57 protein-coding genes, 1 other RNA gene and 1 pseudogene (2 of these 59 only partly in view) are annotated in these 57,281 nt (G+C 53.3%); 32 read left to right on the forward strand and 27 right to left on the reverse strand.

All coding sequences use genetic code 11. The features are described 5' to 3' along the window. The 4 genes in view from OGY83_RS19805 to OGY83_RS19820 are tightly spaced (at most 18 nt apart) and all read right to left on the reverse strand, a layout consistent with a single transcriptional unit that may run on beyond the window. Positions 1–108 carry the 5' end (the start) of an XTP/dITP diphosphatase gene (locus tag OGY83_RS19805; RefSeq protein ID WP_286636732.1) on the reverse strand. 486 nt of this gene lie to the left of the window's left edge, so 108 of the gene's 594 nt are visible here — the first part of the coding sequence; the start codon lies at positions 106–108; its stop codon lies off the left edge, out of view. A gap of 7 nt (positions 109–115) precedes the next feature. Further along, a complete protein-coding gene (yggU, locus tag OGY83_RS19810) occupies positions 116–406 on the reverse strand; it encodes a DUF167 family protein YggU (RefSeq protein WP_049015279.1) in 291 nt (96 codons plus the stop codon). Next, the gene (locus tag OGY83_RS19815; protein WP_003825417.1) at positions 403–969 is read right to left on the reverse strand and encodes a YggT family protein; all 567 of its coding nucleotides are present in this window, start codon (positions 967–969) and stop codon (positions 403–405) included. Before OGY83_RS19815 ends, yggU begins: the two co-directional genes overlap by 4 nt. Before the next feature lie 18 nt (positions 970–987). Next, entirely contained in the window at positions 988–1,692 is a 705-nt protein-coding gene (locus OGY83_RS19820) for a YggS family pyridoxal phosphate-dependent enzyme (protein ID WP_286636733.1), read from the reverse strand. A 17-nt stretch (positions 1,693–1,709) separates the two neighbouring features. Here OGY83_RS19820 and OGY83_RS19825 point away from each other — a divergent pair, with 17 nt between their 5' ends. Further along, positions 1,710–2,690 carry a type IV pilus twitching motility protein PilT gene (locus OGY83_RS19825; RefSeq protein ID WP_286636734.1) on the forward strand — a complete coding sequence of 327 codons (981 nt, stop codon included), beginning with the start codon at positions 1,710–1,712 and terminating at the stop codon, positions 2,688–2,690. On the opposite strand, the gene ruvX is transcribed toward OGY83_RS19825, so the two are convergent. The 8 genes from ruvX to metK all read right to left on the reverse strand — a co-directional run bounded on the left by ruvX (position 2,687) and on the right by metK (position 9,942). Continuing rightward, the gene (gene ruvX / locus OGY83_RS19830) at positions 2,687–3,103 is read right to left on the reverse strand and encodes a Holliday junction resolvase RuvX (RefSeq protein WP_008785771.1); all 417 of its coding nucleotides are present in this window, start codon (positions 3,101–3,103) and stop codon (positions 2,687–2,689) included. The genes OGY83_RS19825 and ruvX overlap by 4 nt on opposite strands. Further along, positions 3,103–3,666: a YqgE/AlgH family protein gene (locus tag OGY83_RS19835; protein WP_003027086.1), complete on the reverse strand. Its 564-nt coding sequence runs from the start codon at positions 3,664–3,666 to the stop codon at positions 3,103–3,105. The genes ruvX and OGY83_RS19835 overlap by 1 nt, the downstream gene beginning before the upstream one ends. Positions 3,667–3,842: 176 nt before the next feature. After that, positions 3,843–4,790: a glutathione synthase gene (gene gshB, locus OGY83_RS19840; RefSeq protein ID WP_003027083.1), complete on the reverse strand. Its 948-nt coding sequence runs from the start codon at positions 4,788–4,790 to the stop codon at positions 3,843–3,845. A gap of 19 nt (positions 4,791–4,809) precedes the next feature. After that, on the reverse strand, positions 4,810–5,541 hold the full coding sequence (rsmE, locus tag OGY83_RS19845) for a 16S rRNA (uracil(1498)-N(3))-methyltransferase (RefSeq protein WP_008785768.1): 732 nt from the start codon (positions 5,539–5,541) through the stop codon (positions 4,810–4,812). Between the two features lie 74 nt (positions 5,542–5,615). Beyond that, entirely contained in the window at positions 5,616–6,323 is a 708-nt protein-coding gene (gene endA / locus OGY83_RS19850; protein ID WP_153752287.1) for a deoxyribonuclease I, read from the reverse strand. Positions 6,324–6,417: 94 nt separating this feature from the next. Further along, a complete protein-coding gene (locus OGY83_RS19855) occupies positions 6,418–6,915 on the reverse strand; it encodes a SprT family zinc-dependent metalloprotease (protein ID WP_003825440.1) in 498 nt (165 codons plus the stop codon). A 76-nt stretch (positions 6,916–6,991) separates the two neighbouring features. Next, the gene (galP, locus tag OGY83_RS19860) at positions 6,992–8,386 is read right to left on the reverse strand and encodes a galactose/proton symporter (protein ID WP_008785766.1); all 1,395 of its coding nucleotides are present in this window, start codon (positions 8,384–8,386) and stop codon (positions 6,992–6,994) included. Positions 8,387–8,787: 401 nt separating this feature from the next. Further along, positions 8,788–9,942 (reverse strand): methionine adenosyltransferase, encoded by a 1,155-nt coding sequence (gene metK / locus OGY83_RS19865; protein ID WP_020996311.1) that lies wholly within the window; start codon positions 9,940–9,942, stop codon positions 8,788–8,790. A 539-nt stretch (positions 9,943–10,481) separates the two neighbouring features. Between metK and yqgG the strand changes: the two are divergent. From yqgG to speB, 4 genes and pseudogenes are all read left to right on the forward strand, one after another. Continuing rightward, positions 10,482–10,583 (forward strand): annotated as a pseudogene (gene yqgG, locus OGY83_RS19870) (small protein YqgG); the annotation flags it as partial. Positions 10,584–10,841: 258 nt separating this feature from the next. After that, the gene (gene yqgB, locus OGY83_RS19875) at positions 10,842–10,973 is read left to right on the forward strand and encodes an acid stress response protein YqgB (protein WP_003027062.1); all 132 of its coding nucleotides are present in this window, start codon (positions 10,842–10,844) and stop codon (positions 10,971–10,973) included. Between the two features lie 8 nt (positions 10,974–10,981). After that, positions 10,982–12,958: a biosynthetic arginine decarboxylase gene (speA, locus tag OGY83_RS19880; protein ID WP_071692619.1), complete on the forward strand. Its 1,977-nt coding sequence runs from the start codon at positions 10,982–10,984 to the stop codon at positions 12,956–12,958. A 237-nt stretch (positions 12,959–13,195) separates the two neighbouring features. Beyond that, positions 13,196–14,116, forward strand: coding sequence for an agmatinase (gene speB, locus OGY83_RS19885; RefSeq protein WP_003027056.1), 921 nt, complete (start codon positions 13,196–13,198; stop codon positions 14,114–14,116). Between the two features lie 100 nt (positions 14,117–14,216). Here the strand turns inward: speB and loiP are convergent, their stop codons facing one another. Next, positions 14,217–14,975 carry a metalloprotease LoiP gene (gene loiP, locus OGY83_RS19890; RefSeq protein WP_237857533.1) on the reverse strand — a complete coding sequence of 253 codons (759 nt, stop codon included), beginning with the start codon at positions 14,973–14,975 and terminating at the stop codon, positions 14,217–14,219. A 279-nt stretch (positions 14,976–15,254) separates the two neighbouring features. Here loiP and tkt point away from each other — a divergent pair, with 279 nt between their 5' ends. The 8 genes from tkt to srsR all read left to right on the forward strand — a co-directional run bounded on the left by tkt (position 15,255) and on the right by srsR (position 24,874). Next, the gene (gene tkt, locus OGY83_RS19895; RefSeq protein ID WP_079938664.1) at positions 15,255–17,246 is read left to right on the forward strand and encodes a transketolase; all 1,992 of its coding nucleotides are present in this window, start codon (positions 15,255–15,257) and stop codon (positions 17,244–17,246) included. Between the two features lie 491 nt (positions 17,247–17,737). Next, positions 17,738–18,766, forward strand: coding sequence for an erythrose-4-phosphate dehydrogenase (gene epd, locus OGY83_RS19900; protein WP_008785759.1), 1,029 nt, complete (start codon positions 17,738–17,740; stop codon positions 18,764–18,766). 39 nt (positions 18,767–18,805) lie between these two features. After that, positions 18,806–19,969, forward strand: a complete 1,164-nt coding sequence (pgk, locus tag OGY83_RS19905) for a phosphoglycerate kinase (RefSeq protein ID WP_079938663.1) — start codon at positions 18,806–18,808, stop codon at positions 19,967–19,969. A gap of 88 nt (positions 19,970–20,057) precedes the next feature. Further along, positions 20,058–21,137: a class II fructose-bisphosphate aldolase gene (gene fbaA, locus OGY83_RS19910; RefSeq protein WP_003027029.1), complete on the forward strand. Its 1,080-nt coding sequence runs from the start codon at positions 20,058–20,060 to the stop codon at positions 21,135–21,137. Between the two features lie 191 nt (positions 21,138–21,328). Further along, positions 21,329–22,189, forward strand: a complete 861-nt coding sequence (locus OGY83_RS19915) for a small-conductance mechanosensitive channel MscS (protein WP_079938656.1) — start codon at positions 21,329–21,331, stop codon at positions 22,187–22,189. A gap of 189 nt (positions 22,190–22,378) precedes the next feature. After that, positions 22,379–23,014, forward strand: a complete 636-nt coding sequence (gene argO / locus OGY83_RS19920; RefSeq protein ID WP_057102151.1) for an arginine exporter ArgO — start codon at positions 22,379–22,381, stop codon at positions 23,012–23,014. A gap of 93 nt (positions 23,015–23,107) precedes the next feature. Next, positions 23,108–23,854 carry an oxidative stress defense protein gene (locus OGY83_RS19925; protein WP_003825465.1) on the forward strand — a complete coding sequence of 249 codons (747 nt, stop codon included), beginning with the start codon at positions 23,108–23,110 and terminating at the stop codon, positions 23,852–23,854. A 123-nt stretch (positions 23,855–23,977) separates the two neighbouring features. Continuing rightward, positions 23,978–24,874 (forward strand): LysR family transcriptional regulator SrsR, encoded by an 897-nt coding sequence (gene srsR / locus OGY83_RS19930; RefSeq protein WP_123267936.1) that lies wholly within the window; start codon positions 23,978–23,980, stop codon positions 24,872–24,874. On the opposite strand, the gene scpC is transcribed toward srsR, so the two are convergent. From scpC to OGY83_RS19960, 6 genes are all read right to left on the reverse strand, one after another. Next, a complete protein-coding gene (scpC, locus tag OGY83_RS19935; protein ID WP_191213951.1) occupies positions 24,871–26,337 on the reverse strand; it encodes a succinyl-CoA:acetate CoA-transferase ScpC in 1,467 nt (488 codons plus the stop codon). The genes srsR and scpC overlap by 4 nt on opposite strands. Before the next feature lie 24 nt (positions 26,338–26,361). Continuing rightward, the gene (gene scpB / locus OGY83_RS19940; RefSeq protein WP_003825473.1) at positions 26,362–27,147 is read right to left on the reverse strand and encodes a methylmalonyl-CoA decarboxylase; all 786 of its coding nucleotides are present in this window, start codon (positions 27,145–27,147) and stop codon (positions 26,362–26,364) included. Between the two features lie 10 nt (positions 27,148–27,157). Then, positions 27,158–28,153, reverse strand: coding sequence for a methylmalonyl Co-A mutase-associated GTPase MeaB (gene meaB / locus OGY83_RS19945; RefSeq protein ID WP_286636739.1), 996 nt, complete (start codon positions 28,151–28,153; stop codon positions 27,158–27,160). Then, a complete protein-coding gene (gene scpA / locus OGY83_RS19950; RefSeq protein ID WP_286636741.1) occupies positions 28,146–30,290 on the reverse strand; it encodes a methylmalonyl-CoA mutase in 2,145 nt (714 codons plus the stop codon). Before scpA ends, meaB begins: the two co-directional genes overlap by 8 nt. Before the next feature lie 231 nt (positions 30,291–30,521). Continuing rightward, entirely contained in the window at positions 30,522–31,415 is an 894-nt protein-coding gene (gene argP / locus OGY83_RS19955) for a DNA-binding transcriptional regulator ArgP (RefSeq protein ID WP_079938647.1), read from the reverse strand. Between the two features lie 60 nt (positions 31,416–31,475). Then, positions 31,476–32,102, reverse strand: a complete 627-nt coding sequence (locus OGY83_RS19960; protein WP_079938646.1) for an FMN-dependent NADH-azoreductase — start codon at positions 32,100–32,102, stop codon at positions 31,476–31,478. A 100-nt stretch (positions 32,103–32,202) separates the two neighbouring features. Between OGY83_RS19960 and OGY83_RS19965 the strand changes: the two genes are divergently transcribed. The 3 genes from OGY83_RS19965 (at position 32,203) to serA (ending at position 35,316) form a co-directional block, all read left to right on the forward strand. Next, positions 32,203–33,099 carry a LysR substrate-binding domain-containing protein gene (locus tag OGY83_RS19965; RefSeq protein ID WP_286636744.1) on the forward strand — a complete coding sequence of 299 codons (897 nt, stop codon included), beginning with the start codon at positions 32,203–32,205 and terminating at the stop codon, positions 33,097–33,099. 53 nt (positions 33,100–33,152) lie between these two features. Next, positions 33,153–33,812 carry a ribose-5-phosphate isomerase RpiA gene (gene rpiA / locus OGY83_RS19970; RefSeq protein WP_003825479.1) on the forward strand — a complete coding sequence of 220 codons (660 nt, stop codon included), beginning with the start codon at positions 33,153–33,155 and terminating at the stop codon, positions 33,810–33,812. A gap of 271 nt (positions 33,813–34,083) precedes the next feature. Continuing rightward, complete coding sequence (gene serA / locus OGY83_RS19975; protein ID WP_079938643.1) at positions 34,084–35,316, forward strand: phosphoglycerate dehydrogenase; 1,233 nt, start codon at positions 34,084–34,086, stop codon at positions 35,314–35,316. 115 nt (positions 35,317–35,431) lie between these two features. Here the strand turns inward: serA and OGY83_RS19980 are convergent, their stop codons facing one another. The 4 genes from OGY83_RS19980 to zapA form a co-directional block, all read right to left on the reverse strand. Beyond that, complete coding sequence (locus OGY83_RS19980; protein ID WP_286636746.1) at positions 35,432–35,566, reverse strand: hypothetical protein; 135 nt, start codon at positions 35,564–35,566, stop codon at positions 35,432–35,434. A gap of 13 nt (positions 35,567–35,579) precedes the next feature. Beyond that, positions 35,580–36,188, reverse strand: coding sequence for a 5-formyltetrahydrofolate cyclo-ligase (locus OGY83_RS19985; protein WP_286636747.1), 609 nt, complete (start codon positions 36,186–36,188; stop codon positions 35,580–35,582). Positions 36,189–36,207: 19 nt separating this feature from the next. Then, positions 36,208–36,391, reverse strand: a non-coding RNA gene (ssrS, locus tag OGY83_RS19990) — 6S RNA. A 41-nt stretch (positions 36,392–36,432) separates the two neighbouring features. Continuing rightward, complete coding sequence (zapA, locus tag OGY83_RS19995) at positions 36,433–36,762, reverse strand: cell division protein ZapA (protein ID WP_003026980.1); 330 nt, start codon at positions 36,760–36,762, stop codon at positions 36,433–36,435. A gap of 167 nt (positions 36,763–36,929) precedes the next feature. Between zapA and OGY83_RS20000 the strand changes: the two genes are divergently transcribed. From OGY83_RS20000 to OGY83_RS20035, 8 genes are all read left to right on the forward strand, one after another. Then, positions 36,930–37,508: a YecA/YgfB family protein gene (locus OGY83_RS20000; RefSeq protein WP_003026978.1), complete on the forward strand. Its 579-nt coding sequence runs from the start codon at positions 36,930–36,932 to the stop codon at positions 37,506–37,508. 24 nt (positions 37,509–37,532) lie between these two features. Continuing rightward, on the forward strand, positions 37,533–38,858 hold the full coding sequence (gene pepP / locus OGY83_RS20005; protein WP_048215582.1) for a Xaa-Pro aminopeptidase: 1,326 nt from the start codon (positions 37,533–37,535) through the stop codon (positions 38,856–38,858). Beyond that, positions 38,855–40,033, forward strand: coding sequence for a 2-octaprenyl-6-methoxyphenyl hydroxylase (gene ubiH / locus OGY83_RS20010; RefSeq protein WP_194211356.1), 1,179 nt, complete (start codon positions 38,855–38,857; stop codon positions 40,031–40,033). The genes pepP and ubiH overlap by 4 nt, the downstream gene beginning before the upstream one ends. A gap of 115 nt (positions 40,034–40,148) precedes the next feature. Further along, entirely contained in the window at positions 40,149–41,351 is a 1,203-nt protein-coding gene (ubiI, locus tag OGY83_RS20015) for an FAD-dependent 2-octaprenylphenol hydroxylase (RefSeq protein ID WP_286636750.1), read from the forward strand. Between the two features lie 453 nt (positions 41,352–41,804). After that, positions 41,805–42,899, forward strand: a complete 1,095-nt coding sequence (gcvT, locus tag OGY83_RS20020) for a glycine cleavage system aminomethyltransferase GcvT (RefSeq protein ID WP_003825494.1) — start codon at positions 41,805–41,807, stop codon at positions 42,897–42,899. 25 nt (positions 42,900–42,924) lie between these two features. Further along, positions 42,925–43,314, forward strand: coding sequence for a glycine cleavage system protein GcvH (gene gcvH / locus OGY83_RS20025; RefSeq protein WP_191228202.1), 390 nt, complete (start codon positions 42,925–42,927; stop codon positions 43,312–43,314). A gap of 245 nt (positions 43,315–43,559) precedes the next feature. Continuing rightward, complete coding sequence (gcvP, locus tag OGY83_RS20030; RefSeq protein ID WP_286636753.1) at positions 43,560–46,433, forward strand: aminomethyl-transferring glycine dehydrogenase; 2,874 nt, start codon at positions 43,560–43,562, stop codon at positions 46,431–46,433. Between the two features lie 77 nt (positions 46,434–46,510). Next, positions 46,511–47,254, forward strand: coding sequence for an SDR family oxidoreductase (locus OGY83_RS20035; protein WP_079938635.1), 744 nt, complete (start codon positions 46,511–46,513; stop codon positions 47,252–47,254). A gap of 93 nt (positions 47,255–47,347) precedes the next feature. Here the strand turns inward: OGY83_RS20035 and bglA are convergent, their stop codons facing one another. After that, positions 47,348–48,781 carry a 6-phospho-beta-glucosidase BglA gene (bglA, locus tag OGY83_RS20040; RefSeq protein ID WP_286636755.1) on the reverse strand — a complete coding sequence of 478 codons (1,434 nt, stop codon included), beginning with the start codon at positions 48,779–48,781 and terminating at the stop codon, positions 47,348–47,350. A 120-nt stretch (positions 48,782–48,901) separates the two neighbouring features. After that, complete coding sequence (locus OGY83_RS20045) at positions 48,902–49,630, reverse strand: MurR/RpiR family transcriptional regulator (protein ID WP_194211488.1); 729 nt, start codon at positions 49,628–49,630, stop codon at positions 48,902–48,904. A gap of 52 nt (positions 49,631–49,682) precedes the next feature. Between OGY83_RS20045 and yqfB the strand changes: the two genes are divergently transcribed. Both yqfB and trhA read left to right on the forward strand, forming a co-directional pair. Next, positions 49,683–49,994 (forward strand): N(4)-acetylcytidine aminohydrolase, encoded by a 312-nt coding sequence (yqfB, locus tag OGY83_RS20050; RefSeq protein WP_079938632.1) that lies wholly within the window; start codon positions 49,683–49,685, stop codon positions 49,992–49,994. A 163-nt stretch (positions 49,995–50,157) separates the two neighbouring features. Further along, positions 50,158–50,811, forward strand: coding sequence for a PAQR family membrane homeostasis protein TrhA (gene trhA, locus OGY83_RS20055; protein ID WP_003825509.1), 654 nt, complete (start codon positions 50,158–50,160; stop codon positions 50,809–50,811). A 140-nt stretch (positions 50,812–50,951) separates the two neighbouring features. Here trhA and ygfZ read toward each other — a convergent pair whose 3' ends face one another. Next, positions 50,952–51,935, reverse strand: a complete 984-nt coding sequence (gene ygfZ, locus OGY83_RS20060) for a tRNA-modifying protein YgfZ (protein WP_286636757.1) — start codon at positions 51,933–51,935, stop codon at positions 50,952–50,954. Between the two features lie 257 nt (positions 51,936–52,192). Between ygfZ and sdhE the strand changes: the two genes are divergently transcribed. Both sdhE and OGY83_RS20070 read left to right on the forward strand, forming a co-directional pair. Next, a complete protein-coding gene (gene sdhE / locus OGY83_RS20065) occupies positions 52,193–52,459 on the forward strand; it encodes an FAD assembly factor SdhE (RefSeq protein WP_016150945.1) in 267 nt (88 codons plus the stop codon). Continuing rightward, positions 52,440–52,847, forward strand: a complete 408-nt coding sequence (locus OGY83_RS20070) for a protein YgfX (RefSeq protein ID WP_003825515.1) — start codon at positions 52,440–52,442, stop codon at positions 52,845–52,847. The genes sdhE and OGY83_RS20070 overlap by 20 nt, the downstream gene beginning before the upstream one ends. A 101-nt stretch (positions 52,848–52,948) precedes the next feature. On the opposite strand, the gene fldB is transcribed toward OGY83_RS20070, so the two are convergent. Continuing rightward, entirely contained in the window at positions 52,949–53,470 is a 522-nt protein-coding gene (gene fldB / locus OGY83_RS20075) for a flavodoxin FldB (RefSeq protein ID WP_003026933.1), read from the reverse strand. Between the two features lie 113 nt (positions 53,471–53,583). Between fldB and xerD the strand changes: the two genes are divergently transcribed. The 4 genes from xerD to prfB all read left to right on the forward strand — a co-directional run. Further along, complete coding sequence (gene xerD, locus OGY83_RS20080; RefSeq protein WP_003825519.1) at positions 53,584–54,480, forward strand: site-specific tyrosine recombinase XerD; 897 nt, start codon at positions 53,584–53,586, stop codon at positions 54,478–54,480. Positions 54,481–54,508: 28 nt separating this feature from the next. After that, positions 54,509–55,222: a bifunctional protein-disulfide isomerase/oxidoreductase DsbC gene (gene dsbC, locus OGY83_RS20085; RefSeq protein WP_286636760.1), complete on the forward strand. Its 714-nt coding sequence runs from the start codon at positions 54,509–54,511 to the stop codon at positions 55,220–55,222. A gap of 5 nt (positions 55,223–55,227) precedes the next feature. Next, entirely contained in the window at positions 55,228–56,961 is a 1,734-nt protein-coding gene (gene recJ, locus OGY83_RS20090; RefSeq protein WP_079938629.1) for a single-stranded-DNA-specific exonuclease RecJ, read from the forward strand. A 91-nt stretch (positions 56,962–57,052) separates the two neighbouring features. Next, positions 57,053–57,281 (forward strand): peptide chain release factor 2 gene (prfB, locus tag OGY83_RS20095; RefSeq protein ID WP_096878465.1). Its coding sequence is split into 2 segments (ribosomal slippage): positions 57,053–57,127 and positions 57,129–57,281, totalling 1,098 coding nucleotides (it continues 870 nt past the right edge of the window); the frame shifts between segments, so codons are not numbered across the junction.

Raw genomic sequence — 57,281 nt, forward strand, 5'->3', positions numbered from 1 at the left:
AACACCCAGCTCCGTTTGGGCAACAACATCAAGACCGAAATCACTCAGAAGAGAGGCGAGTTCACGCACTTTACCGGCATTGCCGGTCGCGAGGACAACTTTTTGCATGGGATACCTAATCAGTTAACGCCGCAATTTCGGGCGGGATCTGTTGCGGATGAATGATTTTAACCTGTTTGTGACGTCCAAGCTCGCCCTTCTCAATGACGACCTGGCTTTTTGCCACACGGAACTGTTTGCCGAGAAACTTCACCAGATGGCTATTGGCCTGGCCATCTACGGGTGGGGCGGTAATGGCGACTTTAACTTCGTCGCCATGTAAACCCACAATACTGTCACGGCTGGCTTTAGGCTGAATATAGAGCCGCAAAACCAGACCGTCGTCGCAGGATGTAACGGCACTCATAGCGCCATCCACAGCCCCGGCAGCAGCATGTTGCCTGTCGCCTGTAACACTTCCGCGATGCCCATGTTAATAACATAGAGCAGCAGAACCAGAATCATTGGGGAGAAATCGATCCCGCCCATGCCTGGAAGTATGCGACGGATAGGGCGCAGCAGCGGATCTGCCAGTTGAATCAGCACGTACTCTACAGGACTGCGGCCCTGGCTGACCCAGCTCATAATTGCCATCACAAGTAGCACCCAGAAAATCAGCAACCCGATAGTCTTCAGGACAATCAGTACGGCGGCGATCCAGATGATCGGCTGGAACGTGACCACCTTAAACAGCACGATTGCTTTGATAAAGCTGAGAACGAGCGCAACTAATGCCGATGCGCTGTCAATCGGCCCCATCGGGGGAATAATGCGGCGTAACGGCCCAATGATGGGCTGAGTGATTTTCACTATAAACTGCGAGAACGGGTTGTAAAAATCGCAGCGAGACCATTGCATCCACACGCGCAGTAGCAGCGCCATGGTATACAGCTCAATTACCGTTGAGAGCAGGAAGGTCAACGTATTCATGGTGTTCCTTAGTTTTCCTTATTTTTTAGTGTAATCACGAGCACCAAAAATGGCAGTGCCAATGCGCACCATCGTGCTACCCGCCGCGATGGCGGCATCCATATCATCAGACATTCCCAGTGAGAGTGTGTCGATGCCTGGGTAGCGTGTTTTCAACCCGGCAAATGCTACCGCCATTTGCTGTGCAACTTCAAACTGCCTTACATAATCTGACTCTGGAGCCGGAATCGCCATCAGACCACGCAGGGTAATGCGCGGCAGTGCGGCGACTTCAGCGGCTAATGCATCAAGCTCTGCCAGCGGAATGCCTGACTTACTGTTCTCATCGCTGATATTAATTTGAATCAGTACATTGAGCGGCGGCAGTTCCGCCGGGCGCTGTTCGCTCAGGCGGGCAGCGATACGCAGACGGTCGATCGTATGGCACCAGTCAAAGTGCTCGGCGACCAGACGACTTTTGTTGGACTGCAGCGGGCCGATAAAGTGCCACTGCAGATCGTTGACGCCTTTTTCCTGGAAGTAGCGGATTTTATCCACGCCTTCTTGCACATAGTTTTCACCGAAGGCACGCTGCCCTGCGGTAATGGCTTCTTCGATGGCGCTCGCAGGTTTGGTTTTACTGACTGCAAGCAACGTAACTTCTTCTGAAGGCCGCCCGCAACGCGTCGCGGCGGCTGAGATTTTGTCCCGGACATGTGCCAGGTTATGCGCGATATCGTTCATTTTCCGAGGCTGTTCATATGAATATGGAAGAAATAGTGGCCCTTAGTGTAAAGCATAACGTGTCGGATCTACACCTGTGCAATGCATGGCCTGCGCGCTGGCGCATACGTGGAAAAGTCGAAATCGCACCATTTACTACGCCTGACGTGGAGAGTCTGCTGATGTGCTGGCTCAGTGAGCAACAACAGGTACAGTGGCGGGAACAGGGGCAGGTAGATTTTGCTATTGCGCTGGCAGGTTCCCGGCGGCTGCGCGCCAGTGCTTTTGCTCATCAACATGGAACCTCGCTGGCGCTAAGATTGCTCCCGCTTGATTGCCCACGTTTAGACGATCTCCAGACCCCTGACGTCATACCTGAACTGCTGCGCAGTGAAAATGGGTTAATTCTGGTGACGGGCGCTACCGGTAGCGGTAAATCAACGACCCTGGCGGCGATGGTTGAGTACCTTAATCAGCAAGTTGCGGGGCATATTCTGACGCTGGAAGACCCGATTGAATATCGCTACACCAGCCAGCGTTGTCTTATTCAACAACGGGAGGTGGGCGTGCACTGCGCTTCTTTTGCCGCTGGTTTACGCGGCGCGCTGCGTGAAGATCCCGACGTCATTTTGCTGGGCGAGCTACGCGACGTGGAAACCATTCGTCTGGCGTTAACCGCAGCGGAAACTGGGCATCTGGTGCTGGCAACGTTACATACGCGAGGGGCGGCGCAGGCCATCGCGCGGCTGGTGGACACCTTTTCGGCAACAGAGAAAGAGCCGGTGCGTAACCAACTGGCAGATAGCCTGCGGGCGGTACTTTCGCAAAAGCTGGAGGAAGATAAACAGGGAGGGCGCGTGGCGCTATTTGAGCTGCTCGTCAACACGCCAGCCGTGGGCAATTTGATTCGTGAAGGGAAAACGCATCAGCTACCCGGCGTAATTCAAACCGGGCAGCAGACAGGTATGCAGACATTTGCACAAAGCCAGCAGCAGCGTCAGGCGCAGGGGCGGATTTAGTAGCCCTGCTCGAAATAGCTTTCGAGGATGACCACGGCAGAAGCGGAATCTACTTTGCCTTTATTCAACGCCCGATAACCGCCTTGTTCAAACAGGCCAGAGCGGGCTTCGACGGTACTCAAGCGTTCATCGTGCAGCGTTACGGTTACGCCAAAGCGACCGTGAATACGGTTAGCGAACTTACGTGCGCGCGCGGTAAGAGGCTGTTCGGTGCCATCCATGTTGAGCGGCAGGCCGACGATAATTTCATCCGGCTGCCACTCTTTCAGCAAACGTTCAATCAAACTCCAGTCCGGCGTACCGTCCTGCGCTTTGATGGCGGGCAACGGTCTGGCCGTACCGGTAATGCGCTGACCAACAGCAACACCAATACTTTTCGTACCAAAATCAAAAGAGAGTAAGGTTCCGCTCATCAGGCATGTCCCGCCACGCCAGGCATGGTCTGAATATCTATCCCGATAAGCTTCGCCGCATCGCGCCAGCGGTCGGCAATCGGCGTTTTGAATAAGATGTTGAGGTCTGCTGGCGCCGTAAGCCAGGCGTTATCCAGTAGCTCTTGTTCCAGTTGACCTTTTTCCCATGATGAATAACCCAGCGCAACCAGCACTTCGGACGGTTGCTCCTGCGTACCCAGGGTTTCTAGTACATCGCGGGAGGTAGTGATGATGGTGTTATCTGAGATGCGAATACTGGAGGCAAAGCGTGACGGTGGAGTGTGGAGAATAAATCCACGGTCTTCCGCCAGCGGGCCGCCGAGCATCACTGGTTTATCCAGACGAATGGCCGGATCGCGTTCTTCTGGGGTAATCTTCAGCTTTTCCAGAATCCCTTCAATCTGTAAGTTTTCCAGAGGCTTATTGACGATAATCCCCATTGCTCCGTTCTCATTATGTTCACAGATGTACACCACGGAACGGCGGAAAATCGGATCCTGGAGAGCAGGCATGGCAATCAGAAAGTGATGCTGTAAATTCATTGTCAGAGGTTCTGTTTCCTGGTTCAAAAAAGCAACAGAGCCCAGTATGTGGGCAAAGCTCGAAGATGTCACCCTCTGAAGATAGCATTGCCGGATGGCGGCTTCGCCTAATCCGGCCTACGGGGTGTAATTCCAGGCCGAATAAGACGCGATGGCGTCGCTATCCGGCAACATATTTATTTCTGCAAACGCGCTTCAATGGCATCCATCAGCATACCGGTAATCGAAACCGGGAACTCCGCTTCAATTTCACGAATGCAGGTTGGGCTGGTGACGTTAATTTCTGTCAGACGATCGCCAATGATATCCAGACCGACAAAAATCAAACCTTTCGCTTTCAGCGTTGGCCCAATGCGACGTGCAATTTCCCAGTCGCTGTCGGTCAATGGACGCGGCTCGCCACGACCACCAGCGGCCAGGTTGCCACGGGTTTCGCCACCCTGCGGAATACGCGCCAGGCAGTAAGGAACGGGTTCGCCATCAACCACCAGAACGCGTTTATCGCCATCTTTAATTGCTGGCAGATAGTTCTGCGCCATGCAGTAGCGGGTACCGTGCTCGGTCAGCGTTTCAGCAATGACGCCAAGGTTCGGATCGCCTTCCTTCACACGGAAAATAGATGCGCCGCCCATGCCGTCCAGCGGTTTGAGAATGATGTCGCTGTGTTTTTGCCAGAAGGCTTTCAGCTGCGCTTTGTTACGCGTGACCAGCGTTTCCGGCGTCAGATCGGCAAACCAGGCGGTAAACAGCTTTTCGTTGCAGTCGCGCAGGCTCTGTGGTTTGTTGACGATCAGCGTCCCTTTTTCTTCTGCACGTTCCAGAATATAGGTTGCGTAGATGAACTCGGTATCAAACGGCGGATCCTTACGCATCAGAATAACGTCCAGGTCTGCCAGCGGGAGATCCTGCTCGCTCTTGAACTCATACCATTTGTCGTAGTTCTGCTCTACGCTCAGGGTACGCGTATGGGCGCGGGCTTCACCGTTGATCAGATAAAGATCGGCCATCTCCATATAATGAATTTCGTAACCGCGACGTTGCGCTTCCAGCAGCATAGCGAAGCTGGAATCTTTCTTGATGTTGATGCTTGCGATGGGATCCATCACGATGCCGAGCTTGATCATTTTCTTCTCCGTTTATGCCTTAGCCCAGATCGCCAAAACGCACCTGTAGCGCAGTAATGGCGGTGAGCGCAGTTGTCTCAGTACGCAGAACGCGAGGTCCTAACAGAATATCAGTAAACTGATAACGTGCAGTCATGGCAATTTCATCTGCCGACAGCCCGCCTTCCGGGCCAATCAGCAAGCGGATGCGCTCCACCGGCAGCGGCAGCGTATTGATGCTGGCGCTGGCGCGCGGATGCAGGTTCAGTTTCAGACCTTCGTCCTGTTCCGCGCACCATGCTTCCAAATCCATTGCCGGGCGAATTTCAGGCACCCGGTTACGACCGCACTGTTCGCAGGCGGCAATGGCGATTTTCTGCCACTGCTGGAGCTTCTTGTTCAGGCGTTCACTGTCCAGTTTAACGCCGCAGCGCTCAGAAAAAAGTGGCGTAATGAGGCTTACACCCAGTTCGATCGATTTCTGGATAGTGAATTCCATTTTTTCGCCGCGCGACATCACCTGGCCCAGGTGGATATGCAACGGCGACTCACGATCGTCGAGTTCAGCGTTAAGTACCTTCACGTCCACGCTTTTTTTACTGGCGTGGGTGATTTCAGCGTCGAATACCTGATTGCTGCCATCAAACAGCTGTAGCGCCTGGCCAGGTCCCATACGCAGCACGCGACCGATATGGTTGGCTGCATCTTCACACAGTGAAATTTGGCTGCCGGAAGTGATTGGCTCAGGGTGATAAATGCGAGGAATGCGCATAGTTAAACATCCGCGTCATGGCCCTGGGCTGCGAAAGGCCAGGGCATGGTTAAAAATATTGACGCTAGTGTAGGTTAGCTCTTTTGCGCCTGGCAAGCGCGTTGCACATATGGGTTATGGTTCCCCTGTACCTTTGCAATGCGTTCGTCACGCTCACACTCCCAGTCGGTGACCGGATATTGCTTATTCCAGGCGTTAAAAAGCTGAGTTTGCTGGCGGGAGAGCGTTAGATCGTACTGGTCGCGCATGTAAAAATAGGTCCGCGCGATGGCACCACGAGCGCGGGCCGGCGGTTCGGCAACTTTCTCTTTGAAGTCGACCTTCATGGTGCATTGCCCATACTGACCCTCGCCACCGTTCCACTGGCTGTACATGAAGTTAGCGCGATCGCCATTTACCTCACCCACCGCAGGTTGCAGGTTATGCATGTCACTTTCCATCTTGCGGTAGACCGGATCTTTGGCGCAGTTTTTACGCCCTCCGTCCTGCCAGCACTGGCGCTGATGACCAAATTGCCATGCGGGGACAACGTGCTCCCATTCAATTCGACTGGCGCGGTTTTCATTTTTTCGCACTTTATAGCCGCAGGATTCGAGGTCAACGACCCCTTTTTTGCCTTGCCAGTTAATTTTACAACCGCAGTAGAAATCGCCCGGCGCATCGGCGTTAACCTTGACGCCAGCTGCTTTTGCCTGAGAAAAACTGTTGATGCCTTCGGCTAAAACCGGGCCTGAAAACGCAGCGGCTAACAGGGCCGCAGCAAAAGAAAAATGACGGTACATCACAAACTCCGTGTCAAAACGAGCCCGCAACGTAGCGAAAGTTATTCCAGTATGCAATCAGTTAGATCAGAAAAGTTCCTGATAATTCTGAAGATTATTCTGCAACCAGCGGTTCGCCGCAGTGAACACAGCGATAGGTGGCCTCACCGCGCACAACGCGGTTATGGCGGCGGACGGTCAGTTGGTGCTCCTGACACTTACAGCGGTAAGTAAAGGTCTTGCGCTGGACCGATTGCAGTTCAAACTGATGCGTGCGTCGGGCCGGTACGCCCAGCACGCTTTCCATCATCCATTTCCACTCTTTTCCGTGTGGCGGCACGCGCCCAAAGTGCTTCCAAACCAGTAAATGCGCCAGTTCGTGGGGCACCACTTCGTTAATGAACGCGTCGACGTTCTCCATCAGAAGGACGGGATTAAGCCTAATTTCATAGGTTTGTAGCCACGCGGTACCTGCGGCGGTGCCGCGCTGTTGGTAAACCAGTTTTGGCTCCGGGTATTGGCGTTCGAGCTTGAGATTAGCCTGGGCGAGTTTTTCCCGCAGGCTGCGCATAACGGCTTGCTGGATGGCGATAGGGAGACGGGAGGTTTTCATAACGCCAGAGGATAGTGCGACAGGGATGGGACTGCAAGAGGAAGGCTTCCTCCGCTGGGGAGGAAGCCTTTGGTGATTAGTCGTGTGCGCCAATTTCGCGCAGTTTACGACCTTTCATCAGGTTACGTTCAATGTGTTCTAAAGAGACGTTTTTAGTTTCAGGGATCAGCCACAGAGTCAGGAAGATGAACAGTACGTTCAGGCCACCGTAGACCCAGAAGGTGTTGGCGCTGCCCAGCGAGTTCAGCATCGTCAGGAAGGTTGCGCCGACGATCATATTGGCAATCCAGTTGGTTGCGGTAGAGCAGGTGATGCCGAAATCGCGACCTTTCAGCGGCTGGATTTCAGAGCACAGTACCCAAATCAGCGGACCGGCGCTCATTGCAAAACCAACGATAAACATCAGCAGCATCAGTACTGCGAAGTATTGTGCGGATGCCGAGTGAATACCCACGTGCATCATTGTTCCCAGCACGCCCATACCAACAGCCATGACGATAAAGCCGAGGATCAGCGTAGGCTTGCGGCCCCAACGGTCAACCAGACCAATGGCGATAAAGGTTGCCAGCACGTTGGTCAGACCGACGATAACAGTCCCCCACATCTGCTCGGTAGTGTTGGTGTAGCCCGCCAGCTCAAAGATTTTCGGTGCGTAATACATGATGACGTTCATCCCGGTGAACTGCTGCATCACCTGTAGCAGAACGCCAAGGAATACCGCGCGACGGAAGTTGCTGTTTTCTTTAAACAGCGCCCAACCACTCTGCTTTACCTGCAGGCTTTCACGGATTTCATCCAGCTCGCGTTTGGCTTCTGCGCTGGTGTCACGCAGACGCAACAGGACGCGTTCGGCATCAACAAAACGACGTTTAGCTGCAAACCAACGTGGGCTGTCTGGCAGGAAGATAACGCCGACCAGAAGCAGCAGGGCAGGGATGATGATTACACCCAGCATCCAGCGCCATGCGCCGCTGTAGCTAAACGCTGTATCGGAAAGATACGCGCCTAAAATACCGATGGTGATCATCAACTGATACATAGAGATCATGCTGCCACGAATCTTTTCCGGAGCGATTTCAGACAGGTACAGCGGCGCGGTATAAGACGCAACGCCCACAGCCAGGCCGAGTAGTACGCGGGAAACCAGCAGGACTTCAACGTTTGGCGCCGCGGCGGAGAACAGTGAACCCGCAACAAACAGGATCGCACCGATCATCAGGCTTTTTTTGCGTCCCAGTTTGAAGGAGAGCCAACCGCTGCCGACAGCACCGACAGCCGCACCAAACATCATGGAACTCACCACCCATTCCTGAGTGTGCGGGGTAATTTGAAACTCGTCGGTGATGAACGGTAAAGCACCGGCAATAACACCGATATCCAGGCCAAAAAGTAATCCAGCCAGGGCTGCCAGAAAGCAGACAAAAAATGTCATGGCTTTGTTGGAACGCCCCGTTTTTTTATTGTCAGGCATGATGCCCTCCGGTTGGGTAGCTAGTTTTGTTGATGTTAAGGGTAGGTGAGTACGGGGTAAAAAAATGCGAATCACATCACATTAGTGTAATCGCTTACACTAGCATTTACGTGATTTATTAGTTAATTCATTGAAAGTTAACATTATTTATTGTGATTAAATAATGTCAGTCGCCTGGTTTTAAGACAATGATGAAAGGTAATGTAACAGTGATGCAAGTGTGCTGACTAAGAGATGTTAATTCAAGGTAGAGGGAAATATGGTGTGATGTAATCGCTTTCATTTTCATTTAAAACAATAGTGATCAGCGCGGTTTGGCGATGGATGTGGGAGGGGAGATAGGTATAAAAAAAGACCAGCGTGAGGCTGGTCTTCATAAGCGGCGTTAAGTCTGTTTTAAATTACTTCAGACCGGCAGCGTCGCGCAGCAACTGTGCTTTGTCGGTTTTTTCCCATGGGAAATGTTCGCGACCAAAGTGACCGTAAGCGGCGGTTTCTTTGTAAATCGGGTGCAGCAGATCCAGCATCTGAATCAGGCCATACGGGCGCAGATCGAAGAACTCACGCACCAGAAGGGTCAGCTGCTCTGAAGGCACTTTTTCAGTACCGAACGTTTCCACCATGATAGAGGTCGGTTCCGCCACGCCGATTGCGTAGGAAACCTGAATCTCGCAGCGGTCAGCCAGGCCTGCGGCAACGATGTTTTTCGCTACGTAACGGGCTGCATAGGCTGCGGAACGGTCAACTTTAGACGGATCTTTACCAGAGAATGCACCGCCGCCGTGACGCGCCATGCCGCCGTAGGTATCAACGATGATCTTACGACCGGTCAGACCGCAGTCGCCCATCGGGCCGCCGATAACGAAACGACCAGTTGGGTTGATGAAGAATTTGGTCGAAGCGGTCAGCCATTCGGTCGGCAGTACCGGCTTGATGATCTCTTCCATAACGGCTTCTTGCAGCGATTTCTGGTCGATATCTTCAGAGTGCTGAGTAGATAGAACAACAGCATCAATACCGACGATTTTGCCGTCGTCATACTGGAAGGTTACCTGGCTTTTTGCATCCGGACGCAGCCAGGATAAGGTGCCGTTTTTACGCACTTCAGCCTGACGCTGCACCAGACGGTGAGCATAGGTAATAGGTGCAGGCATCAGCACGTCGGTTTCGTTGGTTGCATAACCAAACATCAGGCCCTGGTCGCCTGCGCCCTGTTCCAGCGGATCGGCACGGTCAACACCCTGGTTGATGTCCGGAGACTGTTTACCAATCGCGCTCAGTACCGCACAAGAGTTGGCGTCAAAGCCCATGTCGGAATGCACATAGCCAATTTCGCGAACCGTGTTACGGGTGATCTCTTCGATATCAACCCATGCGCTGGTGGTGATCTCACCGCCAACTAAAACCATTCCGGTCTTGACGTAGGTTTCGCAGGCAACGCGTGCTTTCGGATCCTGTTCAAGGATTGCATCCAGCACGGCATCAGAGATTTGGTCAGCGATTTTGTCAGGATGCCCTTCTGATACGGACTCGGACGTAAAAAGGTGTTTTGCCATATTTAATTTCACCTAAGGAGAATTTGGTTAGCTCAAACTGTCGAGTGGAATAGCCATGTGTAGAAGATTCTACCATGAGTCTGCAGATGACGGACACTGGCAGTCTGAGTGTTAATCGGTATAGATGGATTAACATCTGGACGGCTATTTTAGGACAGTTCTTCGCCTGATTTCCAGCTTTTTTTGATTGAGGTCGCATTGTACTGAAAATGTAACTGGAAATTTTTCCTGACGGTGCTGGCAATGTGCATATTTATCTTTTGCATTTTCGTACTGTTGTCGGTATAAAACGCGGCGCGCGGCTCATATCCGTCATACTTCAAGTTGCATGTGCGTTGGCTCCTCGCTCGCCCCAGTCACTTACTCATGTAAGCTCCCTGGGACTCTCTGCGTTGCCGCCTTCCCACAACTCGAATTATTTAGGATAGACAAAAGCACACGACGTTTTCATCGTGTTGCCACTTCCAGCCGGGTTAACACTTTAGCTTTGGCTTGTGGGTTCGTTCCGTAAGGAGCAACCGTGGAGGTGATACGAGATAATGAACCGTTGTATTCTGCTGAATCTGTCGCACCGTCCTGGTGTACACATGTCCCCCGCAATCTGCATCTCTGCTTTGCATACCTGTCGATGTTATATACACAAAATCATTTATGCTGCGTCGAGGCGGCAAGTGAATGAGTCCCCTGAACGTACGAGTAGTACGTGACTGGGGCGAATGAGCGTAGCCAACAAAGAGGCTGCATGAAGGATGAAGTGTATACCCATCTCGGCGTATCTCAGGACTCAAGAGCCGGTAACGGTCACTAAGAACTGAACAAGGGCGCTCTTGGTAAACAAGAGTTTTCTCGTGGTTTCGCCGAACCGTCAGCATTAAGTTCGGTTACGTGTTTACATTGATATGAAAAAGAAACCGGTCGCACAGTCGGAGCGTCAGCACTATCTGCTGCAAATTCTGCCTGTATTTGGGTTGTTATCGCGTCTTCGGATTGCGATAGTAGTCAACTGTTTTACACTTGTTAATAAAATTTGAGGTTCGCTATGTCTGACGACATTTCTTTGGGTTCGCCTTCGTCAGCAGGCGAACACGGTGTACTACGCTCCATGCAGGAGGTTGCAATGAGTTCCCAGGAAGCCAGCAAGATGCTGCGTACTTACAATATTGCCTGGTGGGGTAATAACTACTATGACGTCAATGAACTGGGTCACATCAGCGTGTGCCCGGATCCGGACGTACCCGAAGCGCGCGTTGACCTTGCTGAGTTGGTGAAAGCCCGTGAAGCGCAGGGCCAGCGTCTGCCTGCATTGTTCTGCTTCCCGCAGATCCTGCAACACCGTCTGCGTTCGATTAACGCCGCGTTTAAACGCGCCCGTGAATCTTACGGCTACAACGGTGACTATTTCCTCGTTTACCCGATCAAGGTCAACCAGCACCGTCGCGTGATTGAATCGCTGATCCACTCCGGCGAACCGCTGGGGCTGGAAGCGGGTTCCAAAGCTGAACTGATGGCCGTTCTGGCCCATGCCGGAATGACCCGTAGCGTAATCGTGTGTAACGGTTATAAAGACCGCGAATATATCCGTCTGGCGCTGATTGGCGAGAAGATGGGCCATAAGGTCTATCTGGTCATCGAGAAGATGTCTGAAATCGCTATCGTGCTGGATGAAGCTGAACGCCTGAATGTTGTTCCGCGCCTCGGCGTGCGTGCGCGTCTGGCGTCGCAGGGTTCCGGCAAGTGGCAGTCCTCCGGCGGTGAAAAATCAAAATTCGGCCTGGCGGCAAACCAGGTGCTGCAGCTGGTAGAGATTCTGCGCGAGCGCGGCCGTCTGGACAGCATTCAGTTGCTGCACTTCCATCTCGGCTCACAGATGGCGAACATTCGTGATATCGCCACCGGGGTACGTGAATCGGCGCGTTTCTACGTTGAGCTGCACAAGCTTGGCGTCAACATCCAGTGCTTCGACGTGGGCGGTGGTCTGGGCGTGGATTACGAAGGTACTCGTTCGCAGTCTGACTGTTCCGTAAACTACGGCCTGAACGAATACGCCAACAACATCATCTGGGCTATTGGCGACGCCTGTGAAGAACACGGTCTGCCGCATCCGACGGTAATCACCGAATCTGGCCGCGCGGTTACCGCGCACCATACCGTGCTGGTATCTAACATTATCGGCGTTGAGCGTAGCGAACACACAGAAGCAACGCCTCCGGCTGACGATGCGCCGCGTGCTCTGCAAAGCATGTGGGAAACCTGGCAAGAAATGCATGAACCGGGAACCCGTCGTTCGCTGCGTGAATGGCTGCACGACAGCCAGATGGATCTGCACGATATTCATGTTGGTTACTCTTCAGGCACCTTTAGCCTGCAAGAGCGTGCGTGGGCTGAGCAGCTTTATCTGAACATGTGCCATGAAGTGCAGAAACAACTCGACCCGAGCAACCGCGCGCACCGTCCGATTATCGACGAGCTGCAGGAGCGTATGGCGGATAAGATTTACGTCAACTTCTCGCTGTTCCAGTCGATGCCGGATGCGTGGGGGATCGATCAGCTTTTCCCGGTAATGCCGCTGGAAGGACTGAACCAGGTACCTGAACGCCGTGCGGTGCTGTTGGATATCACCTGCGACTCTGATGGCGCGATCGATCACTACGTTGACGGTGATGGCATCGCGACCACGATGCCGATGCCGGAATACGACCCGGAGAACCCGCCGATGCTGGGCTTCTTTATGGTCGGCGCGTACCAGGAGATCCTCGGCAACATGCACAACCTGTTCGGTGATACCGAAGCGGTTGACGTGTTCGTCTTCCCTGACGGCAGCGTAGAAGTTGAGCTGTCCGACGAAGGGGATACCGTGGCGGATATGCTGCAGTACGTGCAGCTGGATCCGAACACCCTGCTGACGCAGTTCCGTGACCAGGTAAAGAACACCGATCTGGATACCGAGCTGCAGCAACAGTTCCTCGAAGAGTTTGAGGCCGGTCTGTACGGTTATACTTATCTGGAAGATGAGTAACGATAAATGCCCGCTGGCGCTGCGCTTACCGGGCCTACGAAAGTAGGCAGGATAAGGCGAAGCCGCCATCCGGCAGTCGGAATCCGCGGGGGCAGCATTTATGGCTCTCACTTGAATCCGTACAAAATAACGGCGATAATTTGCCGTAAATATGCAGTTACCAAATCAATCCCTTCCTCGTCGGGCTTAACGACGCGGAGGGGATTTTTTTTCATCGATTTTTAAAGAGGTCAGTACATGAGCACCTTAGGTCATCAATACGACAACTCCCTGGTTTCTAACGCCTTTGGTTTTTTACGTCTGCCGATGAACTTCATGCCATACGACAGCGACGCCGATTGGGTGATCACCGGCGTACCGTTTGATATGGCAACGTCTGGCCGCGCGGGCGGTCGTCATGGTCCGGCGGCAATCCGTCAGGTTTCCACTAACCTGGCGTGGGAGCACAACCGCTTCCCGTGGAACTTCGATATGCGCGAACGCCTGAACGTGGTGGACTGTGGCGATCTGGTTTACGCGTTCGGTGATGCCCGTGAAATGAGTGAAAAACTGCAGGCGCATGCTGAGAAGCTGCTTTCTGCCGGCAAGCGCATGCTCTCCTTTGGCGGCGACCACTTCGTCACGCTGCCGCTGCTGCGCGCGCACGCTAAACACTTTGGTAAAATGGCGCTGGTGCACTTTGATGCCCACACCGACACCTACGCGAACGGCTGCGAATTCGACCACGGCACTATGTTCTACACGGCGCCGAACGAAGGGCTGATCGATCCGAATCACTCTGTGCAGATTGGTATTCGTACCGAATTCGATAAAGACAACGGCTTTACCGTGCTGGATGCCTGCCAGGTGAACGATCGCAGCGTAGATGACATCATCGCCCAGGTTAAGCAGATTGTCGGTGATATGCCGGTGTATCTGACCTTTGATATCGACTGCCTGGATCCAGCGTTTGCGCCGGGTACCGGTACGCCAGTAATTGGCGGTCTGACTTCCGATCGCGCGATCAAGCTGGTACGTGGTCTGAAAGATCTGAACATCGTCGGGATGGATGTTGTTGAAGTGGCTCCGGCTTACGATCAGTCAGAGATCACCGCTTTGGCAGCGGCTACGCTGGCTCTGGAAATGCTGTACATTCAGGCGGCGAAGAAAGGCGAATAAGTTGTTTTGCCGGATGGCGCTAACGCTTATACGGCCTACAGCTGGTTGATGCTTGTAGGCCGGATAAGGCGTTCATGCCGCCATCCGGCACGATTAACGGTTATTTGATCCCGTCTGCGCTCATGCGATCGCGAATATGTTGCGCACGTTCTGCGGATGCCGGGTGATCGTCAAACATTGAGCTTTGACGTCCAGCTTCCAGTTTGGCCAGTTTCTCAAAGCTGGTGGCTAAACCTGCCGGATTGATCCCACGTTTGCGCAACAAATCATACGAGTAATCATCCGCCTCGGATTCCTGACGCTGAGAGAACTGCGAGTTCACCAGTTTCTCGCCAAGATCGCCCAATTGCGACTGCGACAGGCTGCCGACAATGCCGCCTGCGGAGGCCGCCGCTGCACGTACGGCGTTGGTACCCAGCGCAACCTGCATACCTTTTTTCACGTGACCCAGCGCGACGTGGCCCATTTCATGGCCGATCACCGCTTCGACTTCGTTGTCAGTCATCATATCCATCAGGCCGCTGTACACACGGATACAGCCGTTTGCCATGGCAAAGGCATTCACATCTTTCGCCATATAGACTTTGTAGTTCACTGGCTGGCCGTTAATGTTATCGCCAAGTGCGGCGGCGATTTTGCCAAGACGCGTTGCGTACTCGCTGCTGGCCGGGGCGATAGTAGCCTTGCTGTCCATATCTTTACAGGCCTGATCGCTCAGCGTTTTTACCTGAGCATCGCTCAGACTGTAGGCCTGAAAAGCCTCCGCGCCAGAAGAAAGCAGTCCGTTGGAGTCCATGTTCTGGCAGCCGGTCAATGCCGCAGCCATGCTCGTAGCAAGCAGTAAAGCGCGAATTTTCATTTTTTCTCTTCCGCACAAAGTCAGGATTATTCTAAAAATTACGTCGTTTGCAGGTGAACCGACGCTCGGCCTAAGTATAAAGAAAAGAACAATACGCGGGCGAGAAGATTGCGCAACTTGCGCGCATGATCCAGAGATTTCTGAAGCGGTAAAAGGATGCTCCATGTACATGACACGCGGCTTGGGTTACATTGTTGGCACTTTTTTCCGGCGTAGCCCAAAACGCGCTGTCGTCAAGTCGTTTAGGGCGTGGCCTTCATTATCCGATCTGGAGTCAAAATGTCCTCACGTAAAGAGCTTGCCAATGCTATTCGTGCGCTGAGCATGGACGCAGTACAGAAAGCCAAATCCGGTCACCCGGGTGCCCCGATGGGTATGGCTGACATTGCCGAAGTCCTGTGGCGTGATTTCCTGAACCACAACCCGACTAACCCGTCCTGGGCTGACCGCGACCGCTTCGTGCTGTCCAACGGTCACGGATCCATGCTGATTTATAGCTTGCTGCACCTCACCGGCTATGATCTGCCTATGTCCGAGCTGCAGAACTTCCGTCAGCTGCACTCCAAAACTCCGGGTCACCCGGAAGTGGGTTACACCGCGGGTGTTGAAACCACTACGGGTCCTTTGGGTCAGGGCATTGCGAATGCAGTGGGTATGGCTATCGCTGAAAAAACGCTGGCGGCGCAGTTTAACCGTCCAGGTCACGACATCGTTGACCACTTCACCTACGCTTTCATGGGTGACGGCTGCATGATGGAAGGTATCTCTCACGAGGTATGTTCCCTGGCTGGTACGCTGAAGCTGGGCAAACTGGTTGCGTTCTACGATGACAACGGCATCTCTATCGATGGCCACGTTGAAGGCTGGTTCACCGATGACACCGCGAAGCGTTTTGAAGCTTACGGCTGGCACGTGGTTCGTGGCGTTGATGGCCACGATGCTGACGCGATTAAGCGTGCAGTTGAAGAAGCACGCGCAGTGACCGACAAACCGTCCCTGCTGATGTGCAAAACCATCATCGGTTTCGGTTCTCCGAACAAAGCGGGTACTCACGACTCTCACGGTGCACCGCTGGGCGATGCAGAAATCGCACTGACCCGTGAACAGCTGGGCTGGAAATACGCGCCGTTCGAAATCCCGTCTGAAATCTACGCGCAGTGGGATGCGAAAGAAGCCGGTCAGGCAAAAGAAGCTGCATGGAACGAGAAGTTCGCTGCTTATGCGAAAGCCTTCCCACAGGAAGCTGCTGAATTCACCCGTCGTATGAAAGGTGAAATGCCGTCTGACTTCGACGCAAAAGCGAACGAGTTCATTGCTAAGCTGCAGGCTAATCCGGCGAAAATCGCCAGCCGTAAAGCTTCTCAGAACGCGATTGAAGCCTTCGGTCCTCTGCTGCCTGAATTCCTCGGCGGCTCCGCTGATCTGGCACCGTCTAACCTGACGCTGTGGTCTGGTTCGAAAGCAATTAACGAAGATACTGCCGGTAACTACATCCATTACGGTGTGCGCGAATTCGGTATGACCGCTATCGCGAACGGTATCTCCCTGCACGGTGGTTTCCTGCCGTACACCTCCACCTTCCTGATGTTCGTGGAATATGCCCGTAACGCGGTGCGTATGGCTGCGCTGATGAAACAGCGTCAGGTAATGGTCTACACCCACGACTCCATCGGTCTGGGCGAAGACGGCCCGACTCACCAGCCGGTAGAGCAGGTTGCTTCTCTGCGTGTGACCCCGAACATGAGCACATGGCGTCCGTGTGACCAGGTTGAATCCGCCGTTGCGTGGAAATATGGCGTTGAGCGTCAGGATGGCCCGACCGCGCTGATCCTCTCCCGCCAGAACCTGGCACAGCAGGAGCGTACCGAAGAGCAGCTGGCAAACATCGCTCGCGGTGGTTACGTGCTGAAAGACTGCGACGGTCAACCGGAACTGATCTTCATCGCTACCGGTTCTGAAGTTGAGCTGGCTGTGGCTGCGTGGGACAAACTGACTGCCGAAGGCGTGAAGGCGCGCGTGGTTTCCATGCCGTCTACCGACGCGTTCGACAAGCAGGATGCCGCTTACCGCGAATCCGTGCTGCCGAAAGCAGTCTCTGCTCGTGTGGCAATTGAAGCGGGTATAGCCGACTACTGGTTCAAATACGTGGGCCTGAATGGCGCTATCGTCGGTATGACCACCTTCGGTGAGTCTGCTCCGGCAGAGCTGCTGTTTGAAGAGTTCGGCTTCACCGTAGACAACGTTGTCGCGAAAGCAAAAGAACTGCTGTAATTTCGGTTACAGGTGAAAACGGGTCGCTCAGGCGGCCCGTTTTTTTTGCTTTTCAGGAACGCGCCGCGCGTTGCGCAATCGCATGGCGCAGTCTGCTATCCAGATCGCCTGCGGCCATCGTTGAGGAGTTCCGGGACTCGCACCTTGCGCTGGTGATTAGATGTTGGTTAGGGGGCTTTCTGATTTAAATCAGGGTGTGTAACACGACAACGAAATAATTTTGTTACGGTTATTCGTCATTCTGGAATATGGAATAAATTAAGCGTTGAAGGGCGTTGAAATGTGACGCAAGTCAGATAATTGTGTTCTGTTGCTGGACAATCATTCCTTTTATTCCGCGTTTCGCTTATTCTAGCTGAAGCGTTTCAGTCGATTAAATGTTCGACAATTAACCAATTAGTCGCAGTTTGCGACAGGTAAGGTTTCCCTGAGCGATTTGCTGCATTACTCTGTCTGCCACATCGTTTCTGAGAAATCCTTGCAGGAGACCTATGACCGTACGCGTAGCGATTAATGGTTTCGGTCGCATCGGACGCAACGTGGTTCGTGCTTTGTATGAATCCGGGCGTCGGGCGGAAATCACCGTGGTGGCAATCAACGAACTTGCGGATGCTGCAGGCATGGCGCATTTGTTGAAATATGACACCAGCCATGGACGTTTTGCCTGGGATGTTCGTCAGGAACGTGACCAGCTCATCGTTGGCGATGACGCGATCCGCATTCTGCATGAGCGAACACTCGATGCGCTTCCATGGCGCGAACTGGGTGTCGACATCGTGCTGGATTGTACGGGGGTCTTCGGCAATCGCGAACACGGCGAGGCGCATATTGCCGCTGGTGCAAAAAAAGTGCTCTTTTCACATCCTGGTAGTCACGACATCGACGCAACCGTAGTGTATGGCGTTAATCAGGATCAGCTGCGCGCTGAGCACCGGATCGTTTCCAACGCTTCCTGCACCACAAATTGCATAATACCCGTCATTAAATTGCTGGATGATGCTTACGGCATTGAGTCTGGTACCGTCACCACGATCCACTCCGCGATGCACGATCAGCAGGTTATTGATGCTTATCATCCTGACCTGCGTCGCACGCGAGCGGCCAGCCAGTCGATTATTCCGGTTGATACCAAACTGGCTGCGGGCATCACGCGAATTTTCCCGCAGTTTAACGATCGTTTTGAAGCGATAGCGGTGCGTGTACCGACCATAAATGTGACGGCGATCGACTTAAGCGTGACGGTGAAAAAACCAGTAAAAGCCAGTGAAGTCAACCAGTTGCTGCAAAAAGCAGCACAAGGTGCATTTCATGGTATAGTTGACTATACGGAATTACCGTTGGTCTCTGTAGATTTTAACCACGACCCGCACAGCGCCATCGTTGATGGTACGCAAACGCGTGTGAGTGGCGCTCACCTGATCAAAACGCTGGTCTGGTGTGATAATGAATGGGGCTTTGCTAACCGTATGCTCGACACTACGTTAGCGATGGCTGCTATTGGTTTCAGGCTCGACGCTTGAGCGTCGACAAAACTTTATGAATCAACGAGAGGATTCACCATGTCTGTAATTAAGATGACCGATCTGGATCTGGCTGGTAAACGCGTTTTTATCCGTGCGGACCTGAACGTACCAGTTAAAGAAGGGAAAGTAACCAGCGATGCGCGTATCCGTGCTTCACTGCCAACCATCGAACTGGCCCTGAAACAGGGTGCAAAAGTGATGGTAACTTCCCACCTGGGTCGTCCTACCGAAGGCGAGTACAACGAAGAATTCTCTCTGCTTCCGGTTGTTAACTACCTGAAAGACAAACTGTCTGCTCCGGTTCGCCTGGTAAAAGATTACCTGGACGGCGTTGAAGTCGCTGCCGGTGAACTGGTGGTTCTGGAAAACGTTCGCTTCAACAAAGGCGAGAAGAAAGACGACGAAGCACTGTCCAAAAAATATGCTGCACTGTGCGACGTATTCGTAATGGACGCTTTCGGTACAGCTCACCGTGCACAGGCTTCTACTCACGGTATCGGTAAATTCGCTGATGTAGCTTGCGCAGGTCCGTTGCTTGCTGCTGAGCTGGATGCTCTGGGTAAAGCACTGAAAGAACCTGCTCGTCCGATGGTTGCTATCGTTGGTGGTTCTAAAGTTTCTACCAAACTGACCGTTCTGGATTCTCTGTCAAAAATCGCTGACCAGCTGATCGTTGGCGGTGGTATCGCGAACACCTTCGTTGCCGCTCAAGGCCACAACGTGGGTAAATCCCTGTACGAAGCTGACCTGGTTGAAGAAGCTAAGCGTCTGCTGACCACTTGCGACATCCCGGTCCCAACCGACGTTCGCGTAGCGACTGAATTCTCTGAAACTGCACCGGCTACTCTGAAGTCCGTTAGCGATGTGAAAGAAGACGAGCAGATCCTGGACATCGGCGACGCTTCTGCACAGCAGCTGGCTGACATCCTGAAAAATGCGAAAACCATTCTGTGGAATGGCCCGGTTGGCGTGTTCGAATTCCCGAACTTCCGCAAAGGTACTGAAATCGTTGCTAACGCTATCGCAGACAGCGAAGCATTCTCTATTGCAGGCGGCGGTGACACCCTGGCAGCAATCGACCTGTTCGGCATTGCTGACAAAATCTCCTACATCTCAACTGGCGGCGGCGCATTCCTCGAATTCGTGGAAGGCAAAGTACTGCCAGCAGTAGCGATGCTCGAAGAGCGCGCTAAAAAGTAAGAATTTAATGGGCAGGGAAACCTGCCCAATTATTAGCGTGCTATAGAGCGCGCGCCCTTTCCAAGGCCGAAGATACAGGACCCGCAACATGTCTAAAATTTTTGATTTCGTAAAACCAGGCGTAATCACTGGTGATGACGTACAGAAAGTTTTCCAGGTAGCTAAAGAAAACAATTTTGCTCTGCCAGCAGTTAACTGCGTTGGTACCGACTCCATCAACGCCGTTCTGGAAACCGCTGCAAAAGTTAAAGCGCCGGTAATCGTACAGTTCTCCAACGGTGGTGCTTCTTTCATCGCGGGTAAAGGCGTGAAGTCCGACGTTCCTCAGGGCGCTGCAATCCTGGGTGCTATCTCTGGCGCGCATCACGTTCACCAGATGGCTGAACACTACGGTGTTCCGGTTATTCTGCACACTGACCACTGCGCGAAGAAACTGCTGCCGTGGATCGACGGTCTGCTGGACGCGGGTGAAAAACACTTCGCAGCAACCGGTAAACCGCTGTTCTCTTCTCACATGATCGACCTGTCTGAAGAGTCTCTGGAAGAGAACATCGAAATCTGCTCCAAATACCTGGCGCGCATGTCCAAAATGGGCATGACCCTGGAAATCGAACTGGGTTGCACCGGTGGCGAAGAAGACGGCGTGGACAACAGCCACATGGACGCTTCTGCACTGTACACCCAGCCGGAAGACGTTGATTACGCATACACCGAGCTGAGCAAAATCAGCCCGCGTTTCACCATCGCCGCTTCCTTCGGTAACGTACACGGCGTTTACAAGCCGGGTAACGTCGTTCTGACCCCGACCATCCTGCGCGACTCTCAGGACTATGTTTCTAAGAAACATAACCTGCCGCACAACAGCCTGAACTTCGTCTTCCACGGCGGTTCCGGTTCTACTGCTCAGGAAATCAAAGACTCCGTAAGCTACGGCGTAGTGAAAATGAACATCGACACCGATACCCAATGGGCTACCTGGGAAGGCGTTCTGAACTACTACAAAGCGAACGAAGCTTACCTGCAGGGTCAGTTGGGCAACCCGAAAGGCGAAGATCAGCCGAACAAGAAATACTACGATCCGCGCGTATGGCTGCGTGCTGGTCAGGCAACCATGATCACCCGTCTGGAACAGGCTTTCAAAGAACTGAACGCGGTTGACGTTCTGTAATTTACGCCGTTCTACGTGACATGAGGCCCGCAAATGCGGGCCTTTTTTATTGCCATTTCAATATGCTGGTGGCAGAGAATTCTGTGATCTGTTTGGCAAAATCCAGGTTTATTGTTTACCCTTGTCAGGTTGCCAGTCCCGTCAGGGCGGCTTTATTTCTCCCGTTTGGGTAAGCAAAAAAGGAATAGTGAATGGAAGATTTGAATGTTGTCGACAGCATAAATGGTGCGGGCACCTGGCTGGTCCGCAATCAGGAGCTGCTGTTAAGCTATGCCGTCAACATCGTTGCGGCCATCGCCATTGTCATTATCGGTATGATTGTGGCACGCATCGTGTCAAACACCGTTAACCGCCTGATGGTGGCACGTAAAATTGATGCAACCGTTGCTGACTTCCTCTCCGCACTGGTGCGCTACGGTATTATCGCGTTCACGCTGATTGCCGCTCTGGGCCGCGTTGGGGTACAAACCGCTTCTGTGATTGCCGTTCTTGGTGCCGCAGGTTTAGCCGTTGGTCTGGCACTGCAAGGTTCACTGTCCAACCTCGCAGCTGGCGTACTGTTGGTGATGTTCCGTCCGTTCCGTGCGGGTGAATATGTAGACCTCGGCGGCGTAGCAGGAACCGTGCTCAACGTGCAGATTTTCTCCACCACTATGCGTACCGTAGACGGTAAGATTGTGGTGATCCCAAACGGTAAAATCATTGCCGGGAACATCATTAACTTCTCTCGTGAGCCGGTTCGTCGTAACGAATTTATCATCGGCGTGGCCTACGACTCCGATATCGATCAGGTGAAAAAAATCCTCACCGATATCATTCAGTCTGACGAGCGTATCCTTAAAGATCGTGAAATGACGGTGCGCCTGAATGAACTGGGTGCTTCCTCGATTAATTTCGTCGTACGCGTCTGGAGCAACAGCAGCGATCTGCAAAGCGTCTACTGGGACGTACTGGAGCGTATTAAACGCGAGTTTGACGCCAACGGTATCAGTTTCCCGTACCCGCAGATGGATGTGAACTTCAAGCGTGTGAAAGAGCGCGCGGCAGAGTAATTGCGTGCCCGGAGGCGCTTTCGCTTACCGGGCCGACAAAAGCTGTAGGCCGGACAAGGCGTCAGCCGTTATCCGGCATTTTCCCTCCGGTATTAATTCCTCTTATCCCTGATTAAAATTATCCATTTCCGCTAATGTTTTCCCCGCGCTATAGTCTGCTCCTGAGAGAAACAGTTCGGGATGATTAACGTGTTATCGTATTATTTTCAAGGGCTTGTACTAGGTGCAGCTATGATACTTCCGCTCGGTCCGCAAAACGCCTTCGTGATGAATCAGGGGATTCGTCGCCAGTATCACATCATGATTGCTTTACTCTGCGCTATCAGCGATTTAGTGCTGATTTGCGCGGGGATCTTTGGCGGTAGCGCCTTGCTGATGCAGTCGCCGTGGCTAATGGCGCTGGTCACCTGGGGTGGGGTGGCGTTTTTACTCTGGTACGGTTTCGGGGCGTTAAAAACGGCGATGAGCAGTAACCTGGAACTGGCCAGCGCCGAGGTGATGAAGCAGGGCCGTTGGAAAATCATCGCTACCATGCTGGCGGTGACTTGGCTCAACCCTCATGTTTACCTGGATACCTTTGTGGTGCTGGGGAGTCTGGGAGGGCAACTGGACGTTGAGCCGAAGCGCTGGTTTGCGCTGGGTACCGTCAGCGCTTCGTTTCTGTGGTTCTTCGGCCTGGCATTGCTGGCGGCCTGGCTCGCTCCGCGTCTGCGCACTGCTAAAGCACAGCGCATCATCAATACCCTGGTAGGATTGGTGATGTGGTTTATCGCTTTTCAGTTGGCAAAAGAAGGTGTTGCGCACGTTCATGCGTTGTTCAACTAAGTGTTGTCTGATGGACAACGCAGCAAGATCGGCTAAGCTTGCCTGCATGTGCCCTGAGTTTTGGGGTAATTAATGAAACATGGAGGAACGACCGTGAAGTTCAAAATAATGGCCCTGGCGGCATTAGTCGGATTCAGCGCACTATCGGTACAGGCAAATGAGTTGCCAAATGGACCGCACATCGTGACTTCCGGAACGGCAAGCGTGGATGCGACACCAGACATCGCTACTCTGGCGATTGAAGTGAACGTTGCTGCAAAGGATGCGGCTTCAGCGAAGAAGCAGGCTGATGAGCGCGTGGCGCAATATCTGTCCTTCCTTGAACAGAACCAGATAGCGAAGAAAGATATTAGCGCTGCAAACCTGCGCACCCAGCCGGACTACGACTACCAGAATGGTAAAAGTGTCCTCAAAGGCTATCGTGCGGTACGTACCGTTGAGGTCACGCTGCGTCAGCTGGACAAACTCAACGCGCTGCTCGATGGTGCACTGAAGGCCGGTCTGAATGAGATCCGTTCGGTATCGCTTGGCGTTGCCCAGCCAGATACTTACAAAGACAAAGCACGTAAAGCGGCAATTGATGATGCTATTCATCAGGCTGAGCAGTTGGCTGCGGGCTTTAACAGCAAACTGGGGCCCGTATACAGCGTGCGCTACCACGTTTCCAATTATCAACCGAGCCCGATGGTACGGATGATGAAAGCAGACGCGGCGCCTGCGACATCCGCTCAGGAAACCTACGAACAGCCGGTAATTCAGTTTGACGATCAGGTTGATGTGGTCTTCCAGATAGAGCCGACGGCGGGGCAACCAGCAGCAACGCCAGCCAAAACCCAGTAATCATTGCAGACCCGGCTTTCCAGCCGGGTTTTTTCTGTGAGCAACTGTAAAAATGAGACCCCACATCCAGTCTTTTTTTTCGCCGTAATGAGGATAGGCCATAGCGATTTTTAAGGGGACGCTATGGATATTTTTATCTCGAAAAAGATGCGTAATTTCATTCTGCTGGCGCAAACCAATAACATCGCCAGAGCGGCAGAAAAAATACATATGACCGCATCGCCTTTCGGTAAAAGCATTGCCGCACTGGAAGATCAAATCGGCTATACGCTGTTTACCCGCAAAGATAACAACATCAGCCTGAATAAAGCCGGACAAGAGCTGTATCAGAAGCTGTTTCCCGTTTATCAGCGCCTCTCTGCCATTGATAACGAAATCCATAACGCCTCTCGCCGCTCGCGGGAAATCGTTATCGGTATCGACAATACCTACCCAACGATTATTTTTGACCAGTTGATTAGCCTTGGTGACAAGTATGACGGTGTGACAGCTCAGGCCGTTGAATTCAGCGAGAATGGGGTGATTGATAACCTGTTCGATCGCAAACTGGATTTTATTATCTCGCCGCAACACGTTTCTCCCCGCGTACAGGAACTGGAGAATCTGGCGATTAGCGAGCTGCCTCCTCTGCGTTTGGGTTTTCTCGTTTCCCGGCGCTACGAAGAAAAACAGCCACAGGATCTGCTGCGCGAGCTGCCCTGGCTGCAAATGCGCTTCCAGAATCGCGCCAACTTTGAAGCGATGCTGGATGCATACATGCGGCCCTGCGGGATCAACCCGACGATTATCTACCGTCCGTACAGCTTTATGGCCAAAATTAGCGCCGTGGAGCGCGGACAGTTTTTGACGGTGATCCCTCATTTCGCCTGGCGGCTGGTGAACCCGTCGACGCTAAAGTATTTCGATGCACCCGGAAGTCCCATGTATATGCAGGAGTTTCTCTATTCGCTGAAAAATCATCGCTATACCGCCACCATGCTCCAGCATATTGCTGAAGATCGTGACGGTAGTGCAAATTAACCGAGCATCGATCCTGTTTCGAGAAGGTTGCGATGCAGATCGAACGCATGGCTGAGATCGTGATGGATATGTCCGCCGGGCGCTTTCTCCAGATAGCGGTGCAGGTAATCCCGGTAAAGAGGGTGTGCACAGTTATCGATAATCGTGTGCGCCCGCTGCATTGGAGATAACCCACGCAGATCGGCAATCCCTTGTTCGGTCACGATCACTTTAACGCTATGTTCGCTGTGGTCGACATGGCTGCACATCGGCACGATGGTGGAGATTTTCCCGCCTTTGGCAATCGACGGTGCCATAAAGATAGACAGGTAGGCGTTGCGCTCGAAATCCCCGCTGCCGCCAATGCCGTTCATCAGGTTCACACCCGCAACATGTGTGGAATTGGCATGGCCGTAGATATCAAACTCCAGACCGACGTTGAGCGCAATAACCCCCAGCCGTCGAATGATTTCCGGGTTATTGGAGATCTCCTGCGGACGCAGCACTATCCGGCTGGCGAAGAAGTCCATGTTGTCGTAAATCTTTTGTAGCGACGGGGCTGATATGGTCAGGCTGGAGGCGCTGGCTCCGGTTATCTTGCCCGTTTCAAGCAGATGCACCACCGATTCTTGCAACACCTCCGAATACATCATAAAAGGCGGAATATCCGGGTTTTCCCCCAGCCGCGCCATCACCGCGTTGTTGATATTGCCCACGCCGCTTTGTAAGGGCAGAAATTCCGCTGGAATGCGTTTGTGCGCCATTTCTGCCAGCAGGAAAGTGACTACGTTATCGGCAATTTGCTGGCTGACCGGATTGGTTTTATCCACCGCATTTCCGGCATCGGGCAGCTCGGTATCCACCACCGCAACCACTTTCTTCGGGTCTATCTGTACGCACTGGCTGCCCACGCGATCCATGGTATGAAATATGGGCACACTGTTACGCCGCGGTGGCGCACCGGGTATTACGATGTCGGCAAACTCCGCCACGCGCGGATTATGGTAATGATTTAGCTCGATAATCACCTTTTTCGCCCGCAGCAGCCAGGTGGGTGCATTGCCAATACCGCTGGAAAGCCAAATCCGGCCATCTGGCGCGATGGCGGAGGCTTCAATGACGGCAACATCGATCTCACCAAAAAAGCCGTAATTAACCATTTGCGCCACTTCGCTCAAATGGAGATCGACAAACCTCACCTGGCCCTGATTAATTTTCTCGCGCAGGCCCGATGATGTTTGATAAGGCGCACGCCAGGAAACGGCATCCGCCGCGGATAGTACATCATCAGCGGCGGCGCCAATTGATGCTCCGGTCAGCAGGCGGATCTGAAAAGGCTGTCCGTTCTGATGCTGCTCGCAGGCGCGTTGGGCAATTGCGGTGGGTAACGCTTTTGGCGAACCCGCGGGGGTAAAGCCGCTAAACGCCACCATATCATCGTGCTGGATAATTTCTGCCGCCTGTTCGGCGCTCATCCGTTTCATGGCCGTCTCCTTCCTCGGACGTGATTAATGGCCAACAAAGTTTGGTTTACGTTTTTCCATAAACGCGTTCATCCCTTCCTGATAATCCTCGCTGTCGTACACCGCGCGGCGCATGCCCTGAATACGCTCGAATTCGTCTGAGTTCATGGTGTGTGCTTCACCCAGCACGCGCAGTTCTTCTTTGATGACGGCGATGGCCAGCGGCGCTTTTTCCGAGATGTGGTGTGCCATTTGCAGAGTGAAATCTTCCAGTTCCTCGACTGGCACGACATGGTTAAGGATCCCGACCGCCATGGCGCGTTGAGCGGTAATGGGCGAAGCGGTAAAAATCAGCTCTTTAACGATGTGAAAACCAGCGTCGCGGGTCAGGTTGTGGATGCCCACCAGGTTATACGGTACGCCGAGGTTGACCGGGGTCATTGAGAAGGTGGACGTTTCAGCGGCGATGATGAGATCGGAACTCATGATCATTTCAAACGCGCCGCCCCAGACGCTGCCTTCGACCATGGAGATCACCGGTTTCGGATATTTTTGGATCATACGGGTTATCTGACGCAGCGGATCGTCATAGGAGAGCGGATCGCGACGTCCGGTGGGGAGTTCATGAATATCATGCCCGGCAGAAAATACTTTGGCCCCGCTCGGGGCGCGCAGAATGATGCAGCGAATGTCCGCACGATTGAGATCGCTCAGCGCCTGCATCAGATCGTCAATAAACACTTTACTCAGGGCATTGAGCTTGCGGGCGTAATTGAACTCAATAACCGCGACTTTCTGGATGATGACCACGTTGACGTATTGATAAGACATAATGTTCTCTTTATTGAAAGTAATGATGCTGGATAAATTCGCTGATGTGTCGCAGGCCGGTGCGCGGCGAAAGATCATTGTTTTTGACGGCCTGTAGCGTCTGCTGGAAATAGCGGTCGAAATCAGTGCGGGCAAACAACAGATGCAGGGCTTCTTCTTCAGCCTGCTGGTGTAACCAGTCCACCGCCTGTTGCTGGCGAACTTTTTCCAGTCGACCGCTGGTGGTCAGGCACGTTTTAAAGTCGGTTATCGCCTGCCAGACCTCCCCAATGCCGCGTTTTTCCAGGGCGCTACAGGTTAATACCCGCGGCTGCCACTCGTCATATTTGCGGCGCAGAATATGCAGGGCGGATTCGTACATATGGCGGGCGATGGCCACGCTGGTATGGTTATCACCGTCGTCCTTATTGATGACGACCAGATCCGCCATTTCCATCAGGCCTTTTTTGATGCCCTGTAAATCGTCGCCACCGCCAGCGATTTGCAGTGAGATAAAGCAATCTACCATGCCTGCGACTTCGGTTTCTGACTGCCCAACGCCGACGGTTTCTACAATCACCACGTCAAAGCCCGCCGCTTCGCACAGTAGTATTAATTCGCGGGCGCGCTGGCTGGCACCGCCTAAATGGCCACTGGAAGGGACCGGGCGAATAAACGCAGATTCGGCGCGGGCCAGCTCCGTCATGCGGGTTTTATCGCCAAGAATGCTGCCGCCGCTGACCGGGCTGCTGGGATCGACGGCGATCACCGCTACCCGTAATCCGTGGCGGATAAGCAGCATGCCGAATGCTTCCAGGAAAGTGCTTTTGCCCGCGCCCGGCGTACCGGTGATCCCTAAGCGCAGGGCGTTACCGGTGAACGGCATAATCGCGTCCAGCAATTGCGTACTCAGCGGCTGGTGGCGCGGGTGGTTGCTTTCGACCAGCGTCATTGCCTGGGCGAGCGTAGCCCGTTCACCGAGTCGCAAGCGGCGGACAGTATCCTCAAGCGTGGCGGCGTTAATCATGATGCTGACTGATACGGGTTAACACATCGCGGACGCTGTCGAGCATTGGTGTGCCGGGGCCATAAATGGCTGCCACGCCATGTTCGTGCAGGAAAGCGTAATCCTGCGGCGGAATAACACCTCCTGCTACCACGCAGATATCTTCACGCCCCCATTTTTTGAGTGCGGTAACCAGTTCCGGGATCAGCGTTTTATGGCCGGCGGCCAGCGATGAGGCACCAACTACATGCACATCGTTTTCTACTGCCAGGCGGGCGATCTCTTCCGGTGTGGAGAACATCGGGCTGAGATCGACATCAAAACCGAGATCGGAGTAGGCGCTGGCGATCACCTTCGCGCCGCGATCGTGGCCGTCCTGACCCATCTTGGCGATCAGAATACGCGGGCGGCGGCCATTTTCCGCGAGGAACTGTTCGGTTTGCGCAACGATGGCATCGAACTCATCGGCGGATTTGTCTGACTGATGATAGCTTTGCGCAATCACTCCGGTGACACACTGGCTGGGAACCAGATAGCGATCAAAAGCGACTTCCAGCGCGTCGGAGATTTCACCGAGCGTGGCGCGAACGCGGGCGGCGTTGATGGCGGCGGCCAGCAGGTTTTCATTATGCTGTGCGGCGTGGGTCAGTGCAGTGAGTGCGGCCTTGACGGCATCGTTGTCGCGGGTGGTGCGGATATGTTTCAGCGAGGCAATCTGCTCGTTGCGCACCTTCACGTTGTCGATCTCCAGTACCGACGTTTCATCTTCTTTATCCAGCTTGTACTTGTTGACGCCGACGATGACGCGTTTGCCCTGGTCGATCAGCGACTGCTCGCGCGCGGAAGCTTCTTCGATCATCCGTTTAGGGAGCCCGGCTTCGATCGCTTTCGCCATGCCGCCTGCCTCATCAATCTGTTTGATGATCGTGCGTGCCTGCTTCACGATTTGATCGGTGAGTGACTCGACGTAATACGATCCGGCCAGCGGATCAACGGTACGGCAGATCTCTGATTCTTCCTGAATGATGATTTGCGTATTACGCGCAATACGGGCGGAGAAATCGGTGGGCAGACCGAGCGCTTCATCAAAGGCATTGGTATGCAGCGACTGGGTGCCGCCAAGCGTAGCGCCGAGTGCTTCAATAGTGGTTCGTACCACGTTGTTATATGGATCCTGCTCGGTCAGGCTCCAGCCCGACGTCTGGCAGTGGGTACGCAGAGCGAGAGATTTTGGGTTGGTCGCGCCAAAACCGCTGACCGCTTCGCTCCACAGATACCGTGCTGCGCGCAGCATGGCGACGTTCATAAACAGATCCATGCCGATGCCGAAGAAGAACGACAGGCGCGGGGCGAAGTCATCAATTTTCAGTCCGGCGGAGAGTGCGGCTTTGATGTATTCAATGCCGTCTGCCAGCGTAAACGCTACCTGCTGCACGCAGTTCGCTCCGGCTTCACCCATGTGATAGCCGCTGATACTGATGGTGTTAAAGCGTGGCATGTTGCCGGAGCACCAGGCGATGATGTCGGCGATAATGCGCATGGACGGTTTTGGTGGATAAATGTAGGTGTTGCGGCACAGGTACTCTTTCAGAATATCGTTCTGAATGGTCCCGGTGAGTTGTTCCGGCGCTACGCCTTGTTCTTCTGCCGCGACGATATAAAACGCCAGCACTGGCAGCACCGCGCCGTTCATGGTCATCGATACCGACATCTTATCCAGCGGGATCTGGTCGAACAGTACCTTCATATCTTCGACGGTATCGATCGCCACGCCCGCTTTGCCGACGTCACCTGATACGCGCGGGTTGTCAGAGTCATAGCCACGATGAGTGGCAAGGTCAAAGGCGACGGAAAGCCCTTTTTGCCCGGCGGCGAGGTTACGGCGGTAGAAGGCGTTGGACTCTTTGGCGGTAGAGAAACCGGCGTACTGACGAATGGTCCACGGCTGCGCGGTATACATGGTGGCGCGCGGGCCACGCACGTAAGGCGGCAGGCCGGGCAGGGTGCCCGTGACTTCCAGATTATCAAGGTCCGCTTCGGTATACAGCGGCTTGATGGCAATCCCTTCCGCCGTCTGTCTTTCCAGCGATTCGACGGTTTTTTCCCGTCGACTCAGTTCTTTATTGGCGAGTGTTTGCCACTCCTGCACGTTTGCCATTTTTTGCTCCGTATTACGCAATAAGTTGAATCTTTGCGAATACGGTGTGCTTTTTCATTTGGCTTGTCGCCAGCAAAAAATAGCCAACAAGGCGTCGTTTTTTGCCGCGTGGTGTGCTTTATTTTGTGATGTATTTCAAAGACGTGGCGGGAATAGCATGAAAAGAGGGTAAAGGCTTATAGGCCGGATAAGACGTTACGCCCCCATCCGGCACTTAAGGTTATGAACGGTTTAATCCTGACGCAGTACGTTATGACCGTACGCAAGCAGCGCATCGGTAACGTTACGCATCATGCGGCTTTCCGGCGCAAAACGGTGCCAGTACAGCATCCGGCGCTGGAACAGGCCCGGCGTTAAGTCGATAAGCTCACCGCTTGCCAGTTCTTTCTCAATCTGCAAGTGGGGGATCATGCAGCAGGTCGTTCCCTGACGCGCCAGTTGAACAAAGGCTTCAGACGAGTTAACGATATGGCACGGCACGCTGCCCGGAGGCAGGTCGAAGTTTTGTTGCAGGAACGCCTGGTGCATATCATCAAGATGGTCAAACGCTACCGCTGGGGCTTTCAGCAGGGCAGCGCGGGTGACGCCGTTAGGGAAATAACGCTCGGCGAAAGGTTTAGAACCAACAAACAGGTAGTCCAGCGCCCCGAGTTTATCCACCAGGCAGCTTGGCAGCGCCTGATGCTGAATACTCACCGCACCAACCACTTCACCACGACGCAGACGTTCCTGCGTGCGGGTTTCATCCTCAACCTGCAGGTTCAGCCGAATCGGCGAATTTGCCAGTACCGGGGCCAGCGCCGGAAGTAACCAGGTCGCCAGACTGTCGGCGTTCACCGCCAGCGAGAGCAGCAGCGGCGTTGAGCCGGTTTGTTCATCACCCAGCCACTCGTCTTCCAGCAGTTCAACCTGACGCAAAAGCGCCAGTAGTTTCTGCCCCTGTTCGGTTGGGCGAGGCGGTACGGTACGCACCAGCAGCGGTTGTCCGAACATATTCTCAAGCTGTTTTATGCGCTGTGAAACTGCGGATTGTGTGATGCACAGCTTTTGCGCTGCACGCTCAAATCCTCGTTCACGAATAACCGCATCCAGTGCTTGTAGTGTTCTGTAGTCCGGACGTTTCATTGCTTTGACGCACTCCTGAAATTTTTGTTAGTCCTGCACTATGACACAATTTTTGATTGGTTACAGACCCTTTAACGCATGCTTCAGCATATCGGGTATCAATGCCAGCGCATTTTTTTCCGCGAGTGTTCGGCCCGGGGTTGTTTTATCTACCCCTTCTGCGGGCAAAATATGGATATTGGTGATACCCAGCAAATTCAGCACCGATTGTAGATAGCTTTCCTGATGATCTAACGCCAGATGCTCAATATCTGAATAAATGCCGCCGCGTGTGGACACAATGAACGTCGGTTTGTCGGTCAGTAATCCAACAGCGCCTGTAGACGTGAAACGAAATGTCAGGCCAGCCTGGCAAACCTGATCTATCCAGCTTTTTAGGCCAGAGGAAACTGAGTGGTTGATCATCGGCGCGCCAATCACCAGGACATCACAGTCGTTCAACTCCTTAATCGAGTTTTTGATATCTGTCACTTCACGCTGCGTTTGCGCATTCGGTGATATTAATTTCCCCGTAAGTGCTAAAAAAGTCTCTTCACGTAAATGGGGAGGCGGCATGCATCCTAGATCGCGGCTAATCACATTGGCTTTGGGGAAGCGTTGGCAGATAGCTGTTGTCAGCGCCTGGCTCAGTTTTCGTGAACTTGAGCTGTGGATCATCGGGCTACTATCGATATGAAGAATATTCATTTTGTTCATCTCATTAAAAGCGTGAGATCAGTTTAACTGTTGTTTTAATGGTGATTAAATAGTTGATATTGAACTTCATTGTTGTGATAAAAGAACAATTATGATCGACTGGAATGACTATTGGTATTTTGCATTGATTGCGCAAGAGGGCAGCTATAGTCGGGCAGCTGTGCGTGCGGGGGTGTCTAAGTCGGTGCTCAGCAGACGAATATCAGCATTAGAGGAGCGACTGGGCGTACGTCTTATCCAGCGAACAACCCGACGTTTGGCGCTGACGACTGTTGGGGAGCAATTTGCGCAGGAATGTCAGACGCTGGTCATTCAAAGTGAGCGGGCGCGGGCGGTGGTACAGGCGGTACAGGAATATCCGCAGGGGACATTGCGGATTAGCGCTCCGGTATTTATGGCGGAAACCTGGCTGGGTGAGTTTATTAGTGAATTTATTGCGCGTTGGCCGCAGACAAATTTGCAGCTTATTGCCGTTAATCGATCGGTAGATATGATTGCTGAAGGTATTGATATTGCATTGTCAGCCAGTTCTGAATCGCTACCTGATTCTTCGTTGCACTATAAAAAACTTGATACACAGTTCGATATTCTGGTCGCCAGCCCTCAATGGATTGCCCAATTTCCTAATTTAAAAAGCATCAGCGATCTGGAAGGGGTTCCGGCAATGGTGAGGCATGGTGGAGATCGGGCGCATCAGTGGCATTTAACTAATGACCGCCAGGAGATAATGCTGACGGTTTCTCCGCGTCTGCATTCAAATAATTTACGCGTTCTGTTGCAGGCGGCGATAGGAGGAAATGGCGTAGCATTGTTACCACTTTCTGCCTGTAAGGAGGAATTGAAGGCGGGGGCATTGGTGCAGCTTTTTCCTGAATGGCGTAGCCTGCCAAAGCAGATTTATGTGCTATTTCCTGGAAGCAGAGGAATGCCCGCCATTGCGCGCTATTTCATCGATGAGTTAACAACACGGCTTGCTGACAGGGGTTAATTACCATTTTTTGTATATAATACGCCTGAATTCACACCACAGGCGAAACGATCATGACGCAGGATGAACTGAAAAAAGCAGTAGGATGGGCGGCACTTCAGTATGTACAGCCCGGCACCATTGTGGGCGTAGGTACAGGTTCAACAGCCGCACACTTTATTGATGCGCTGGGCACAATGAAAGGCCAGATTGAAGGTGCGGTATCCAGTTCGGACGCCTCGACCGAAAAACTCAAAAGTCTTGGCATCCACGTGTTCGATCTTAACGAAGTTGATAGTCTCGGCGTATACGTTGACGGCGCGGATGAAATTAACGGCCACATGCAGATGATCAAGGGCGGCGGCGCAGCGTTGACCCGTGAAAAAATCATTGCTTCCGTGGCGAAGAAATTTATCTGCATTGCCGACGCATCCAAAGAAGTGGATATTCTCGGTAACTTCCCGCTGCCGGTTGAAGTGATCCCAATGGCGCGCAGCGCTGTGGCTCGCCAGTTGGTGAAGCTGGGCGGTCGTCCTGAATACCGTCAGGGCGTAGTGACGGACAATGGCAACGTGATCCTTGATGTACACGGTCTGGAGATTCTCGACGCCATCGCGATGGAAAACGCCATCAATGCGATTCCGGGCGTGGTAACCGTCGGTCTGTTTGCTAACCGTGGTGCGGATGTCGCGCTGATCGGTACGCCAGACGGCGTGAAAACTATCGTAAAATGATCTGACGGGAGTGTCTTCTCCCGTTAAAAAAATTTTGGCAGGGCAAATTTGGTGACTTGTGTCACGTTTATAATATTGTCCTGCCGATCTCTCCAAAGAAAAAGTTATCGCCAGTATTTTCCTCTGACATTTCTCTCTGAATGACATTTCTTCAGCATGGCGACGCAAACGTTCATATTGCCGCAATATTTTTTTTTGATATGTTGAAGAGACGGATGAAAATCCCACACACAACACATCAGTTTGAACAAAAAAAGACAGGGTCGGGGAAATGGCAAAGGTATCACTGGAGAAAGATAAGATTAAATTTCTGCTGGTTGAAGGCGTGCATCAAAAAGCGCTCGAAAGCCTTCGTGCAGCAGGTTATACCAACATCGAGTTTCACAAAGGCGCTCTGGACACTGAACAACTGAAAGAGTCCATCCGTGATGCCCACTTCATTGGCCTGCGATCCCGTACCCATCTGACTGAAGATGTGATTGACGCCGCAGAGAAACTGGTCGCAATTGGCTGCTTCTGTATCGGCACCAACCAGGTTGATCTCAGCGCTGCGGCAAAGCGCGGGATCCCCGTGTTTAACGCGCCATTCTCTAACACGCGTTCCGTTGCAGAACTGGTGATTGGCGAACTGCTGCTACTGCTACGCGGTGTACCCGAAGCGAACGCCAAAGCACACCGCGGCGTGTGGAATAAACTGGCTACCGGCTCGTTTGAAGCGCGTGGCAAAAAACTGGGGATCATCGGCTACGGCCACATTGGTACTCAACTGGGCATTCTGGCGGAATCGCTGGGGATGCATGTTTATTTCTATGATATTGAAAATAAACTCCCGCTCGGCAACGCCACGCAGGTGCAGCATCTTTCCGACCTGCTCAATATGAGCGACGTGGTGAGTCTGCACGTACCGGAAAATGCCTCCACTAAAAACCTGATGGGTGCGCGTGAGATTTCACTGATGAAACCGGGCGCGCTGCTAATTAACGCCGCACGCGGTACGGTTGTTGATATTCCTGCGCTGTGCGACGCGTTAGCGAGCAAGCACCTGGCAGGGGCGGCAATCGACGTATTCCCAACCGAGCCGGCAAGCAACAGCGATCCTTTCACTTCGCCGCTGTGTGATTTCGACAACGTGATCCTGACGCCGCACATTGGTGGTTCAACGCTGGAAGCACAGGAAAACATCGGTCTGGAAGTGGCTGGGAAACTGACCAAGTATTCCGACAACGGCTCTACGCTGTCTGCAGTTAACTTCCCGGAAGTTTCGCTGCCGCTGCACGGCGGTCGTCGTCTGATGCACATTCACGAAAACCGTCCGGGCGTACTGACTGCGCTGAACCAGATTTTTGCCGAGCAGGGCGTCAACATTGCCGCGCAGTATCTGCAGACTTCCGCACAGGTAGGTTATGTGGTTATCGATATTGAAGCGGATGAAGATGTGGCAGAGAAAGCGCTGCTGGCGATGAAAGCTCTTCCGGGAACCATTCGCGCTCGTCTGCTGTACTGATTTCCTCTACATGGGCAGGCGGTTGACCTGCCCATTATTTCCTCTGATTTCCCGGCCTCAAAATCTCTTCCTGTAACGCATACATCCTGTTTTCGAGCCTTGCCGCAATTGGTAACTAAAGGCGGTGCTGCGTGTTGTACAGCAATAAAAGGAATTTACGCCAGGAGCGCAGCATAGCGCTGGAACGGGAAAGCCCCTGGCGAAGCAGGGGCTCTAAAAAGGAAAGGACGATGATGAGATACGTCATCATGCCGCTGATCCTGTTAATTATCGCTTGGCCACTCCCAAATTTTGGACGGCGTCACCACCGCAGGCAGCGGGATATCCCATTCTTCGACAGGCAGCTTTTCCACTCGCTGACAATCGTGCGCGTAGCCTACGGGCTGGATCTTATGCTGCTGCCAGTTTTGTAGCGTTCGATCGTAAAATCCACCGCCCATACCCAGGCGCTGTCCGTCTTCATCAAACGCCACTAACGGCGTAATCAGTACATCCAGCTGTGAGAGCGGCAATACGTCACGTACATCAAGCCGTGGTTCCTGAATCTTTAAGCGATTGGTTACCAGGTCGCTGTGCGGATGATAGTGCAGGAACAGCAGGTTGCCAGGGCTGAAGGGATGAAGAACCGGAAGATAGACGCGCTTGCCCGCTCGCCACAGCTGATCTATTAGCGGCTGGGTATCGAGTTCGCCATCGAACGAGAGGAATACCGCCACCGTATGAGCGAGTACAACAGGGGGAAAGCTGAGCATTCGGGTCGCGGCTTGCTGACCGTATTGTCGTTGCTGTTCGGAGGTAAGCGCACGACGACGCTGCCGAATCAGTTGACGGATTTCTTGTCGGGATAAAGGGAGTTCAGAAAGTAATGTCATGGCTGTTGCCAGGTAGAAGGGAATCTCCGAGATGCCGCCGCAGGCTGTAACCCTTGAACCCTTGGTTCAAGGTGAATGCGTCGTCACAGTTTTAAGGCTTCTCGGACGGGCCGAGCATGCTCACCAACCGTGGAGCGCCACATTCTTGTGGTATGAAATATCGGCTCAGGGGACTGGCCCGCTTGCAAACATCTCAGAGAAATTTTGTCTTCACGGTCACTCTACCACAGTAAACCGAAAAGTGTTATTCAAAGTTTTGGCCCGTTTTTTCGGTTATGCGACCCTGATCAAGCAACGCCTGTTCGATGGTCTGTTGTAGCATCCGAATACGTTGTTCCATGCTCGCCGCGTACTCACGCGTCTTCGCTTTTTCCTGAGTTAATTCATAGCTGATGTTCAACGCGGCGATGAAAACCAACTGCTCAGTATTTGTGACTCTAGTGCGAACTTTCAGATCTTGCAATCGCTGATTGAGATCGTCCGCGGCCTGATTCAACGCATCCCTTTGTTCAGGCGGGCAATTCACTCGCAGTGAACGGCCAAATATTTGGATATCGACGGGTTGTGCAGACATGCCACCTTCCTGCTGATTGACTGCGCTGCCTTCGTCTCCAGACCGTGGGTCCGCGAAGGGGCGACACTATAGCTACCCTGGTATCAAGATACAAGCCCTTTTCTGGTCCACCAGGGTCCAAAGTGGTAGCATACCATGAATATTCCTCCCTTTGATGACGAATGCTTATGTCTATACAGAACGAAATGCCTGGTTACAACGAAGTTAGCCAGTTTTTGAACCAACAAGGGGCTGGATTAACCCCGGCCGAAATGCACGGCTTGATAAGCGGAATGATTTGCGGCGGAAACAACGACAGCTCATGGCAGCCGCTGCTGCACGACCTGACGAACGAAGGTCTGGCCTTTGGTCACGAGTTGGCTCAGGCGCTGCTGAAAATGCACTCTGCCACCAGTGATGCCCTCGAAGACGACGGCTTCCTTTTTCAGCTTTATCTGCCTGAAGGGGATGACGTCAGCGTGTTCGATCGCGCCGATGCGCTGGCGGGATGGGTAAACCACTTTTTACTGGGCCTTGGCGTCACGCAGCCGAAGCTCGACAAAGTGACCGGCGAAACCGGGGAAGCGATTGACGACCTGCGCAATATCGCTCAGTTGGGATATGACGAAGACGAAGATCAGGAAGAGCTGGAAATGTCGCTCGAAGAGATCATCGAATACGTGCGCGTAGCTGCCTTGCTGTGCCATGACACGTTTACGCGTCAGCAGCCGACCGCGCCGGAAGTCCGTAAACCGACTCTGCACTAAGAACGAAACGCAAAGGAGAGTGTGATGAGCGAGATATCTCAGCAAGAATTCCAGCGTCGTCGCCAGGCTTTACTGGCACAAATGCAGCCCGGCAGCGCCGCGCTGATTTTTGCCGCACCGGAAGCGACGCGTAGCGCGGACAGTGAATACCCCTACCGCCAAAGCAGTGATTTCTGGTACTTCACCGGTTTTAACGAGCCTGAAGCCGTGCTGGTGCTGATCAAAAGTGATGACACTCATAACCACAGCGTTTTGTTCAATCGGGTTCGCGATCTGACGGCGGAAATCTGGTTTGGCCGCCGTCTGGGCCAGGATGCTGCCCCGGCAAAACTTGGCGTTGATCGGGCGCTGGCCTTCAGTGAAATCAACCAACAGCTGTATTTGCTGCTCAATGGTCTGGACGCGGTATACCACGCTCAGGGCGAGTATGCCTGGGCCGACGAGATTGTGTGCACGGCGCTGGATAAACTGCGCAAAGGCTCCAGACAAAATCTGCACGCACCTGCCGCGATTATCGACTGGCGTCCAATGGTGCATGAGATGCGCCTGTTCAAATCACCGGAAGAAATTGCGGTCATGCGTCGTGCCGGAGAAATCACCGCGCTGGCGCATACCCGTGCGATGGAAAAATGCCGTCCGGGAATGTTTGAATACCAGTTAGAAGGGGAGATTCACCATGAATTTACCCGTCATGGCGCGCGTTATCCGTCCTATAACACGATTGTCGGCAGCGGTGAAAACGGCTGTATCCTGCATTACACCGAAAATGAAAGTGAAATGCGCGATGGCGATCTGGTGCTGATCGACGCTGGCTGTGAATATAAAGGCTATGCGGGCGACATTACGCGTACCTTCCCGGTGAACGGTAAATTTACCCCAGCACAGCGTGAAATCTACGATATCGTGCTGGAATCCTTAGAGACCAGCCTGCGTCTGTATCGTCCCGGAACGTCCATTCAGGAAGTCACTGGCGAAGTGGTGCGTATCATGATTACGGGCCTGGTGAAACTCGGTATTCTGCACGGTGATGTCGATCAGTTGATTACTGAAAATGCGCATCGCCCATTCTTTATGCATGGTCTAAGCCACTGGCTTGGGCTGGATGTGCACGACGTCGGCGTTTATGGTCAGGACCGCTCACGTATTCTTGAGCCGGGTATGGTACTCACCGTCGAGCCGGGACTGTATATCGCGCCGGACGCCGATGTACCGCCGGCTTATCGTGGTATCGGCATTCGTATTGAGGATGACATCCTCATCACCGAGGACGGCAATGAAAACCTGACCGCCAGCGTAGTGAAGAAAGCCGATGACATTGAAGCCTTAATGGCTGCGGCGCGACTGCAATGAGCGTAATTATCGTCGGTGGTGGTATGGTTGGCGCGACGCTGGCGCTGGCCATTTCTCAGCTCAGCCATGGGACTCTGCCGGTTCATCTGATAGAAGCGAGCGAACCTGAAACTGACCGCCATCCCGGGTTTGACGCCCGGGCGATCGCGCTGGCGGCAGGTACCTGCCAACAGCTGGCGCGAATTGGCGTATGGCAGGCGATTGCCGATTGCGCAACGGCCATTAAAACGGTTCACGTCAGCGATCGCGGCCATGCCGGATTTGTGACGCTGGATGCGCAGGAATACCGTATTCCGGCTCTGGGCCAGGTGGTAGAACTGCACGACGTCGGGCTGCGTCTGTTTGCGCTGCTGCGCAAAGCGCCGGGCGTCACGTTGCACTGCCCCGACCGCGTAGCCAGCGTGTCGCGTACGCAGGAGCGCGTTGAAGTAACGCTGGAAAATGGTGAGATGATTTCCGGTCGCCTGCTGGTGGCTGCTGACGGCACGCGTTCCGCACTGGCGACTGCCTGCGGTGTTGACTGGCTGCAACAGCCTTATGAGCAACTGGCGGTAATTGCCAACGTTACGACCTCTGTACCGCACGACGGGCGAGCGTTTGAACGCTTCACGCAATATGGCCCGCTGGCAATGCTGCCGATGTCTGACGGTCGCTGCTCGCTGGTGTGGTGCCATCCACTGGAGCAGCGTGATGAGATCATGGCCTGGTCCGACGAACAGTTTTGCCGTGAACTGCAAACCGCGTTTGGCTGGCGACTGGGACGTATTACCCAGGCTGGTAAACGCAGCGCTTATCCGCTTTCGTTAACTACGGCGCTGAAAGCGATTACCCATCGTACCGTGCTGGTAGGGAACGCCGCCCAGACGCTGCATCCCATTGCCGGGCAAGGTTTCAACCTTGGCCTGCGCGACGTGATGAGCCTGGCTGAGACGTTGACGCAGGCGCAAAACGGCGCGGAGGATGTCGGTGATTACGCTGTGCTGGCACGCTATCAGCAGCGTCGCGAGCGCGATCGTGATACGACGATTGGTGTGACCAACAATCTAGTGTATTTGTTTGCTAATCGCTGGGCCCCGCTGGTTGTTGGGCGCAACGTCGGGCTGATGGCGATGGAATTATTCACCCCTGCGCGCGATGCGCTGGCGGAGCGGACCCTGGGTTGGGTTGCACGATAAATATGACCTGTAGGCCGGATAAGGCAACGCCGACATCCGGCAAGGGTCCCCGCAAAAATGTCTGATGGCGCTGCGCTTATCAGGCCTACGGATTACAGGTTTCGAGGTATAAACAGTGCAAAGTGTTGATGTAGCAATTGTTGGTGGCGGCATGGTGGGACTGGCGGTTGCCTGCGGCCTGCAGGGAAGTGGGTTGCGCGTTGCTGTATTAGAACAACATGTTCCGCAGTCGTTGGCGGCGGATGCACCTCCTCAGCTTCGCGTATCGGCCATTAACGCCGCCAGCGAAAAACTACTTACCCGTCTTGGCGTCTGGTCCGACATTGTTGCCCGTCGCGCTTGCTGCTACCACGGCATGGAAGTCTGGGACAAAGACAGCTTTGGACGTATTGCGTTTGATGACCAGAGCATGGGCTACAGCCATTTGGGCCACATCGTTGAAAACTCAGAAATCCATTATGCACTGTGGCAAAAGGCACAGCGTTCACCTGATATTACGCTGATGGCACCCGCTGAATTACAGCAGGTGGCCTGGGGCGAGAACGAAGCATTTCTGAGCCTGAAAGATGGCGCAATGCTGACGGCGCGTCTGGTCGTCGGTGCCGATGGCGCTAACTCCTGGCTGCGCAACAAAGCAGATATTCCTCTCACCTTCTGGGATTATCGTCATCATGCGCTGGTGGCGACTATCCGTACGCAGGAAGCACACGGTGCGGTCGCGCGTCAGGCGTTCCACGGCGAGGGTATTCTGGCATTCCTGCCGCTCAGCGATCCACACCTGTGTTCTATCGTCTGGTCGCTCTCGCCGCAGGAAGCAGAACGTATGCAGCAGGCAAGCGTTGACGAGTTTAATCAGGCGCTGAATATCGCTTTTGATAACCGTCTGGGGCTGTGCAGCCTTGAAAGCGAACGTCAGGCGTTTCCGCTGACGGGACGCTATGCCCGCCAGTTCGCGGCCCATCGTCTGGCGTTGGTTGGGGATGCGGCGCATACCATCCACCCGTTGGCGGGTCAGGGGGTTAACCTTGGCTTTATGGATGCGGCGGAGCTGATCGATGAACTTAAGCGGCTACAGCGTCAGGGTAAAGATATTGGTCAGTATCTCTATTTACGCCGCTACGAACGCAGCCGTAAGCACAGCGCTGCGCTGATGCTGGCGGGGATGCAGGGTTTCCGTGAACTATTTGCAGGCGAGAATCCGGCGAAAAAACTGCTACGCGATATTGGGCTGAAACTGGCCGATACCCTCCCGGGCGTAAAACCACAACTCATCCGCCAGGCGATGGGACTGAACGATCTTCCCGAGTGGTTACGTTAGTGTCCGCAAGGACAATCTTAAGAGTTTGAGACCCGTCACACTTTCCTCTCCCGGCCTGCGCGCCGGGGTGCTTCTCTCATTTGAAATAATCTAATTCTACGCCTTTTTTCGCATTAGTTTTTCTAATATTACGTTTTTTTCATAACGCCATTTTTGACATTTTTTCCACATTTAATGTGGGTTAGTGCTGTAATTTTGCGCTTATCTTTGTTTGTTATTCTGGTTAATTACTGTATGTATGGGGTTTTATTCTGTTGGCGAACTGGCTGTTTTTCGCCATAAGCTAATGTGATGGTTAATTTTGACTTATGGTTTAGCGTCTATTTCGGTGGTAAGTTCAGGACAAAGAGAACGTTTGCGTCGTAGCCCCCTGGAGCGGCTGCGGTGCTGGGTTTCGTGGCGAAAATTTCACCGCGAAAGAGTTGGTAGCCCCGCTTATTCAACGAGGAAAAGATGGCTCAACAGACTCCTTTGTACGAACAACACACGCTATGTGGCGCGCGCATGGTCGATTTCCATGGCTGGATGATGCCACTGCATTACGGTTCTCAGCTCGATGAACACCATGCTGTTCGCACCGATGCCGGTATGTTTGATGTGTCGCATATGACCATCGTCGACCTGCGCGGTAGCCGCACCCGGGAGTTCTTGCGTTATCTGTTGGCAAACGACGTCGCGAAGCTAACGAAGACGGGTAAAGCCCTCTACTCCGGGATGCTCAACGCTTCGGGCGGCGTGATAGATGACCTGATTGTCTACTACTTCACTGAAGATTTCTTCCGCCTCGTTGTAAACTCCGCCACTCGCGAAAAAGACCTCTCCTGGATTACCCAACACGCTGAACCTTACGCCATCGACATCACCGTTCGTGACGACCTGTCGCTGATTGCGGTGCAGGGTCCAAATGCGCAGGAAAAAGCAGCTACGTTGTTTACTGACGAGCAGCGTCATGCGGTTGAAGGCATGAAGCCGTTTTTCGGCGTTCAGGCGGGTGATTTGTTTATCGCCACCACCGGTTATACCGGCGAAGCAGGCTATGAAATTGCCATGCCGAATGAAAAGGCGGCAGATTTCTGGCGTGCGCTGGTACAGGCTGGTGTCAAACCTTGTGGTCTCGGCGCGCGCGACACCCTGCGTCTGGAAGCGGGTATGAACCTGTACGGCCAGGAGATGGACGAAGGTATTTCTCCGCTCGCGGCCAACATGGGCTGGACCATCGCGTGGGAACCGGCTGACCGCGACTTTATTGGTCGTGAAGCGCTGGAAATGCAGCGTGAGAAAGGCCACGAACAGCTGGTCGGACTGGTGATGACTGAGAAGGGCGTGCTGCGTAATGAACTGCCGGTACGTTTCACCGATGCTTCTGGCAACCAGCATGAAGGCATTATCACCAGTGGCACATTCTCCCCAACCCTGGGTTACAGCATCGCGTTGGCGCGTGTCCCTGCGGGTATCGGTGAGACCGCGATCGTACAGATCCGTAACCGTGAAATGCCGGTAAAAGTGACTAAACCTGTTTTTGTGCGTAACGGCAAAGCCGTCGCGTAATTCATCCTTTTTTGGAGATTGATTGATGAGCAACGTACCTGCAGAACTGAAATACAGCAAAGAACACGAATGGCTGCGCAAAGAAGCTGACGGCTCTTACACCGTGGGCATCACCGAACACGCTCAGGAGCTGTTAGGTGACATGGTTTTCGTTGACCTGCCAGAAGTTGGCGCCACCGTCAGCGCGGGCGATGATTGCGCCGTTGCGGAGTCCGTAAAAGCGGCATCCGATATCTATGCGCCAGTAGGCGGTGAGATTGTTGCGGTTAACGATGCGCTCAGCGACTCCCCGGAACTGGTCAACAGCGAACCGTATGCAGGCGGCTGGATTTTCAAAATCAAAGCCAGCGATGAAAGCGAAGTTGAATCGCTGTTGGATGCTACCGCATACGAAGCATTGTTAGAAGACGAATAAATACGCTTCATTCTTCACGTTGCAGGTGTGTTGGCTTCCTCGCCCACCCCAGTCACTTACTTATGTAAGCTCCTGGGGATGCGCTGCGTCGCCGCGTTACTCGGCCCTTGGCCTCGCCCCTACGGGGCCAGCGCAAGCGCTGTTCAAACTGGCGTAGCCAGTTTGTCCTGCAACGCGAATTATTTTGCGTATTCAGGTAAGTAGAGACACCTACGATTCACTGCACGTTTCAGGAACCATCGCCCATGACACAGACGTTAAGCCAGCTTGAAAACAGCGGCGCTTTCATTGAACGCCACATCGGACCGGACGCCGCGCAGCAGCAAGAGATGCTGAATGCGGTTGGCGCCGAGTCGTTAAACGCGCTGATCGGCCAGATTGTGCCGAAAGACATTCAGCTCGCAACCCCGCCACAGGTGGGCGAGGCGGCGACCGAATACGCTGCGCTGGCTGAATTAAAAGCCATCGCCGGGCGTAACAAGCGCTTCACGTCCTACATTGGCATGGGCTATACCGCCGTGCAGTTACCACCGGTTATTCTGCGTAACATGCTGGAAAACCCAGGTTGGTACACCGCATATACGCCGTATCAGCCGGAAGTCTCTCAGGGGCGTCTGGAAGCTCTGCTGAACTTCCAACAGGTCACACTGGACCTGACGGGGCTGGATATGGCTTCCGCTTCTCTGCTGGATGAAGCCACTGCGGCGGCTGAAGCCATGGCGATGGCCAAACGCATCAGCAAACTGAAAAATGCCAACCGTTTCTTTGTGGCGGCTGATGTTCATCCGCAAACGCTGGACGTGGTTCGCACCCGTGCAGAAACCTTTGGTTTTGACGTCATTGTTGATGATGCGGCGAAAGCGCTGGATCACCAGGATGTGTTTGGCGTGCTGTTGCAGCAGGTTGGCACCACCGGTGAAGTGCACGACTACAGCAAACTAATTGCTGAGCTGAAATCCCGTAAAGTTGTGGTTAGCGTTGCGGCCGACTTTATGGCGCTGGTACTGCTGACTGCTCCGGGCAAACAGGGCGCGGATATCGTTTTCGGCTCTGCGCAACGCTTCGGTGTACCGATGGGTTATGGTGGCCCACACGCGGCATTCTTCGCCGCTAAAGACGAATTCAAACGCTCCATGCCAGGCCGTATTATCGGCGTATCGAAAGATGCGGCGGGCAATACCGCACTGCGCATGGCGATGCAGACTCGCGAGCAGCATATCCGCCGTGAGAAAGCGAACTCCAATATTTGTACCTCGCAGGTTCTGCTGGCCAACATCGCCAGTTTGTATGCCGTTTATCATGGTCCGGTTGGCCTGAAACGTATCGCTAATCGCATCCATCGCCTGACTGATATTCTGGCGGCCGGTCTGCAGCAGAAAGGACTGAAGCTGCGTCATGCGCACTACTTCGACACTCTGTGTGTTGAAGTGGCCGACAAAGCGGCTGTTCTGGCGCGTGCTGAAGCGGCAGAAATCAACCTGCGTAGCGATATCCATAACGCGGTAGGTATTACGCTCGATGAAACCACCACCCGTGAAAACGTGGCGCAGTTGTTCAATGTTCTGCTGGGCGACAGTCACGGTCTGGATATCGATACGCTGGATAAAGACGTGGCGCTCGACAGCCGTTCCATTCAGGACAGCATGCTGCGTGACGATGCGATCCTCAGCCATCCGGTGTTTAATCGCTATCACAGCGAAACCGAGATGATGCGCTACATGCACTCGCTGGAGCGCAAAGATCTGGCGCTGAACCAGGCGATGATCCCGCTGGGTTCTTGCACCATGAAGCTGAACGCCGCCGCCGAGATGATCCCTATCACCTGGCCGGAATTCGCTGAACTTCACCCGTTCTGCCCGCCAGAGCAGGCAGAAGGTTATCACCAGATGATCGGCCAGCTTTCCGAGTGGCTGGTAAAATTGACCGGTTATGACGCTGTCTGCATGCAGCCGAACTCCGGCGCACAGGGCGAGTATGCGGGTCTGCTGGCGATTCGTCACTATCACGAAAGCCGTAACGAAGGCCATCGCGATATCTGTCTGATCCCGGCTTCTGCCCACGGTACCAACCCGGCATCCGCACAGATGGCGGGGATGCAGGTTGTGGTTGTCGCTTGTGATAAGAACGGCAACATCGACCTGGACGATCTGCGAGCAAAAGCAGAACAACATGCTGCGAACCTCTCCTGCATCATGGTGACCTATCCGTCTACTCACGGCGTGTATGAAGAAACGATTCGTGAAGTGTGCGACGTTGTACACCAGTTTGGCGGCCAGGTTTACCTTGATGGCGCGAACATGAACGCTCAGGTTGGGATCACCACGCCGGGCTTTATCGGCGCAGATGTCTCGCACCTCAACCTGCATAAAACATTCTGCATTCCGCACGGCGGCGGCGGCCCGGGTATGGGACCGATTGGCGTCAAATCACATCTGGCGCCGTTCGTACCGGGTCACAGCGTAGTGCAGATTGAAGGAATGCTCACCCGTCAGGGCGCAGTTTCTGCGGCGCCGTTCGGTAGCGCATCTATTCTGCCAATCAGCTGGATGTACATCCGTATGATGGGTGCAGAAGGTCTGAAGCAGGCAAGCCAGGTGGCGATCCTTAACGCTAACTACATTGCCAGCCGTCTGAAAGATGCTTATCCGGTACTGTATACCGGTCGCGATGGTCGCGTGGCCCATGAATGTATTCTCGACATTCGCCCATTGAAAGAAGAGACCGGCATCAGCGAACTGGATATTGCCAAGCGCCTGATCGATTACGGTTTCCATGCGCCGACCATGTCATTCCCGGTCGCGGGTACCCTGATGGTTGAACCGACTGAATCTGAAAGCAAAGTGGAACTGGATCGCTTTATCAACGCGATGCTGGCAATCCGTGCTGAGATCGATCGCGTGAAAGCCGGTGAATGGTCACTGGAAGATAACCCGCTGGTTAACTCACCGCACACGCAAAACGAGCTGGTCGCGGAGTGGAATCACGGTTATAGCCGCGAAATCGCCGTCTTCCCGGCAGGTGTAGCGAACAAATACTGGCCAACCGTGAAACGCCTTGATGACGTTTACGGTGACCGTAACCTGTTCTGCTCCTGCGTGCCGATGAGCGAATATCAGTAACTTTTCCGCGCAGTAAAGCTTTTGTAGGCCGGGTAAGGCGAAGTCGCCTCCCGGCTTTTTCATATCTGGAGGTATCCATGGGAATTGCACTGGTTACTGGCGGCAGTCGCGGCATCGGGCGGGCAACCGCGCTGCAGTTAGCACAAGAGGGTTACACGGTCGCGGTTAACTTTCATCACAATATCCGTGCGGCAACGGAGGTGGTGAATACCATTGCCGCTGCCGGGGGAAAGGCGTTTGCTCTACGGGCTGATATCAGTGATGAAAGCCAGGTTATGGCGATGTTTGAATCCATTGACCGCGAAGGTGAACCACTGTCTGCGTTAGTGAATAATGCCGGGATTTTGTTTGAACAAAGCACGGTAGAAAGCCTAACTGCCGATCGAATTAACCGTGTGCTGGCGACCAATGTTACCGGCTATTTTCTGTGTTGTCGGGAAGCGGTCAAGCGCATGTCGTTTAAGCACGGAGGGCAAGGCGGGGCGATTGTGAATGTCTCTTCGGCGGCATCGCGGCTTGGTGCGCCATTCGAATATGTTGATTACGCGGCCTCAAAAGGCGCTGTAGACACGCTCACCACCGGCCTTGCGTTGGAGGTTGCGGCGCAAGGGATCCGCGTAAACTGCGTGCGACCTGGTCTTATCTACACTGAAATGCACGCATCCGGCGGCGAGCCGGGAAGGGTCGATCGCGTGAAATCGATGTTGCCTATGCAGCGCGGCGGACAACCGGAGGAGGTTGCGCAGGCGATTACCTGGCTGCTGAGCGAGAAGGCGTCCTACGTAACGGGCAGTTTTCTGGAACTGGCTGGCGGGAAGTAGGATTTAATCGCCGGATGGCGCTACGCTTATCCGGCCTACGGGAATTTAATCTGTAGGCTGGATAAGGCGTTTAAGCCGCCATCCGGCAAAAAATCAAAGTTTCTCGCCGTTGCTGGCGATTGCCTCTTTGTACCAGTTAAAACTTTTCTTGCGTGAACGCGACATATCGCCGGTGCCGTCGTCGTGTTTGTTCACGTAGATAAAACCGTAGCGTTTGCTGTACTGACCGGTGGTGAACGAGACGCAGTCGATGCAGCCCCATGGCGTGTAGCCCATCAGATCTACGCCATCATAGGTTACCGCTTTCATCATCTCTTCAACGTGGGCGCGAAGATAGTCGATGCGATAGTCGTCATTGATGCTGCCGTCTTCTTCCACTTTGTCGTAGGCACCAAATCCGTTTTCAACGATAAACAGCGGTTTCTGATAGCGCTCGTACAGTTCGCATAAGGCGTAACGCAGGCCGACCGGATCAATCTGCCATCCCCAGTCGGAGGCTTTTACGTGCGGGTTCGGTACGCTGCCCTCAAAACCGGAAATGGCATCGCCGCTGCCGCCTTCCGCTTTTACCGCGTTGGTCATGTAGTAACTGAATCCGAGATAGTCGCAGGTGCCTTCACGCAGGATTTGCTCATCGCCGGCTTCCATTCGGATGTTGAATTCGCGGCGTTCCCACTCGTTCAGTACATAGCTTGGGTAGTAGCCGCGCAGTTGAACGTCGGTGAAAACGTAGCGCTCACGCATCGATTCCTGCGCGAACATTACATCTTCAGGCTTACAGGAGAACGGGTACAGTGGCACCATCGCCAGCATGCAGCCGACTTTCATTTCCGGGTTGATGCGGCGTGCGGCTTTCACTGCCAGAGCACTGGCCACGAACTGGTGATGCAGCACCTGGTACATGGTTTCTTCCGGGTTTTCATGCTCGGTATACACCACGCCGGAGCAGCAATAACCAAACAGCGGTGCGCGCCAGTTGCGCTGGTTGTTGATCTCATTAAAGGTCATCCAGTATTTGACCTTGTGCTTGTAGCGCTCAAAAACGACTTCAGCAAATCGGACAAAGAAATCGACGACTTTACGATTGGTCCAGCTACCGTACTGTTGAACCAGGTGCAGCGGCATTTCAAAGTGGGAAAGGGTGATGACCGGTTCGATGTTGTACTTCAGCAGTTCATCGAACATGTCGTCGTAGAACTTTAGCCCTTCTTCATTCGGCTGGGTTTCGTCCCCTTTGGGGAAGATACGGGTCCAGGCGATTGAGGTACGGAAGCATTTGAAGCCCATCTCGGCAAACAGCTTGATGTCTTCTTTGTAATGACCATAAAAATCGACAGCCTGGTGGTTGGGGTAGTACTTACCGGGCTCAACTTCCTGAGTGATCTCTCGCGGAACGCCGTGTGCCCCTCCGGTCAGTACGTCGCAAATGCTGGGGCCTTTGCCACCTTTGTTCCAGCCGCCTTCAACCTGGTGCGCCGCAACCGCGCCGCCCCATAAAAAATCTTTTGGTAAGGTAAGTTTTTTCATCTGCGCTCAGTCTCAAATTAATACAATCTGATTTTGAGTCTAACAAAGGAAAGATAAATGTCACGATATAACAAAATAGCGCTAATGTGATTTGTTACATCCAAAAAACAGATTGTTTTTTTACGCTATTCTTTTCGCCAACTTGCGGCCGAGTGATTCCAGAATATAAATAACAGGGATCTGCGTGGTTATATCGTATACCCCGGCAATGCGCGTCTGTGGAACGTGCCAGGAGAGATTAAAGTCAGCCAATTTGGCCAGACGCGAATGTTCATGACTGGTGACAGACAGGACCTTACAGTTATGCAGGCTGAACTGGCTGGCAAAGCGCAGGATCTCTTCTGTTTCACCGGAAACGGAAAGCACGATCGCCAGCGCGTTTCTGGCCATGTCATTCGTTACTGGGAAATAAGGGTCATCAATGTGATTACTGAATTTTCCGACGTTTGAGAAAAAACGTGCACCATATTTTGCTAAGGCTCCGGATGTTCCCGCTCCAACGAATATAATACGCTCAGAAGCTAATATAATATCAACAGCCTGATCGAGCAGATTATCGAACTCATCGTTATTAACGCCTTTAAAGAAGCTGATAATTTCGCTGGCACCGAAATTAGCCTGTTGCGGTTCATTCTGCTCTAAATATAATTTGAAGCGCACGCGAAATTCTGAGTAACCTTCACATTTAAGCTTGCGGCAAAAGCGCAGTACGGTGGTAGTGGAAACACCCACGGCATCGGCCAGTTCGCGAATGGTCATGTACATGACTTTGTCACGGTTTTTGATGACATAGTTGTAGACCAGCATCTCAAGATTGTTGAGACTGGCGATGGCAGCGTGGGAGAACATACTCACAATGGCAAAACTCACTCATCAGACTTCATCTACAGGGAATAATAACATGCAGCCAAATGACATCACTTTTTTTCAGCGTTTCCAGGATGACATACTGGCCGGACGCAAGACCATCACCATTCGTGACGAGTCCGAATCACACTTTAAGGCCGGGGACATTTTACGGGTTGGGCGCTTCGAAGATGACGGTTACTTCTGCACGATTGAGGTTGTTGCCACCTCAACCGTCACGCTGGATACGCTGACGGATAAACATGCCCAGCAGGAAAACATGACGCTTGAAGAACTTAAACATGTGATTGCCGAGATTTACCCGAATCAGACGCAATTTTATGTGATTGATTTTAAATGTCTTTGATTTTAATGGTACGCATGTTAGCTGAAATTTAAAAACTAACACCATGATTTTTATTGATAAATATTTATCTGGTAATTATTTTAGCTAACATGTGTTCACTGGAACCATTCTCAGTTACGCTAGAGGAGCAATCACGATAGTGTTCGTTTCTCGGGAGTAAGTTATGGTTCAGAAGCCATTAATCGCGCAGGGATATTCGCTGGCAGAGGAAATAGCCAACAGCATCAGTCACGGTATCGGGCTGGTGTTTGGGATTGTCGGACTGGTGTTATTGCTGGTCCAGGCAGTGGATACCAATGCCAGCGCTATGGCGATCACCAGCTATAGCCTGTACGGCGGCAGCATGATCCTGCTGTTTCTCGCCTCAACTTTGTATCACGCGATCCCCCATCAGAGAGCGAAAGTCTGGCTGAAAAAATTCGACCACTGTGCGATTTATCTGCTGATTGCCGGGACCTATACGCCATTTCTGCTGGTGGGGCTTGATTCGCCGCTGGCACGTGGGCTGATGATTGTTATCTGGAGCCTGGCGCTGATCGGTATTTTATTCAAACTAACCATTGCGCACCGGTTTAAGGTTCTGTCACTGGTAACCTACCTGACGATGGGCTGGCTTTCGCTGATTGTTGTGTATCAACTGGCGGTTAAGTTGGCGGCGGGAGGCGTGACGTTGCTGGCTGTTGGCGGTGTGGTGTATTCGCTGGGCGTAATTTTCTACGTCTGTAAGCGTATTCCTTACAACCATGCGATCTGGCACGGCTTTGTGCTGGGCGGCAGCGTTTGCCACTTCCTGGCGATCTATCTGTATGTGGGATAACACGCATAGATTCAGTGTAACCCCGGGGGCGGCGTAAACGCCTCTCCCGGGCTGTATTTTGAAGACCGGACAAGGCAACGCCGCAATCCGGCGGCTTGTGCCGAATTGCGAGATGGCGCTGCGCTTATCAGGCCTACTAATTACTCTTCTTCTAACGAATATGGCAGCGGTACGATATGCAGCGTTTTTGCGTCGTCACGAACGCGGAACACGCTGTCGGCCTCCATGTCGTTATTCATCACAACCTGCACCAGTACCTGACCATCGGCCAGTTGTACTGCGGCAAGTACGGTACCGGTACGACGCCAGTTCTCGCCCATTTTTAATTCAAGGTCTTCGCCAGCTTCCGGTACTCGAGCGGCGGCGCCCGCTAAAGTCCACATGGCGCGTTTATTGGCTCCGCGGAATTTTGCACGAGCAACCATTTCCTGACCGGTGTAGCAGCCTTTTTTAAAGCTGATCCCGCCCAGAGCCTGCAGATTGGTAGCCTGTGGAATAAACTGTGCACTGTTGGCTGTATCAATAACGGGGATACCTGCTTCGATATCCAGCGCCAGCCACTGCTGGCTATTATTTAACTCAGCTTCGCCACGCAGCTTTTCAACCAAGGTTTCTGCTGTGGTGGCATCAACAATCAGCAGAAAACGTTCGGCAGGGTGTTCGAACCACAATATCGTGGAGGCACCTTCGGTAATGACCTGCTTATCACTGTTCGGTAATTCGCTAAAGAGGTTGGCCAGCGCTGCGCGTGCCTGGAATCCCGCTACGCCAAGCAGGACGCGCTCGTCGTCTGGGGCGATCGCCACCTTCGAGAAGACCGCATATTTTTTCAGCTCGGTGAGCTGCGCATCACGCAGGCTACGGCGCTCAAGCCATGCAAAACCGTCGCCGTGGCGGAACAGGCGCAGGTTGCTCCACATTTTACCTTTGGCATCACAATGAGCTGCAAGAACGTGCTGATGCTCGGCCATCTGGCTGACATCCGCCGTGACCTGACCCTGAATATACTTCTCACTGTCGACACCGGTGATGGTGGCGAGCGCCCAGTCATCGAGCGTCATTAGCGTCAGAGGTAAACGCGTTGACGCAAAAGGCTGGCGAGGAGGAAAAGATGTAAAAGCCATAATAATGTCCTGATTTGCTTAACGCTGTGATAATGACTAATGGTAAAAGAGCTATGGCCCATTGCAAGCGGTTTAAACAGGCTATTTGTGCCATATATTGCGCTTTGCGAGGAGACATCCAAAAATGGTGAATCCTTTGGCTTAATAAGGTTTTATTTAGCGAGCGAGCTTCAGTTTACTGATATTCCCGTAAAAAGAGCGGGAAAAACACGTTACAATAGCGGGATACTTCGTTTTCGCGAGACAGGGAGAAGAACATGGATATTAACAACAAAGCACGTATTCATTGGGCATGCCGCCGCGGTATGCGCGAGCTGGACATCTCGATCATGCCGTTTTTCGAACATGAATATGACAGCTTAAGTGACGAAGAAAAACGTATCTTTATCCGTCTGCTAGAATGTGATGATCCAGATTTATTTAACTGGTTGATGAATCATGGGAAACCAGCTGATGTTGAGCTGGAGCAGATGGTGCGACTTATCCAGACACGGAATCGGGAACGTGGTCCAGTGGCAATCTGATTTACGCGTATCATGGCGCGCGCAGTGGCTTTCACTGCTAATTCATGGACTGGTCGCGGTGTTTATTTTATTGATGCCCTGGCCATTGAGCTACACCCCATTATGGCTGGTTTTGCTCTCTCTGGTGGTGTTCGATAGCGTTCGCAGTCAGCGTCGAATCAACGCCTGTCAGGGTGAGATTCGGCTGTTGATGGATGGCCGTCTGCGCTGGCAAGGGCAAGAGTGGTCTATCGTTAGCGCCCCCTGGATGGTTAAAACAGGCATGATGCTGCGTTTGCGTTCTGATGCCGGAAAACGTCAACATTTGTGGCTGGCAGCAGACAGTATGGATGATGCAGAGTGGAGGGATTTACGGCGGTTGATGCTGCAAAAGGCGAAGCAAGGGTAACGCATGACACATGCCTTATGGCGCACAGCTTGAAGGCCTACAGTTAGGTGCATCATGCAGGCCGGATAAGGCATTTACACCGTCATCCGGCAAACCGGTTATCAGGACCAGTGCTCGGCCATTTCCCCAAGAATTTGCTCGCACCAGGCCTGAATGCGCTCATCGCTGAGATCGTACTGGTTCGTTTCATCCAGCGCCAGGCCAACAAACAGTTGTCCATCAGCAATGACGGGTTTATCGCTGGTGAATTCGTAGCCTTCGGTGGGCCAGTAGCCGACAAACTTTACACCTTTGGTGATCAGTTTATCGTGCAGCATACCCAGCGCATCCAGGAACCATTCGCCGTATCCCAACTGATCGCCCATACCGTAAAGCGCGACAATCTTGCCTTCCAGGTTGAGGTCGTCCAGTTGCTCCCAGACCGCTTCCCAGTCCTCCTGAATTTCACCGAAATCCCAGGTTGGGATGCCCAAAATGAGCACGTCATACTGCTCCATTAGAGTCGGGGAATCATCTTTGAGGTTATGCAGTGTCACCAGTTCGGGACCCAGGATATCGCGGATTTTTTCTGCTGCCATTTCGGTGTAGCAGGTGCTGGAACCGTAAAAAAGACCCATGTTCATGACGTAAACATCTCAATTCTGCTGTAGCGTTGCGGGTAGTGTAACAGAATCACCGCATTCTCGGCACAATGAGGCATAATGCATCAAAAATGAGAGTGGAATAAGGGGCGCGAGTGGAACAGGATCTGGCGCGCATCGAGCAGTTTCTTGATGCCCTGTGGCTGGAACGAAATCTGGCGGAAAACACATTAAGTGCGTATCGTCGCGATTTGACCATGCTTGTGGAATGGTTACATCACCGCGGCGCTTCGCTTGCGACCGCGCAAAGTGATGACCTGCAAGCCCTGCTGGCTGAGCGGATGGATGGGGGGTATAAAGCCACCAGTTCCGCACGTTTGCTCAGTGCGACGCGACGTTTTTTTCAGCATCTGTATCGCGAAAAATATCGCGAAGATGACCCCAGCGCCTCGCTTGCATCACCTAAACTTCCGCAGCGCCTGCCTAAAGATCTCAGCGAAGCGCAGGTTGAGCGGCTGCTACAAGCGCCGCTTATTGAGCAACCGCTGGAGCTACGCGACAAAGCCATGCTGGAAGTGCTGTATGCAACGGGCCTGCGCGTGTCTGAACTGGTAGGGCTGACGATGAGTGACGTCAGCCTGCGTCAGGGCGTGGTACGGGTGATCGGTAAAGGTAACAAAGAGCGCCTTGTCCCGTTGGGTGAGGAGGCAGTGTACTGGCTGGAGACATACCTGGAGCATGGGCGTCCATGGTTGCTCAACGGCGTATCGATAGATGTGCTGTTTCCCAGTCAGCGGGCGCAACAGATGACCCGTCAGACCTTCTGGCATCGTATCAAACACTATGCTGTGTTGGCGGGAATCGACAGCGAAAAGCTGTCACCGCACGTCCTGCGGCACGCGTTTGCCACGCATCTGCTCAACCATGGCGCAGACCTGCGCGTGGTGCAGATGCTACTGGGGCATAGCGATCTCTCGACAACGCAAATTTATACTCATGTCGCAACGGAGCGCTTGCGGCAACTACATCAACAGCATCACCCGCGAGCGTGAGTGCTGACAGGACAGGATAGGATAGGCTATGAAAAAACGTTTTATGATGTTCACCCTGCTGGCGACGGCGTTTTCCGGCATGGTACATGCAGACGACGCGGCAATTCGCCAGTCATTAACAAAGCTGGGTGTGCAGAGCAACGAGATTCAAGCAGCTCCGGTTGCGGGTATGAAAACCGTACTGACCAATAGCGGCGTGCTGTACGTTACCGAAGATGGTAAACATATTATTCAGGGACCGATGTACGACGTGAGCGGCGCAAGTCCGGTAAATGTCACCAACCAGTTGCTGATGAAGCATCTGAACGCGCTGGAAAAAGAGATGATCATCTACAAAGCGCCGCAGGAAAAACACGTCATTACCGTTTTCACCGACATCACTTGTGGTTACTGCCACAAGCTGCATGAAGAGATGAAAGATTACAATGCGTTGGGGATCACCGTACGTTATCTTGCCTTCCCACGTCAGGGGCTGGACAGCCAGGCTGAGCAGGACATGAAGTCTATCTGGTGTGCGAAGGACAAAAACAAAGCCTTTGACGACGCGATGACTGGCAAGGACGTAAAACCGGCGACCTGTGATGTGGATATCGCTAACCACTATGCGCTGGGCGTACAGTTTGGCGTCAGCGGTACACCGGCGATTGTGCTGAGCAATGGCTATGTCGTACCTGGTTATCAGGGCCCGAAAGAGATGAAAGAATTCCTCGACGCACATGCAAAACAGACCAGCGGTAAATAATTCGCGTGAAACAACAGATACAACTTCGTCGGCGTGAAGCCGACGAGACCGTCGAGCTACCTGCAGACTTGCCGCCACTGCTGCGCCGTTTATACGCCAGTCGCGGCGTGCGTAGCGCGCAGGAACTTGAGCGTAGCGTGAAAGGAATGCTGCCGTGGCAGCATTTAAACGGTGTCGAAAAGGCGGTTGAGATCCTCTACAACGCCTTTCGTGCGGGAACTCGCATCATCGTTGTCGGCGATTTCGATGCTGACGGCGCGACCAGCACGGCACTAAGCATCCTGGCGATGCGCGCGTTGGGCTGCAGTAACGTTGACTACCTGGTGCCCAATCGTTTTGAAGACGGCTATGGTTTAAGCCCGGAAGTCGTTGATCAGGCACATGCCCGGGGCGCGCAGCTGATTGTCACCGTAGACAACGGCATCTCGTCTCACGCGGGTGTCGAACATGCCAGAACGTTGGGGATTCCGGTCGTTGTGACCGATCACCACCTGCCAGGGGATACGCTGCCGGGTGCTGAAGCGATCATCAATCCTAACCTGCACGACTGTGAGTTCCCGTCGAAATCGCTGGCAGGCGTTGGTGTAGCCTTCTATCTGATGCTGGCGCTGCGTACTTTCCTGCGTGATAAAGGCTGGTTTGATGAACGAGGCATTGCTCCACCGAACCTGGCGGATTTGCTCGATCTGGTTGCACTTGGCACGGTGGCTGACGTGGTTCCGCTGGATGCCAATAACCGCATTCTGACGTGGCAAGGCTTAAGCCGTATCCGCGCCGGAAAGTGTCGCCCTGGTATTAAAGCGCTGCTGGAGATTTCCAATCGCGACCCCCTCAAATTGGCTGCCAGTGATTTAGGTTTTGCCCTCGGGCCACGGCTGAATGCGGCGGGGCGTCTGGACGATATGTCCGTTGGCGTAGCGCTGTTGCTGTGCGACAACATTGGTGAAGCGCGCGTGCTGGCCAATGAGCTGGACGCACTCAACCAGACGCGCAAAGAGATCGAGCAGGGTATGCAGGCCGAAGCACTGACCCTGTGTGAAAAGCTGGAGCGCAGTAGCGATACGCTACCGGGCGGTCTGGCGATGTATCATCCCGAGTGGCACCAGGGCGTGGTGGGGATTCTGGCATCGCGTATTAAAGAGCGCTTCCATCGCCCGGTGATAGCGTTTGCCCCGGCAGGTGACGGTACTCTCAAAGGATCCGGGCGTTCGATTCAGGGGCTGCACATGCGCGATGCGCTGGAGCGCCTGGACACCCTTCATCCGGGCATGATTCTCAAGTTTGGCGGTCACGCCATGGCGGCGGGGTTATCACTTGAAGAGGCGCAGTTTGAGCGTTTCCAGCAGCGTTTTGGCGAACTGGTAACCGAGTGGCTGGATCCCGCCTTACTGCAAGGTGAAGTGGTGTCGGATGGCCCACTGAGCGCAGCGGAGATGACCATGGAGGTCGCACAAATGCTGCGCGATGCCGGACCGTGGGGGCAAATGTTCCCGGAACCGCTGTTTGACGGGCATTTCCGTTTGCTGCAGCAGCGTCTGGTCGGTGAGCGTCATCTGAAGGTAATGGTCGAGCCTGTAGGCGGTGGTCCACTGTTGGACGGCATTGCGTTTAACGTCGATACTACCTGCTGGCCGGACAACGGCGTGCGCGAAGTTCAACTTGCCTACAAACTGGATATTAATGAGTTTCGCGGCAACCGTAGTTTGCAGATTATAATCGACAATATCTGGCCACTTTAGCGTCACTAATCGCTATAAAAAAGGGCGTGGATTAGTTACAATCCCGCTCTTATCACCGCATTTTGACTAGTCCAATAAAAGAAATCAGACAATGTTTGAAATTAATCCGGTAAATAACCGCATTCAGGACCTCACGGAGCGCTCTGACGTTCTTAGGGGGTATCTTTGACTATGATGCCAAGAAAGAGCGTCTGGAAGAAGTAAACGCCGAGCTGGAACAGCCGGACGTATGGAACGAACCCGAACGCGCGCAGGCGCTGGGTAAAGAGCGTTCTTCTCTTGAGGCCATCGTCGATACGCTCGATCAGATGAGTCAGGGC

This window comes from Citrobacter sp. Cpo090 (genome assembly GCF_030332665.1).
GTDB lineage: Bacteria > Pseudomonadota > Gammaproteobacteria > Enterobacterales > Enterobacteriaceae > Citrobacter > Citrobacter portucalensis.

Excerpts from the sequence above, each read along its gene's own strand:
- yggU (WP_049015279.1), bottom strand. The coding sequence starts at position 406 with ATGAGTGCCGTTACATCCTGCGACGACGGTCTGGTTTTGCGGCTCTAT.
- OGY83_RS19815 (WP_003825417.1), bottom strand. The coding sequence starts at position 969 with ATGAATACGTTGACCTTCCTGCTCTCAACGGTAATTGAGCTGTATACC.
- OGY83_RS19820 (WP_286636733.1), bottom strand. The coding sequence starts at position 1,692 with ATGAACGATATCGCGCATAACCTGGCACATGTCCGGGACAAAATCTCA.
- OGY83_RS19825 (WP_286636734.1), top strand. The coding sequence starts at position 1,710 with ATGAATATGGAAGAAATAGTGGCCCTTAGTGTAAAGCATAACGTGTCG.
- ruvX (WP_008785771.1), bottom strand. The coding sequence starts at position 3,103 with ATGAGCGGAACCTTACTCTCTTTTGATTTTGGTACGAAAAGTATTGGT.
- OGY83_RS19835 (WP_003027086.1), bottom strand. The coding sequence starts at position 3,666 with ATGAATTTACAGCATCACTTTCTGATTGCCATGCCTGCTCTCCAGGAT.
- gshB (WP_003027083.1), bottom strand. The coding sequence starts at position 4,790 with ATGATCAAGCTCGGCATCGTGATGGATCCCATCGCAAGCATCAACATC.
- rsmE (WP_008785768.1), bottom strand. The coding sequence starts at position 5,541 with ATGCGCATTCCTCGCATTTATCACCCTGAGCCAATCACTTCCGGCAGC.
- endA (WP_153752287.1), bottom strand. The coding sequence starts at position 6,323 with ATGTACCGTCATTTTTCTTTTGCTGCGGCCCTGTTAGCCGCTGCGTTT.
- OGY83_RS19855 (WP_003825440.1), bottom strand. The coding sequence starts at position 6,915 with ATGAAAACCTCCCGTCTCCCTATCGCCATCCAGCAAGCCGTTATGCGC.
- galP (WP_008785766.1), bottom strand. The coding sequence starts at position 8,386 with ATGCCTGACAATAAAAAAACGGGGCGTTCCAACAAAGCCATGACATTT.
- metK (WP_020996311.1), bottom strand. The coding sequence starts at position 9,942 with ATGGCAAAACACCTTTTTACGTCCGAGTCCGTATCAGAAGGGCATCCT.
- yqgB (WP_003027062.1), top strand. The coding sequence starts at position 10,842 with ATGAAAAAGAAACCGGTCGCACAGTCGGAGCGTCAGCACTATCTGCTG.
- speA (WP_071692619.1), top strand. The coding sequence starts at position 10,982 with ATGTCTGACGACATTTCTTTGGGTTCGCCTTCGTCAGCAGGCGAACAC.
- speB (WP_003027056.1), top strand. The coding sequence starts at position 13,196 with ATGAGCACCTTAGGTCATCAATACGACAACTCCCTGGTTTCTAACGCC.
- loiP (WP_237857533.1), bottom strand. The coding sequence starts at position 14,975 with ATGAAAATTCGCGCTTTACTGCTTGCTACGAGCATGGCTGCGGCATTG.
- tkt (WP_079938664.1), top strand. The coding sequence starts at position 15,255 with ATGTCCTCACGTAAAGAGCTTGCCAATGCTATTCGTGCGCTGAGCATG.
- epd (WP_008785759.1), top strand. The coding sequence starts at position 17,738 with ATGACCGTACGCGTAGCGATTAATGGTTTCGGTCGCATCGGACGCAAC.
- pgk (WP_079938663.1), top strand. The coding sequence starts at position 18,806 with ATGTCTGTAATTAAGATGACCGATCTGGATCTGGCTGGTAAACGCGTT.
- fbaA (WP_003027029.1), top strand. The coding sequence starts at position 20,058 with ATGTCTAAAATTTTTGATTTCGTAAAACCAGGCGTAATCACTGGTGAT.
- OGY83_RS19915 (WP_079938656.1), top strand. The coding sequence starts at position 21,329 with ATGGAAGATTTGAATGTTGTCGACAGCATAAATGGTGCGGGCACCTGG.
- srsR (WP_123267936.1), top strand. The coding sequence starts at position 23,978 with ATGGATATTTTTATCTCGAAAAAGATGCGTAATTTCATTCTGCTGGCG.
- scpC (WP_191213951.1), bottom strand. The coding sequence starts at position 26,337 with ATGAAACGGATGAGCGCCGAACAGGCGGCAGAAATTATCCAGCACGAT.
- scpB (WP_003825473.1), bottom strand. The coding sequence starts at position 27,147 with ATGTCTTATCAATACGTCAACGTGGTCATCATCCAGAAAGTCGCGGTT.
- meaB (WP_286636739.1), bottom strand. The coding sequence starts at position 28,153 with ATGATTAACGCCGCCACGCTTGAGGATACTGTCCGCCGCTTGCGACTC.
- scpA (WP_286636741.1), bottom strand. The coding sequence starts at position 30,290 with ATGGCAAACGTGCAGGAGTGGCAAACACTCGCCAATAAAGAACTGAGT.
- argP (WP_079938647.1), bottom strand. The coding sequence starts at position 31,415 with ATGAAACGTCCGGACTACAGAACACTACAAGCACTGGATGCGGTTATT.
- OGY83_RS19960 (WP_079938646.1), bottom strand. The coding sequence starts at position 32,102 with ATGAATATTCTTCATATCGATAGTAGCCCGATGATCCACAGCTCAAGT.
- OGY83_RS19965 (WP_286636744.1), top strand. The coding sequence starts at position 32,203 with ATGATCGACTGGAATGACTATTGGTATTTTGCATTGATTGCGCAAGAG.
- rpiA (WP_003825479.1), top strand. The coding sequence starts at position 33,153 with ATGACGCAGGATGAACTGAAAAAAGCAGTAGGATGGGCGGCACTTCAG.
- serA (WP_079938643.1), top strand. The coding sequence starts at position 34,084 with ATGGCAAAGGTATCACTGGAGAAAGATAAGATTAAATTTCTGCTGGTT.
- OGY83_RS19980 (WP_286636746.1), bottom strand. The coding sequence starts at position 35,566 with ATGATGACGTATCTCATCATCGTCCTTTCCTTTTTAGAGCCCCTGCTT.
- OGY83_RS19985 (WP_286636747.1), bottom strand. The coding sequence starts at position 36,188 with ATGACATTACTTTCTGAACTCCCTTTATCCCGACAAGAAATCCGTCAA.
- zapA (WP_003026980.1), bottom strand. The coding sequence starts at position 36,762 with ATGTCTGCACAACCCGTCGATATCCAAATATTTGGCCGTTCACTGCGA.
- OGY83_RS20000 (WP_003026978.1), top strand. The coding sequence starts at position 36,930 with ATGTCTATACAGAACGAAATGCCTGGTTACAACGAAGTTAGCCAGTTT.
- pepP (WP_048215582.1), top strand. The coding sequence starts at position 37,533 with ATGAGCGAGATATCTCAGCAAGAATTCCAGCGTCGTCGCCAGGCTTTA.
- ubiH (WP_194211356.1), top strand. The coding sequence starts at position 38,855 with ATGAGCGTAATTATCGTCGGTGGTGGTATGGTTGGCGCGACGCTGGCG.
- gcvT (WP_003825494.1), top strand. The coding sequence starts at position 41,805 with ATGGCTCAACAGACTCCTTTGTACGAACAACACACGCTATGTGGCGCG.
- gcvH (WP_191228202.1), top strand. The coding sequence starts at position 42,925 with ATGAGCAACGTACCTGCAGAACTGAAATACAGCAAAGAACACGAATGG.
- gcvP (WP_286636753.1), top strand. The coding sequence starts at position 43,560 with ATGACACAGACGTTAAGCCAGCTTGAAAACAGCGGCGCTTTCATTGAA.
- OGY83_RS20035 (WP_079938635.1), top strand. The coding sequence starts at position 46,511 with ATGGGAATTGCACTGGTTACTGGCGGCAGTCGCGGCATCGGGCGGGCA.
- bglA (WP_286636755.1), bottom strand. The coding sequence starts at position 48,781 with ATGAAAAAACTTACCTTACCAAAAGATTTTTTATGGGGCGGCGCGGTT.
- OGY83_RS20045 (WP_194211488.1), bottom strand. The coding sequence starts at position 49,630 with ATGTTCTCCCACGCTGCCATCGCCAGTCTCAACAATCTTGAGATGCTG.
- yqfB (WP_079938632.1), top strand. The coding sequence starts at position 49,683 with ATGCAGCCAAATGACATCACTTTTTTTCAGCGTTTCCAGGATGACATA.
- trhA (WP_003825509.1), top strand. The coding sequence starts at position 50,158 with ATGGTTCAGAAGCCATTAATCGCGCAGGGATATTCGCTGGCAGAGGAA.
- ygfZ (WP_286636757.1), bottom strand. The coding sequence starts at position 51,935 with ATGGCTTTTACATCTTTTCCTCCTCGCCAGCCTTTTGCGTCAACGCGT.
- sdhE (WP_016150945.1), top strand. The coding sequence starts at position 52,193 with ATGGATATTAACAACAAAGCACGTATTCATTGGGCATGCCGCCGCGGT.
- fldB (WP_003026933.1), bottom strand. The coding sequence starts at position 53,470 with ATGAACATGGGTCTTTTTTACGGTTCCAGCACCTGCTACACCGAAATG.
- dsbC (WP_286636760.1), top strand. The coding sequence starts at position 54,509 with ATGAAAAAACGTTTTATGATGTTCACCCTGCTGGCGACGGCGTTTTCC.